The following is a 57,671-nucleotide window of genomic DNA, read 5'->3' as shown; positions in this document are numbered from 1 at the left end:
TAGTCCTTAAGTAATAAGCATGCCCTTGAGCGGAGCGAAGGGTAATAAGCATGCCCTTGAGCGGAGCGAAGGGTAATAAGTAATGAGTAATTTGTGTAGATAAACTCTTTAGATAAAGTGGGTGTTAATGGCGCGATCGTAGGCAAAATTATTGCCTCTTTACTTATCAATTCCCTGCAAGCAGGTTGCCTGTGTGGTGTCATTGGGGCTTTGATGACTAAATCCAACCAAATTGTCTATATTTCGGCTCAGAAATTCGCCTCAACGGAGCAGGAATTACGGGGGTTTGAGATGGGGGCAAAGTTCGGTTAAGCGGTTTTAACTAGTGCAGTCAAGCCCATTGATTTAGCAGTCGCTTATTTGGCAGAGTTGCAGGCGAAAAATCAACTCAAAGGTCAAATTTATACCTTGGGTTTTGAGCAACCAGATATTCTCTATTTAGTTGACATCCTCCCGCCACTAATTCGGAGTACCGAATATAGTGGGGGATTCCCAAGAATTCTTGGTTCGCAGTTCTTTGAGCAAACTTAGAGCAAGAGCGTCTCCGTTCTTGAGCCAGAGGTCAGTTTCTCCCTGCGCTTTTGAGCTTTTGGCTCCAGATTCCGTATGCCCTACGGTACTGTTGAAGTATCCAGCTAACAGCTTAAATCCCTTTGCCAAGATGTTTTTTGCCGCGTTGTGGTCACGGTCTAAAACTGTTCCACAAGCGCTGCATCTGTGAGTCCTAGTGCTGAGTGTTTTCTTTACCTTTGCTCCACAACACGAACAATCAATAGTCGTGTTGTGGGGTGGAACAGCAATAACAATAACACCGTGAACCTTGGCAAAATATTGAAGCCATTGCGTGAATTGATACCAAGAAGCATCGCTAATAGACTTAGCTAGGTGGTGGTTTTTTACCATGTTTCGTATCTTCAAGTCTTCATAGACAATTAGGTCGTTAGCTCTAACTAGCGCCAAAGCATCTTTACGAGCTTTGTCTTCACGCTGTCTACTTATCTTGAGGTTCTGTTTAGCTAAAGCCTTACGTGCTTTATGGTATCTACTAGACTGCTTCTTACCCTTAAGGTGTTTCTTAGAAACCCGACGCTGAAGCATCTTGATTCTTCGTTCGGACTTCCTCAAATACCGAGGGTTTTCTACAGTATTTCCCTCTGAATCGGTGTAGAACTCTTTGAGTCCTAAATCGATTCCCGTCATTTTCCCTTGGAACTCATGCTCTTCTCGCCTATTCCAGTCAATTAGAAATTGAGCATAGTATCCGTCAGCACGTCTTACTACTCGAACTCTAGAGATTTGTTTCTCTGAATACCAAGCCAAATCCCTAGAAGTCCATAAATCCATCATTCCGACTCCAAATCCATCGGTGAATGTTATCTGTCTTCTGTCAGCAGATAATTTCCAACCGCTGTTTTTGTACTCAATAGAACGACTGAATTTCTTGTATTTTGGATAGCCTTTTTTACCTGGCTTACCCAATCTACAGTTTTCATAAAAACGCTGAATGGCAGACCACGCTCTATCAGCGTGAGCTTGCCTAGCTTGAGAGTTGAGTTTCTTCGTCCAAGGTGTTTCTTTGTTTTTAGCTAGTACCGAGCAAAGCTGTTGGAGGTCGTTTCTAGTGACCCCCTTGTTATCTTCCCAGTGTCGCAGACAAGTGTTGCGGATGAATTGTCCTGTGCGGATTGCTTCATCCAACTTGCTTTGCTGTGACTGGGTTCCTTTTAGCTTTGCTTCTATGACTAACATAGTGAAATAATACCGTATTTTACCCAATACAAACACGGGTAAAACAAAAGGCAAGGGAAACTCAGCAGGCAATTGTCAAAAATTAAATTAAATTGACCTAGTTTTGTGGCAAAATGAGGGCATAAGAGCAACTTGTATCGAACATCTGGGTGCATCCATAATTTCGAGCCAAACCGACTTCAATAATTCTTGCTCGATAAGATAATAAAGACATTTACCTGCGACTGAAGACTATCTGTGGCTAAGCCAGAAGCATCGAAATCAGAAACGCCCTCCCTCGCCCGTACACCTCTGTTTGACCTAGCAGTAGAACAAAAAGCCAGACTAACTGCCTTTTCCGGTTGGGAAATGGCGGTAATCTACAGCAGCATTAGTAAAGAACATGAAGCGGTACGAACTTCAGCAGGGATGTTTGATATTTCCCACATGGGCAAATTTGCCCTCAAAGGCAAACAACTAAGAGAACATTTACAGCCTCTTGTACCTTCAGACCTTACCAGATTACAAGCGGGTGAGGCTCAATACACTGTTTTGTTGAATCCCCAAGCTGGTATTATTGACGATATCATTTTCTACTATCAGGGTGAAGATGAAACTGGTGCACAGCAAGGCATGATGATTGTCAACGCGGCTACCCGCAGCAAAGACAAAACCTGGTTATTGGCAAATCTAGAAAATGCCCCGGTTCAATTGCAAGATCTCTCCCCAGAAAAAGTCTTGATTGCTGTGCAAGGTCCTCTGGCTACTAGTTATCTGCAACCTCTGGTTCAAGGAGATTTAACGGCGGTTAAAGCCTTTGGACATTTGCAGACAACCGTGTTAGGTAAGCCGGCTTTTCTTGCCAGAACTGGCTACACAGGTGAGGACGGGTTTGAGGTGATGCTCGATCCAGAAACTGGAGTCCAACTGTGGCGCAATCTGCTTGCGGCTGGCGTCACCCCCTGCGGTTTGGGGGCTCGAGATACTTTGCGCCTAGAAGCTGCGATGGCACTTTATGGGCAAGATATCGACAGCAGCACCACACCTCTAGAAGCTGGCTTAAGTTGGTTAGTCCACCTCAATAGCCAAGGCGACTTTATCGGACGCGAGGTGCTAGAGGAACAAAAAGCTAATGGGGTGAAGCGTCGCTTAGTTGGCTTACAAATGACAGGCCGTCATATTGCACGTCATGGCTATCCCGTGTTGGCAGATGGTGAAGTGGTAGGAGAAGTTACGAGCGGGACATTAGCACCAACTTTAGCAAAAGCGATCGCTCTTGCCTATGTTCCCCTTAATCTGGCAAAAATTGGGCAGCCGTTGGAGGTAGAAATCCGAGGTAAGGCTTATCCCGCAGTTGTTGTCAAGAAGCCTTTTTATCGCTCCCCTAATCGCAGCAAGTAATAAATCAACGGGTGTGGGGTCAAATTTTTTGCAGAGACTGAGGCGTGAGTCGTCCAGCACTACTCATGATGCAACAATCTGCTCTGATACTCGCACCGATACGAGACCGTAATATCTGATCTTTGGAGGTTTGTCAGTCATGCTTAAAATTACTCAGGCTCCTACAAGACCAATTCCGGTGCTACGGAAATTTTCTATTGCTGGAATTGCTTCCTCCGATCACACTAACAAAAACCTGACCCTCAGTGTAGACAGTCAACTGAAAATGACTGGCCCGATTGTCGATCAAAAAGGCGCTTGGCGAATCGATTTTTTGTTTCAGCAGGCGGGTCATCATCACCTCAATATTGCAGTTGATGATGAGAGTGTTAACCTCAGAGTCCAAGTTATTGGCGGTAAAGTCCAACCTGGAACCTCTCCTGTTCCTCCACCCCCCCCAAAAGCCTCATCACCTTCCTCAGAATTATCAACATCAACTTTGGAGGAGTTGGTCAAGGAAGCCTATGAAAAAGGCGCTTCCGATCTCCACATTGGTGTAGGTAAGGTTCCTTCCTTCCGAAATCGTGGTCTGATGGAAGCCACAAAATATCCCATAACCGATGAGGCAACTTTTTACAGTTGGCTGCAAGAAGTCTTAAAACCAGAAGATATCCGGCGTTTTCAAGAAACTATGGACTTTGACGGTGCAGCTCAATATAAGTTTTCTAGAGTCCGGATTAATGTATTTAATACCGTCAGGGGGCCTGCCATGGTCATGCGGTTAATTCCGCTGAAAATTATGACCATCGACGAGTTGAACTTACCGCTAGTTTTAAAGGATATCTGCCATCACCAAAAGGGTCTGATTTTGATAACTGGCCCCACTGGATCAGGTAAATCAACCACTTTGGCAGCGATGATTGATTACCTCAATGGCATGCCGAAGCATATTATTACCATTGAAGACCCCATTGAATTTGTACACGACAATCGCCAGGCCCTGATCGATCAACGAGAAGTCGGCATGCACACCCTGGAGTTTGAGAAGGCGCTCAGAGCATCTTTGCGGGAAGACCCTGATATTATCTTGGTTGGGGAAATGCGCGATCGCGAAACAGTGAACACGGCAATTAAAGCAGCACAAACCGGACACTTAGTCTTTGCTACCTTGCACACTAACAGTGCTGTCAAGACGATGGAACGGATTTTGACTCTTTATAACCCAGATGAGCAAAATGCTCTACGCTTCCAGATAGCAGAGACTTTCGTGGCAGTAGTTGCTCAGAGTTTGGTAGTCACCACGGATGGTAAGCGTACTGCTGTTCAGGAAATCATGATCAACACCGACACAATTAAAGACTTGATCAAGCGCGGCGAACTTGCAGAAATTGAAGCCTTGATTCCTGAGTGCACCATTGACGGTATGTGTACGATGAACCAAGCTCTCTATAGGCTATACGAGGAAGGTCAGATTACTGAAGAGACAGCACTCAATACATCACCCAACTCTAACGAAATGATCAGAATGCTTAAGGGTGTACTGAGGTAAGCCACCCCTCAACCTCCTGGAACCAAAAAAGACCATAACCTTTGCTGGGTTTGTACTAATTAGATTTGTAAGATGCTGTCTTTTTCAAGATTGTGCAAGACTTGGGAAGTTGTACACTTAGCTTTCAGCAGATTGAGGAAGTGAGATGGATCTAGAATACCCTGAGGACTTGAAATATCTTGACAGCCACGAATATGCACGCCTAGATGGTGAAATTGCCACCATTGGCATCAGCGCTTTTGCCATTGACCAGCTAGGCGACTTGGTGTTTCTGGAACTACCGGAAATTGGCGACGCCTTAGAAAGAGGCGAAAGCTTTGGCAGCGTTGAATCTGTAAAGGCGGTGGAGGATTTGTACCCTCCTGTCTCTGGTACGGTTATTGAACGTAACGAGGCAATGATCGAATCCCCTGAACTAATTGCAGAAGACCCCTACGGTGAAGGTTGGTTATTAAAACTGCGTATTAATGACCCGGATGAACTCGAAGATGCCCTGTCTGCTAATGAGTACCGGGCCCAGGTGGAAGGAGACTGAGATTTACCCTTAAAACCTTCGGAGGGGGAGTTTTGGGGGACAAGGACGACAAGGACGACAAGGTCAAAAATATTTTCCATCTCCCCCATCTCTCCCCTCTCCCTGATCTTCTTCTTGATGTAACCAGCAAACCATGACGGGCTCTACTGCAACTCTGCTAATTTCCTGTCCCGATCGCAAGGGACTAGTCGCCAAAATTGCCAACTTTATCTACTCTAATGGGGGCAATATTATTCATGCAGATCAACATACAGACTTTGCTACTGGGCTATTTCTCACTAGACTGGAATGGCAGCTAGACTCATTTAACTTACCACCAGAGTTAATTGCACCAGCTTTTGAAGCGATCGCTAATCCTTTGCAAGCCCAATGGCAACTGCATTTTTCTGATAGCATCCCTCGCATTGCTATCTGGGTAAGTCGGCAAGACCATTGCCTATTAGACCTCATTTGGCGGCAACAGGCAAAAGAGTTCTCGGCAGAAATTCCCTTAATTATTAGCAACCATCCAGATCTTAAGGCTGTAGGGGAGCAATTTGGCGCCGACTTCCACCACATTCCGATTACTAAAGAAACTAAAGTTGACCAGGAAGCCAAACAACTAGAATTGCTACGCCATTACAAGATTGATTTGGTAATTCTTGCCAAATATATGCAGGTTCTCTCTCCCGAATTTATTGCCCAATTTCCGAAAATTATCAATATTCATCATTCCTTCTTGCCTGCTTTTGTTGGTGCTAAACCCTACCATCAAGCTCATCAGCGAGGCGTCAAGATTATTGGGGCTACTGCCCACTATGTTACCCCGGATCTAGATGCTGGGCCAATTATTGAGCAAGATGTAGCGCGAGTTAGCCACCGGGACAGTATTGTTGATCTAATTCGTCAGGGTAAGGATTTGGAACGAGTGGTTTTAGCTAGGGCGGTACGGTTACATTTGCGCCATCGGGTGTTAGTTTATGGCAATCGGACGGTTGTGTTTGCTTGAGACTCTGGTAGATACACCTGCTGGATGGTTCTGCACAGGGTGTTCAAGGGGAGATAAGGAAAACAGGGGGAAAATAATTGGCCAAAAACTCAAAAAAAAGGAACTGATAACTGCAAATTAGTCTTTTATCGTGGCTTCCCAAATCGGTTTTTAAGGAATCAATACTCTAAATAAATCAAGTTCTTCAGCTTTGTTTAATGCCTGATCAAAGGTTGCTCCTTGACGCATAGCTAAATATATCAAGACTACTGCCGAAGATCGCATGGCATTATTGCAGTGTACTAAAACAGGTTTAGGTAACTCTTTAATCTGCTGGAGAACTTGACTAATGCTTTCCTGATTGATTGCTTCAGTCTTTAGAGGTAAATTTCTATAGTGTAGTTTGAGCAAGTAAACCTGTTCTTGCTCCTCAATCAAAAAATCTTCCTCATCAGGCGAACACAAATTCAGTACAGACTTAAATCCTTGTTGGGCAATCTGTTGTAGTTCTGTTAGTGTAACTTGCCCCGAAATTGCCAATTCGTCACTAATTTTTCTAATTTTTATCATCAAGTTCACTTCTCTGTAGTAGTGATCCAAAAACAGCCAAAATTAATTTTTAAGATTTTGGGATTTCACTACCTAGAATACAAGCAGTTTTTTATCTGTTTTATTTTTTAAACATTTTCTTAGGCTAAATTTCATTATTACTTTTCTGAGAAAACACACCTACTGTAGGGTGTATCACTTTGCCGGAATACACCCTATAATAGTAAGCTGGAGAACCTCAAATATCTGCTTTGAGTTGTAAGATTAGGAAAAAAATCAAGCAGCAGCATCATCGAATTGCTATACAGGTTCTCATCAAGTTAAATTAGTCAATCTCTGTTGCCTAGATTTTCGGCATAGTCACAGTGAGAATACCATCTCTAACTTCAGCCTCAACCTGGTCTTCTTGAACTAATACAGGTAACGGAATAACACGCTTGAACTTACCGTAATGAAGCTCGGTGCATAAAAGATCTTGTGGTTCAATAGGTTTTTTATGCCGATGTTCTCCCGCAATTGAAATTGATTCTTGACAAACTTCTACCTCCACCTCTTGAGACTGCAGTCCAGGAATTTCTGCTCTCAAAATCATCTCTTTGTCCGTTTCTTCGAGTTCGATTGGCGGTGACAAAAAGCCTTCAAGGGCGCTGGTTGTTAAAGATAAGCTATCTTCACCGCTGATCATCTCACTAAGTAGGCGATATATTTGGGAGCGAAGGTACTCTAATTCGCTAAGTGGTTGCCAATTCATTAAGGTCATTAGTCTTTTCCTCTCATTTTGATTTTGTTTATATATATATTTTTGGGGGATATGCAATCAAAAAAACTGCCTGTTTCCCACCTTCGCTAGAATAGGTTGCTTGAATTAACTTAAAAAGCGGAAATTTCCTTCTCCCCTTTTCTGGTCTAGTAAAAGATTTGGAGGAGAGAGGGGAGCGGTCAGAGACTTTACTGGAAGTTAAGTCACACATTTGTTAAGTGGCTTAACTTAATTAAATCAACTTTATTTATAAATGTTGTAATAATTCTAGGCTTATTCTAAGAAAGAAAATTGAGGAACTTGTGAAGTAATAAAAAGCTCTAAAAAACTTGAGTTTTTTGCCAAGTCTTAGATAACGGCTGAAGATTTGCCGGATAGAGTGCATACTCCCTAAATTTTGCAGATATAGCAGTTATAGGTTGAGTTTAATACACTGTGGCCCTCTTATCTGGCTTACTCGCCTTTCCAGCCCAGAACCTCTGCTATTTGAGCAGATAACTGTAGCGGATCAAAAGGCTTAGCAATTGTCAAATTCATGCCGAGTTCAGTATATCGCAGACGGTCACTAACCTGCACCTTAGCTGTTAGCAAAATCACCGGGATATTTTGGGTTGCTGGATTCTCCCGCAACTGTTTAAAAGTAGTAGTACCATCCATATCAGGCATCATCATGTCCAAGAGAATAGCATCCGGCTGCTCAGTTTTCGCTTTAACGAGACCTTCAGAACCTGAACTAGCAGTTACAACCCGCCAACCTGCTACTGTCTCTAGACAAATCTGGGTCACTTCCCGGATATATTCCTCATTATCAATCACTAGAATTTGCTTGGCTGGCATTGCCCCTTTCCTCATTGTTGGTGCTGCAAATCTTGTTTAGTGGCACAGTGAAAGAGAAAGTAGTCCCTTTCCCCAGAGTACTTGTCGCCCAGATGCGACCTCCATGCTGTTCTACGATACTACGACAAATGGCCAGACCTAAGCCCGTACCCTCATTGTTGCGCGAGTCAGAAACATCAACCTGTTGAAAACGCTCAAAAATGATTTCCAGCATATCAGGAGGAATACCTCGCCCCTGATCTTTGACATCGAATTGAATCTGAGTGCCTTGATCTTCGCCTATTAGCCAGACATTTGCACCTTGAGGAGAAAACTTAATCGCATTATTCAGCAGATTGGTCAAAGCCTGGATAATGCGGTCAGAATCAGCCCACAACTCTGCTGATACAGTTCTAACACATAAGCTGACGCCCGCCTTTTCAGCGATGCCTTGCATTAACTCTACTGCCTTGATCATCAGTTCAGCAGCATTGCAACTGTGCTTTTCCATCGGGGCTTTACCCGACTCAATGCGCTCAATGTCCAGGATATCGTTAATCAGTCGCATTAAACGATTAGTGCTATCTATGGCAATTTCTAGTAAGCGCTGACTCTTGTCGGGTTGAGTATTTAGCAAGCCACTAGCCAGCATTCTCAAAGAACCATTAATCGAAGTCAGAGGGGTGCGTAGTTCGTGGCTAACTACAGCAATAAATTCATCTTTCATCTGCTCTACTAACAAACGTTCAGTAATGTCTTTAAAAGCAATTACTGCGCCTGAAATGTCACCTTGTTCTCGAATTGGTGTACTTACATAATCGACAGGTAGGTGGTGACCATCTTGGCAATAAAACACTCCATTAATTAGCTGATGGGCGGTTCCGCTTTTGAGAGTAGCGTAAATAGGAGATCGTCTAAAAAGCTCTTGAGTTGCTGGGACACCGGGAGGAGTTAAAATTAAGCTGATCGGCTGACCAAGCAGTTGTGCAGCCTGATATCTCAACAGCCTCGCTGCCGCTGGATTAATAAAGGTGACTTTTCCTGCTAAATTCAGACCACAAAGACCTTCTCCCACAGAATCCAAAATTAGCTGATGGTGACGGCTGAGTCGTTGTAGTGACTCCTGAGCTTGCTTGCGCTCGGTAATATCGCGCAAAATAATCGTCAATACAGTTTCCCCCGGTAATTCTAAATGGGAGAGGGAAGCCTCAGCCGGGAACTCTGTTTGGTCACGGCGGCGGCAAAATACCTCCAGACATTCTTTGACTTCTCGCGCTGTGGTGAAAGCTTGAGCTAAATCAAAGATTTGCCGAGAATTAGTTGCCACCAAACTAGTCGGTAAGAGCCTGCTAAGGGGTTGATTGACCACTTCTTGAGTACGGTAGCCAAACATCTCTTCCGCTTTTTGATTAAATAGGGTGATACATTGCTGGGCATCTACGGCAATAATCGCATCGTTGGCAATTTCCAAAATGCCAGCAAAGCGAGCCTTCGAGATTTGCAGTGCTCTCTCTACCTGTCGACGTATGTCCAGTTCTAATGCTAGTTGATAGTTGACGCTGACCCATTCAGCCGTCCGCTCTGCTACTCTAATCTCTAGCTCCTCTTTGGCTTTTTGTAGGGCTACTTCTGCTTGCCGTCTTTGAGCCAATTCCCCTTGCAACTGTTGATAAAGTTCCGACTGCTGAATGGCGATCGCTAATTGGTCAGCAACGGCACAGGCTAATGCTACTTCTGCATCTTCCCAGGGGAAGCTCTCTGGGCTTCTTACTAGAGAAAGAATACCCCAAACTGAAGAGCCAATGCATAAGGGAATTAACAGCCAAGCACCGGGAAAAACTTGGGCTAACTCTCGGTTAATTTTATCCTTACAACTATTAGCGTCGTCTAGCCGAACTACTTCTAAGGACTTGAGTCGGGCAGTAATCTCATTGTTTTCATCAGGAATTCCTCTACCTAGACGAGTCTCTAAATCTGGATTTTGACAATACTCTTCCACACTCAGCCATAGTTGCTGTTGCGGTAAATATTGCATAATTGATACCCGATCAACGGCTAATAGTTGTGTAACCTCAACTACTGTAGTGGCAAAAATAGTCTTCAAATCAAGAGAGTTGCGCATCGCTTGAATCACCCGATTGAGTAACTTCTCTCTTTGCGCCTGCTGTTGAGTTTGTTGATAAAGTTGGCTCTGTTGGATGGCAATGCCTACTTGCGTTGCCAGTTGAATCAGTAAATTAAGTTCCCATTGCTGCCATTGCCTCGGTGCGTTACACTCATGGGCAATCAGCAGCCCCCACAACTGCTCTCCTTGCAAAATGGGAACGACTAAATTCGCTCTTACCTGGAGCGGACTGAGTAAATCAATGTAACACTGACCTAGACCAGCCGTGTAAATATCTGCCACCGCCATCACCTTTCCTTGGCGGTAAGACTCGATGCAGTTGCTCTCAAAACAAGGATCCTTAATATGGACTCCCAGCAGGGAATCCCAATCAGGATCTACAGACTCTACCGTCACTGTGCCACTCCAGTCTTGCTCAAAGCGGTAGATAATTACTCGGTCAGTCTTGAGTAACTGCCGTACTTGGGACACAGTAGTATTGAGAATTTCCTCTAAGTTCAAAGACTGACGGATGCGGTGAGCAATAGCCCCGATGAGTCTTTCCCGTTCAGCTTGTTGGCGCAGGTTTTCCTCTAACTGCTTGCGCCAGGTGATATCTTCTGCCACCACCACTAGGCGATAGAATTGACCAGCGGCGTTTTTTACAGAAAAAGAACGCGACCAAATCCAGCAGACTGAGCCATCGGGTCGGATAATACGATACTCCTGATTGAATTGTGTTGAGGTTTGCACATCGTTAACCAAGGCGGTGTAGACGCGCTCTCGATCTTGTGGGTGTATCACCTCTAGCCAAGAGTACGGCTGCTCATAGAGACTCTCGCAGCTACAACCCCAAACCTCTTCATATGCTGGACTGACGTAGATTACCTCCCCAGCATTAGGAGAGAGCAGAAAAAAGACTCCATTGACATTCTCGGCAATTTGGCGGAAGCGCTCTTCACTCTCTTGCAGAGACTGCTGTGCTAGTTTACTAGCTGTGATATCCCGAATTAGCCAGCGTAAACCGATGGGTTTTTCGTGGGAGTCCAGTATCACTGTTACTTTAACTGCCGCAGGAAAACTATGGTCCTGATGGGGGGTAAGATGTAGTTCTTCCCAGCTATAGGCCTGCTGCTTGGCTAGTTTTTGCAACTGGATGCGAAACCGGCTACGCTCTGCTGGAGCCACAAAAACAGCTAAGGGTTTACCAACAAATAGTTGACTCTTTCCCCAGAACAGGGTTCTTGTTGCTTGGTTGACCTCTTCAATGATGCCCCTCATATTGGTAACTAAATAGCCATCGGGAGCAAAATTGAACAAATCTAAATAACGCTGTCGCTGCGTTTCTAGCGACTCGTGAATTACCACCAATTCTTCGTTTTGCAGGCGCAGTTCTTCTTCGAGTACCTGGGTTTCTTCCAGGGTATTTTGTAATTCTTGGTTAACCAGCGCTAAGTCAGTGGCGCGTCGCTCTAAATCCTGGCAAGTTTTGTAGAGTATGTTTTCTGTCAGCCTAGCTTGAGTGATGTCAATGCCAGCACAAATGATCAATTCGGCTGAACCTTGGTCGTTCAACAAAATTGTACTAGACCAAGAAATCACTCGCTTGCTGCCATTTTTAGTTAACCAGCCAGTGGTGTGATCAATCGGCTGTTGACCAGAGTGCAATCGGGCAAAAACCTCATTAACGGCGGTTAACTCTTCTGTTGGCACAAACAAATCCCGGGCCACCTTACCCTGAACTTCTGCAAAAGAGTAACCAGTAACTTGCTCACAGGTATGGTTAAAGCGAACTATTTGCCCCTCAGTATCAAGCACTACCACCAGCGCGCCAACGGTATTTAACAGCGCCGCTATCAAGTCACGCTCTTTTTTTAAGGCTTCCTCAATCCGCTTGCGGTTGGTAATATCGCGCCCCACTGCTTGGAACTCTGCCAAGCTACCTGCTTGATCAAAAATGGCGCGAGTGGTCCACTGTAGCCAGTAAAAAGACCCATCAGGAGTGGTAAAGTGGTGTTCCCAAGTGATGGGATGAGCGGGTGGCGAAGACCGCAAGTTTGCCAGTTTCTCCGACATTGAGGCTTGTTCTGCCTCGCTCAACAAAGACAGCAGATTCTGACCAATTAGGGTATTGTGGGTTTTGACCAGAAATTTGCAGCAGGCTCGATTAACAAAAGTCAGGGTGCCATCGGGGAGAAAACGACAAATTAACTCTGTCTGATCTTGCACAATTGTCCGGTAGCGTGCTTTACTCTCTCTGAGAGCTACTTCCATGCTTTGGTAGTCTGTCGCTTGGTTGGCCAACTCAGTGACGTGACGCCTGAGTTCCAATTGTGTTACCACTTGGCGAGCCAATTTTTGCAAAGCTTTGAGCTGTTTTTGAGTAAGTGAGCGGGGTTTTTGGTCGAGTACGCACAGGCAGCCTAAGGCGTATCCTTCGGGTGTTCTTAAGGAGACACCAGCGTAAAAGCGTAGATGAGGAGGAGAGGTGACTAAGGGATTTTGGGCAAACCGTTCGTCAGCTAAGGCATCGGGTACAATCAGAGGCTCTGATTGCTCAATTGTCTGGGCGCACAAGGCAATTTCCCTGGGTATTTCTTGGAGATCTAAACCCACCTTGGACTTCAACCAGAAACGCTCCGTATCAATTAGGCAAATTATCGCCATCGATGTATCGCAAATCTGGGCAGCTAACTCGGTAAGATCATCGAAAGCTAGTTCGGGTTCTGTATCGAGAATTTGATACTGCCGCAGAGCTGCTAAGCGTTGGGTTTCCTGAGCAGGCGGGGGGGCTTCCATGACAAAATTTCGGACTCTAATGAAGATTGGTCGCGCTTGGCTCTGCTGTTGTTGTATCCGCAGGGAAGATGCACCCGTTACCGCGCTCCTTCGCCTTGGCTAGTGCCGCGTCAGCAGAGCGATATAAAGACTGCAAGCTCGTACCATCTCCAGGATACTGAGCTATTCCAGCGTTGAACATTAGCCGCAGCTGAGGATCACTCTCTAGTTGGTGGCGGATTTCGCTAACAGGACTTTCCTCCAAGAGGCGCTCAGATGTCAGGAACTTTCGTTGACGCAGACTGGCCAACACTTCAGCTAGGCGTTGTATGGAATCTCGTTTGTTCATGCCGTACATCCCTAGAATAAATTCTGCCCCACCCCAGCGAGCAATAACATCTTCACTCCTAAAGGATTCCAGCAGCAATTGTCCAATCCGACGCAACAGTGCATCACCAAACTTATGGCCATAGTGATTATTAAGTTCCTGGAAATGCTGCACAGCAATAATTGCTAAGGACACTGGTTGTTGATGTTGCTTAGCTAGATGCAATAATTTCTCTAACTCCTGAGTTGAGCTGTGGCGGTTGGCAACTCCGCTTACTGGATCAGTTTGAGGTATACGAGAAAGGAGTTTGAGCCGTTCTAGGCGATTGATAATCCGAGAAACCAGTTTTGTCCCAACCACTGGCTTGCTCACAAAGTCATCGGCACCAACGGCAAACAACTGATTCACCACCGTAGCATCTGTGTGAATCGTCAGGAAAATCACGGGCAATGCATTCCAGCGAGAATCATTGCGTACCACCTGGCAAAGTTCGATACCGCTGATCTGAGGCATCTCTACATCTAAAATGAGCAAGTCTGGCGCGAAGTCTTCTAGGGTTTCCCAAAAATGTTGTGGATTGTTGAGAGTTTTCACCTTCATGCCCCAAGGCTCAAGAAGGCTACGCAGAATGGTCAGTATTTTCGGGTCATCATCCACTACCATTACCCTAGAGGTAGTTTCTTCTGCTTTTTGTAGCACTTCAGTGACTGCTTCCATTACTTGCTCAGCAGCTAAAGGCTTGCGCAAAAAAGTATGTCCCCCCAAACGGGCGACTTCCAGACGAGTGCTTAAACTATCTTGAGCTGTCAAGACTAATACTGGTGCTGGTGGAGTCTGGCGAGTTAATTCTGCTAGTAGCACTAAACCTGCTTTGGGGTTATCGGAAATAGCAGGATCGAGCAGTACTACCTGAAGGCTTTGCTCAGCGATCATTTCCCTTGCGGCAGCTAAATTTGTGGCAATTTCTGCCCTAATTCCCCCATGAGCCGCCTCGGTAGCCAACTGCTCGCTCAATTGGCGATCGCTTTGTATGATCAATAATCGAGGTTGTTCGTTTTCCTGCGTGGTTGTAGCTGCAACTGCGGTGTCTGGTACTCGCTCGATTTCCCTACGCAAGGCAGTTGCTAGTTTCTGTAGATGTAAGGTTTCTCTGGGTTTCCAGGATGGGCGAGCTTGAAACATATGTTCTATTTTGAGCGCCAATCGGGAACCTTCAGCGAAGCCAAAAGTGCTTAAAGAGCCTGCTAGGGTGTGAGCTTCTCGCTCTGCTGGTTCTGCTAGCTCCTCAGTAAGCTGCTGTTGAGCCAAAGCGGTAACAGCTTGCTCTATCACCGCCACCTGTTTACTAATCCTGTGTTGGTAGCGCTCCCAAATTACCGCAATTTCTGAGAGTATTCTCCCACTAATTTTGTCACTATTATTAGTCGGTACGCTCACTAGGGTTGTCGCTTCAATTGGCTTGAGGCGGTAACCTATGCCGTAAACTGTCTCTATTAAATTAGTGGGCGCTCCGGCAATTTTTAGTCTTTTACGTAGACTTTTAACATGAGTCCTGACTGCTTCCTCTCCTGGTGCTTCTTCAAATGTCCACAGGTGCTCTAAGATTGCACTGCAGCTAAACACGCGGCGATTGTTTCTCAAAAACAGCTCTAAGAGTGAATACTCCTTGGGAGTCAACACCAAAGGCTGTATGCCATAGGTAACTTGGTGGGTAGTGGGATCAAGTTCTAGTTTTCCCCATTTTAGGGTAGGCAAAGAGGTGGAGTTTCCTCTGCGCAGTAAAGCTCGAACACGAGCCATTAATTCTTGCTCATCAAAGGGTTTGACAATATAGTCATCAGCTCCTGCATCTAAGCCTGTCGCTTTGTCATCACTGCTATCCCGTCCCGTCAATAACAAAATTGGTACTTGATAGGCTTGCGATCGCAACTTGCGGCAGAGGCTAATCCCATCCAGTTTGGGCAGAACCACATCCAGCAGAATTAAGTCATAAATAAAAGTCTCTGCCAGTTCCAGAGCTGCTTGACCATCGTGAGCAGTTTCAACTAGATAATTTTGCTTAGATAAAACTACTTTTAGTACCTCAGCCGTTAGCTGGTCATCTTCTACAACTAAAATCCTCATTGCGGATTCTTTCCTTAAAGGAATAGCAAAGAAACTATAGAATCGATAACTCTGCCCAAGCAACATCAAATGCTTATGGAGTTCTCCATCTTCCAGGTTACACCGGCCACTCTAATTTTTTACTACCTCAGGTCGATGCGCTAAGAGATGGGAGGCAGAAGTTGGGTGTATTCTTCAGCTACCCAAGGCAACAAGCTATTAATTAGCAATTTTCTCTGTTTAGTCGATATCTTCAGCGAATTTTTCCTGTTTCCTCACAAGTTCCTCAAATTGTTTTTCTATAACTTTTATTAGCGAACAAGAGATACCAATCTGTTTAGCAACTTCCGAAAGCAAAACTTTTATTTGTAACTCGATTAGTAACAACCAACTTTTTTCACCAAATTAAGTTCAGAGTGTCTAAAACAGTTACACAGAAAGCATTGCTAAATCACTGAAGAGCAGTCAGGGCGCTCTTCTTTTCCCTTTGGAGGTTGCTTATTGTGAGGAGGTCAGCATAATTTCCCTAAATTGGGTCAGTATCCGCTATGGCTATAGCAGTCCTCAATAATTCCTGAAAAAATTGACCAGAGATCGACGCAGATGCGGACAAATAAAATAAACTAGGCAGTTTTCATAATTTATCTAGGATTGCTATAGTAATCGGCGCTGTAACCAAGGACTGAAAATTGCTTTAAGGAGGTTTCTATGTTTCAGAAGATTCTCGTAGCTTTTGATAACTCCAGCAACGGTCAAGCTGTTTTTGAGCAGGCGCTTTCCTTGGCAAAATTGACGGGTGCTAGCTTGATGCTGCTGCATGTCCTTTCTGAAGGGCAAGAAGGCGCTCCACAGTTGGCTAGTTTGTCTGGGATGAGTTATTATCCCGGTCTGCGCGAAGATGCCGTGATCAACTATCGCAAGCAGTGGGAGGCTTTTGAGAACAAGTGTTTAGAGCAATTACGCTCATTGACAGCCCAAGCAAGTACAGCAGGAGTCAGTACGGAATTTACCCAGAGTGTTGGTGAGCCTGGTCACAGAATTTGTGAGTTAGCTAGTAATTGGCAAGCTGACCTAATTTTTGTGGGCCGTCGGGGTCACTCTGGTTTACAGGAGTTGTTCTTAGGAAGTGTAAGTAACTACGTTCTCCACCATGCTCCCTGCTCAGTTTTTATTAAGCATTCTCAAACTATCGACAATAGCCAAGTTTCGTCAGAAAAGGAAGTAGAATTAACGATTTAATCTGTTCAGCAGGAAAAGGGAAAATTGAGCTTTTAACACTAGAATCTGGATCATAGCTTCAATTTTCCATTAACCCATTGACTCGCAAAGCGATAATTTAACTCCTGCCTTTTTTGGTAAAGTACCAGGCTTTGTTGGTTCTTAGCCTTCATTGCTAGGCTAAAACAACGAGCAAGTAGCTTATGTCTAAGCGAATTATTATTGACCCAGTTACCAGGATTGAAGGTCACGCCAAAATTACCATTTATTTAGATGAAGCGGGACAGGTAGAAGACGCTCGTTTTCATGTCACAGAATTTCGGGGATTTGAAAAGTTCTGTGAAGGTCGTCCTTTGTGGGAGATGCCGGGACTCACCGCCCGCATTTGCGGTATTTGTCCTGTCAGCCATTTGTTGGCTTCTGCCAAAGCTGGCGATTGCATTTTGTCGGTAAAAATTCCACCTGCTGCCAAGAAACTACGCCGCTTGATCAACCTGGCACAAATTATCCAGTCTCATGCGCTGAGTTTCTTCCACCTCAGCGCCCCAGATTTGTTGTTGGGTATGGATAGTGACCCAGCAACACGCAATGTATTTGGCTTAATTAGTGCTGAACCAGAACTGACCCGTCGTGGCATCAGGCTGCGCCAATTTGGTCAAGAGATTATTGAGTTACTGGGAGGTCACAAAATTCACCCGTCTTGGGCGGTTCCTGGTGGTGTTAGAGAACCCCTATTTGAGTCGGGACGCAGCCATATTCAAAGCCGCATTACTGAAGTTAAAAGTACAGCCATCGAAGCTTTAAATCGCTTCAAAAACTTACTTAAAGACTACCACAAAGAAGCCCAAACTTTTGGCAATTTCCCAACTTTATTTATGGGATTAGTTGGCGCTGATGGTTCGTGGGAACACTATGATGGCAAGATTCGTTTCGTGGATAGTGGTGGCAATATTATTGCTGATCAACTAGACCCGAATAACTATCAAGAATTTCTGGGGGAAGCTGTTGAGTCTTGGTCTTATTTGAAGTTTCCCTACTATCGTCCCCTCGGCTATCCCCACGCTAGTGAACACTGCCATTTGGATAGTGGCATTTATCGGGTTGGACCACTGGCACGCCTCAACATCTGTAGCCATATTGGTGTACCTTTAGCTGACCAGGAGTTACAAGAATTTCGAGACCGAGGCAAGGGAACAGTTAATTCATCGTTTTTCTATCACTATGCCAGACTAATTGAGATTTTGGCAGCGATCGAACAGATAGAAATAATTTTAGATGACCCAGATTTAGTTACTGGTAGATTACGGGCTGAGGCTGGCATTAACCAACTAGAAGGTATTGGTGTTAGTGAAGCACCACGGGGTACTTTATTTCACCACTATCACGTTGATCAGTATGGTCTAATTCAAAAAGTAAATTTGCTCATCGCCACAGGTCAAAATAACTTGGCAATGAATCGTACTGTAGCGCAGATTGCCCGCCATTTTATCCAAGGCCCTGATATTCCTGAAGGTATGCTCAATCGGGTAGAAGCTGGAATTCGTGCTTTCGATCCTTGCTTAAGTTGTTCAACCCATCCAGTAGGTCAAATGCCTTTGCATGTTCAATTAGTCGGGCCGGATGGTGGTGTAATTGATCAAGTCTGGCGAAATTAGTCGGGCGTCTTTTATGCGTAAGTAATAAGCATGCCCTTGAGCGGAGCGAAGGGTAATAATATTATCACCCTTCGCTGCGTTCATTTGCCCTTCAGCCATGCTCCGCAAACGTTTAGCGTCTCCGAAGCATCTCCGAGAGAACAGGGCATGCTTATTACTTCAAAAGTATTTGTAATCAACATTTGGGTAATTGATATAAAATATGAAACGCGCCTGGCTTGTCTTGCTCATCTTGTTGTTGGCACTATTCTTACTGGGTATGTTGCCAATGTCCTTAAGAGACCAAACCAACTTAATTGCTGGTCTATTAACATCAACCAAAAACATCCCTTACTTCAAAGATTGATTAGGAAAATTAACCCCAGATGCACACAGACAAAATATGTATCTTTCACAATTAATCTAGAATTGTTATAGTAGTGCATGCTTATTATTCACAACAACAACATTCTTGACCTGATGAAATTCAGGTATACTTGGCAAGACATTAATAAACTTTATAATTTTTTACTGGAGCAAGGAACTTTTGTTTTTCCTACTTTAGAAAATGGTTTATTCCCTGCCGCTCTAGGGACTCCAGCAAGTGAATATACTGGTTACAGTAGTGTTTGGGTAAGGGATAATATCTATCTTGCTTATGCTCACTATACTTTGGGGCAAGTTGATGTTGCTCTTAACAATGTCAACTCTTTAATGACTTATTTTAAGAAGTATAGCTGGCGTTTTACCAACATTATTGAGGCTAAAGTAGACCCCCAAAATGTGATGGCAAGACCGCACATTCGATTTGAGGGGTGTAGTCTTACAGAAATTGAGCAAAAGTGGTCACACGCACAAAATGACGCTCTAGGATACTTCCTGTGGTTTTATTGCAAGTTAGCTAGTGAAGGACTACTAAAAATTCAGCCAGAGGATTTAGAAACCCTGGCACTTTTCCCCTTTTATTTCCAAGCAATTAGTTATTGGCAAGATGAAGACAATGGTCATTGGGAGGAAGTTAGAAAAATAGAGGCTTCTAGTATCGGAGTGGTAGTTGCAGGGCTTAAAGCACTCAAAGAGTTACTTATTGAACCTTCTTTAGCCCCTGACTGTCAATATAAAAGCCAGTCTGTAAGTCTCCATTTTTTAGACGAATTAATTACCCAAGGTACAGCAGCACTCAATAGTATTCTACCCGCAGAATGTACTCAACCAGAACCTAAACAAAGGCGGTACGATGCGGCTTTACTGTTTTTAATCTACCCCTTGCAAGTCGTAGCAGATGAGATGGCTGACCAGATTCTCCAGGATGTACTCAACAATCTGCAAGGAAATTACGGTATCAAGCGATATTTAGGGGATTCTTTTTGGGCGGCTGACTACAAGAAAAAACTTGTACCGGAAGCAAGAACAATTGATTTTAGTAATAATATGTCTTTTCGAGATGCTCTACTTAAAGAAGGTGAAGAGGCTCAATGGTGCATTTTTGACCCAATTATTTCAGTAATTTTCGGTCTGAAGTTTCAAAAGCATCAACAAACAGAAATTCTCGAAGAACAAACAAAATATCTCAATCGTTCTTTAGGTCAACTGACGGCAAAAGACTGCGAATTTGGAGAAGACAAATGTCCCGAACTGTATTGCCTAGAAAATGGTAAATACGTGCCCAATGAGGCAACCCCTCTTCTCTGGACGCAGGCTAATTTAAGTATAGCTTTGAAAATCATGGAGCAGAATTTGCGGCAATTCAGTTGAGCTAAAAATAAATACTTGAGAGTTTTTTCCTGGAATCGCCAAAGTTAGGCTTAAAAAAGCTCAACATGGGTTGAGCCGTCTAATAATATAATTATCAAAATATCCGAGATTCTCAGCAAGCTTCCAGAGCCGGGTTGCACATAGTATTGGGGTCTTCTCCCACAAAAACTGGATTGATGTAATAATCGTAAAACGTTTGCCCAGTTGCCTCATTAAAAACGGTAATGCGTCCCGTATTTGGAGTTAGAACTACTCGTACCCGTCCGTCACTTCCCGCATAGTCTGGTCCTGGGAGTTTTGTTAACGTACCCCGAAATATGAACTCTCCTTCACTGATTTGAATGTTAATGTGGTCAGGGTCGGAGACAGTTGTATAAGTCGTAGGATTGCTGTTATTACTATTACTTGAAGAATTCGGTTTATTACTTGAAGAGTTCAGTCCCGATGTATCCCAGTAAACATAGACAGATTCATCGGCGAGTCGATAGATTTGACCGAGCTCACCTAAACCTGACTGGCGGTAGGCAGGTTTGCCATACTGGTCAGTGTAGTTACCAGGCTCAGAACCCTTGGGACTAAGTGAGTAGCTGACGCCATCTTGCCGCTCAATATGAACAGCTCCTTGGCGCTGAGAGAAGGTGCAGGGCACCACAGCTGAGGCAGAATCTTCTCCAATGGGATAGACGTCACAACGAGCATTTACCGTTTGCCCATAGGCCGCAAGATTAGTACTCAAAGAGGTAATGACTGCTGCCATCGCTGGGACAAGTGTTTTAATTTTCATAGTTTTAGGTTTAAAGACAGCTCTGACCAACGTCTTTGAACACTTTTGACATCTCAATATCGGATGTATCTTACAGCATTTTCTATCAAAAAAAGCCAGGGTAAACACAGGAACTCTCTCTCTATGATCAGCTCACAAGTTCCTCACACGGAGTTTGTAACCTGAACTCAAGCTGATTCATTTGGTTGGCAGAAGTTCTCCGGAGCTTATCCTAGACGTATCAATTAAGAGTCAAGAGAAAATATCCATCTCTTGACTCTCCTTATCAAAAATTTCTCCAGACAGCCCTAACTGTAGCTTTACCTCCTCTACTGCTGGTAAAGGCGCACACCAGCCAAGATGAAATCAATTGCTTCTTGGGAATGCTTCTGGAGCATTTCTTGACTCAGCATGTTCTGTTCTGGCCAGTGATGCTTTAAGTTCTCTTGACCAACGAAGTAAAAAACGCAGATACCAATTAAATTGATTGCAGTGTGTCGTGGTTCTAGCTGGCGAAATACCCCTTGTGCTATTCCCTGCTCCAAGATATTACTTAGGCTGGTATAAACCGTCATCGCACAGCTTTGTTTGTAATACTTACCTTGGTTTTGTGTTCCTTCGTGACAGAGAATTAAGGGCAAGTTGGGGTTGAGAGATAAGCAAGTAAGCAGTCCTTGTACAAATTGATCTAGGGCTTGCTCCGCCGACATTTTATCGAACTCTAGCTGTTGGCTTACCTGCAAAAAATTAGCAAAGGCTCTCTCTAGTACTGCCTGATACAATCTCTCTTTGCTCTTGAAGTAATAATAAATCATCGCCTTGGTCACGCCCGTTTGAGCTGCCATGGTTTCGGTGCGAGCACCGCTCAATCCGTGCTTAGCAAACTCTTCTTCAGCTGCATCCAAGATTTCTGTCTGAGTTGCTTCTGAGTTTCGGGTATGTTTAGCGGCTTTTGATGAGTCTCTTATGTTGGCTTTAGCGACCACAGTTATACAATTTTTTACTTAATTTTTAGTCGAAATAATCACCGTAGACCTTTTATTTCAAGGTTTGGCGGCTTTTAAACAGCTTTTGTGTCTTGCTTTTGTGTCTTGACGTAAAGACAATTGTATCTAATTATATTAACTAACTTGTTAGTTAACAAAGTTGTTTGGCAGCACCTGCGGCGGCAACTTTGATCAGAAACCATTGCAACTCTAAGTACTGACATTGAGAAACTCTCAGCGCCAATCTTGAGAAGAACTGGGAGGGAATCAATTGTTTGCCAAAAATGACTTTAATGATTGCGACACCAATTTATCAGGGTAAGCCAGTGCCGAGGAGACTTTGATCATAAAAAATTATGAACTACGAAGCAGCCGAACGCCAAAACTCACCAGACTTAGACTTAGTTCCAGAAAAAGAGCAGCCACCGCTTCCCGAAGATGAAATAGAGGCAGTTGCAGCAGATCAATTCAAAAAACAGCCTAAGTTCACTCGACTGGTTGTTCTAGGAGTTGGAGCAATTGCACTTACCTTAGGTTTAGTTACGGGTTGGAAGCACCTTAAGAGTAGTGCTCCACAAACAGCAGAAACACCAGCGATTAGGATTCTTCCCGTTAAAACTCTACAAGTTGAGCCAGTCGCTTCCTACCAAGTTTCAAGAACTTATACAGGAGAAATTGCTGCACATCGGACTAGTTCCTTGGGTTTTGAAGGCTCTGGCAAGTTAGTTTTAATCAATGTTACCGAGGGAGAGCAAGTCACCGCCGGAACAGCTTTAGCCAAACTCGATGTTAGTAACTTGGAGACTCAGCGTCTGGAGTTACTCGCCCAAAAAGCCCAAGCAGTAGCATTACTTGAAGAATTGCAGGCTGGCCCTCGTAGTGAAAAAATTGCCGCCGCCCGTGCTGCGGTGCGCAACCTGGAAGAACAACTGAAACTGGAGCGCACCAAACGCTTCCGACGAGAAAACTTATATGCGGAGGGCGCAATTTCTCAAGAGCAACTTGACGAAGTAAGCTTTAACAGCAATGCCCTAGCAGCACGCTTGGAAGAAGCCCAAAGCAATTTGTACGAATTGCAAGCAGGAACACGCTCAGAACAGATAGCAGCACAACAAGCAGCCGTCAGACAATTAGAAGCACGTCTGGCTGATCTGGAAGTCACTATAGGTAAGAGCACCATCAAAGCTCCTTTCTCAGGCACAATTGCAGCCCGCCTGGTAGATGAAGGAACAGTTGTCTCTGCGGGTCAAGCAGTAGTGCGTTTAGTCGAAAATGCTAAGCCAGAGGCGAGGATTGGGGTTCCGGCAATAGTAGCTTCTGAACTCACAGTAGGTAGTAAGCATCAGTTACGAGTCGGACAAGAAACTTACGAAGCACGAGTTTCCTCAATACTGCCGGAAGTTAACCCAACCACCCGCACCCAAACAATTTTACTCACCTTAGAACCGTCGGCAGCACCAGTAGTCACATCTGGACAGACGGCACACCTAGAAATTAACAAAACCATCCCTACCGATGGTTACTGGCTACCAACGGAAGCTTTAGTGCAGGGAGAACGGGGTTTGTGGTCTTGTTACGTTTTGGTAGAAGTGCCAAGGGAAGCATCTGCTGAACTACCTCAACATTTCCGTGTCACAGGGCGGACTCTAGAGATTTTGCATACCGAAAGCGATCGCGTTTTGGTGCGGGGAACGCTCCAGCCGAGGGACAGGGTAGTAGAAAGTGGGACACATCGTCTTGTTTCTGGTCAGTTAGTGCGCCCTGCTGAGTTTTGAGGCAAGGGGGACAAGTAAATGATGTGATAACGAACGGAGTGAAGGGCAATAAGTCAAAATCAAATAAATAAGCCCAAAATTCAGACTAATTCAAGAGAGCCAATTCTTATTACCCTTCGCTCCGCTCAAGGGCATGCTTATTACTTATTCGGAGTTACCACGGTGGTGAAACAGTTTTACCGCAATTTGAGACTGCTACTCCTGATGATTTGCCTGATTCTATTTTGGGGATTTTCGTCTTACCAAATCCTCCCTAGACAGGAAGATCCGGAATTAGTCTCGCGCATTGCTGTTGTCAGTACCCGTTTTCCGGGAGCCAGTGCTCAACGAGTAGAAGCGTTGGTGACTGAGATTATTGAAGAAGAAATCTCAGAAATCGAGGAAATTAAGACAATTGAGTCCGATTCCCTGGCGGGGATATCGACAATTCAAATTGAGCTGCAAGATACCGTTAAGAAGGCTGAGACAATTTGGTCGCAAGTCCGCGATGAACTGGCTGATGCTATTGCTCAACTCCCTCAGGGAGCCTTAGAGCCAGAGTTGACAAAAGTGGACATTAGGGCATATGCCATGATTGCCGCTCTTACTTGGGAAGGGGAGAGTAACTCTCTGGCAAACTCTGCACTAGCTAGTAATGCTCTGACTCCTTCGACTTCAGCTAACTATGCCATTTTGCACCGTTTTGCCGAGGAACTTGAAGACCAATTGCGTGCCGTCAATGGGACTGAGCAAGTAGATTTGTTTGGTGATCCGGAAGAAGAGATTCTGGTGGAAGCTAATTCTGCTGAGTTAGCGGCTGTTGGTTTGAGTGTACAACAGCTCTCACAGCAAATTCGCCTCAGTGATGCCAAGGTTAGTGCTGGTCAATTGCATAGCCACGGGAAAAACCTGTCGATTGAGGTAGAAAGCGAACTAAATTCCCTGGAACGGGTGCGTCAGATGCCGATTCAGTCGAGTAACCGGGGGCAGTTTACTCACTTAGGGGATATTGCCCAAGTTACTAAGGGAATTATTGAACCAACTTCTGATGCGGCTCTGGTTCAGGGTAAACCAGCTATTGCCGTGGGCGTATTAATGAAGTCTGGCGGGCGGATTGACCAATGGGCAGGGGTGGTGCGAGAGCAACTGGCAGTATTTAGGGAACAATTGCCCCCAGGGATTGGTTTAAAACTTATTTTTGACCAAAGTCACTATGTTGAAGCTAGGCTCAACAGCCTGATTGCTAACTTACTAATTGGAGGGCTACTAGTTATCGGTGTGACTGTGTTTGCCATGGGTTGGCAGTCTGCTTTGATCATCGGTTCTGCCCTACCCTTGACTACTCTCATGGTTTTGGGACTGATGAGAGTTTTCACTTTGCCCCTGCAACAGATGTCCGTCACGGGATTGATTATTGCCCTGGGTTTGCTGATTGATAATGCGATCGTTATGGTGGATGAAGTCCAGACTCGGCTAAATCAGGGCATCAAACCAGAAACTGCTGTCATCCAGAGCACAAAATACTTAAGAGTTCCCCTGCTGGCTTCCACCCTAACTACAATCTTGGCTTTTATGCCCATTGCCTTATTGCCTGGCCCAGCAGGGGAATTTGTGGGGTCGATTGCGATTACTGTCATCCTAGCTCTGCTGTCTTCCCTGCTGCTTTCTTTAACCGTAATTCCGGCTTTGGCAGGTAGATTATATCGAAAATCAACTGGGAGTTCAGAGTCCACAATTGAGCAAGCATCAGAGAGCAGCTATCATGCAATACTTCCCTTTCTCAAGAGTTGGTGGCAAAAGGGTTTTTCCTCTCCTCGTTTGACTATGATCTATCGCCGCAGCTTGGACGGGGTAATCAAGCGGCCGATAGGGGGAATATTAATTGCTCTTATGATACCTTTACTCGGCTTTCTGCAAGCGGGAACTTTGCAAGAGCAGTTTTTCCCATCGGTAGACCGCGACCAATTCCAAATTGAGTTGGAACTCCCGGCTCAGACTTCCATTGACAAAACTTACTCTGAGGTGGCAACTGTTCGGGAACTACTCTTAGAGCATCCAGAAGTGATTGAGGTTCACTGGTTTGTCGGTGAGAGCGCACCTAAATTCTTTTACAACATTACCGGAAATCGAGAAAATGCGGCCAATTATGGCCAGGCATTGGTACAGCTCAATTCACCGCAAAAAGCCCGTCAGTTGATTCGGAAGTTGCAAGGGGAGTTAGACGAGGCGTTTCCAGAAGCGCAAATCCTGGTGCGGCAGTTGGAACAGGGGCCACCCTTTGAAGCGCCGATTGAGATGCGCCTTTATGGCCCTGACTTGAAACGTCTGCGAGAATTGGGGAATCAAGTTCGGGCAACACTGGCTCAGGTTCCGGATGTTGTCCACACTCGTGCCGATTTGAGTGAGGCTTTACCAAAGTTAGGGTTAAGACTCAACGAAGAAGAGGCACGTTTAGCGGGACTGAACAATACAGCGATCGCTCAGCAGCTTGACGCCAACTTGGAAGGGGTGGTTGGTGGCTCGATCTTAGAAGCAACCGAGGAACTGCCAGTGCGGGTTCGTTTATCTAATGCCAAGCGGGGGAACCTAGAGCAGATTGCCTCGGTTAATCTGCTTCCAGGAACTGCTACTGTTGGTGGTGGTAGTCAGTTTCGACCCTTATCAGCCTTGGGCGACTTTGCCCTTGTCCCAGAATTGGCCAAAATTTCCCGGCGCAATCAGCAACGGGTTAATACGGTGCAGGGATTTATCACGGCGGGAGTACTACCTGCAAAGGTGCTAACGGATTTTCAGCAGCAACTTGAGAGCAGTGGCTTTGAGTTGCCTCCAGGCTATTCCTTTGAGTTTGGCGGTGAGAATGCGGAACGCAATGAAGCTGTGGGTAATCTGATGGCGACTGTGGGTTTACTGGTGGTGTTGATGATTGCCACCTTGGTGCTATCTTTGGCTTCGTTCCGTCTGGCGGCGATTATTTTGGTAGTTGCCGTATGTTCAGTGGGTCTGGCTCTAGCCGCATTATGGCTATTTGACTCTCCGTTAGGATTCATGGCAATTGTCGGTACGATGGGTTTAGTGGGAATTGCCATTAACGATTCAATTGTCGTACTTGTTGCTCTCCAAGAAAACCCCCTTGCTCGTCAAGGAAACCGTAAAGCGGTGCGCGAGGTAGTAGTTCACGCTACCCGCCATGTGCTGACAACGACGGTTACCACCATGGCTGGTTTTGTACCTTTATTGCTTAGCGGCGGTGAATTCTGGCGTCCTTTAGCGATCGCGATCGCTGGTGGGATTGGTGGCTCTACTTTGTTGGCTCTTTACTTAGCACCTTCTGCTTATTTATTACTCATGGGTAAGAAGAAAAAAGCCAATATGCAGCTTAAGTATCTCAGCAGTCACTGAACTTTTAGTTTTCCACTACCTGACGCAATTGCTCAGCTTCTGTCATTGTCTCCTCTGGATCCTCTTCTTGAGAGCGCTGAACGTAGTTGAGCTTTACTTCTTCGAGTAGTTCAGATAACAGCAACTGGAGTTCGCTCTGAGTTGCCTCATCTTGTAATTCGAGGCGTAAAGCTTGCTTAAAATCTTGGGTGAGACGCTCAAAGAGTACCCTACCTTGAGTATCGGAGTAAGAGGTAGCCAGAACTTCATAGGTTGCCTGAGCCAGATAATTAGCTAACTGCTCGGTTGCCTCTTTTGGTAATCCCTTAATTCCTGGCACTTGTTGCAATCCTTGGTAAAGATCTGATTGAGCAAGCGCTCCTTTTAAACTATGGTGCAGCAGAGCTTCCAAATCTGGCTGGACTTGGGGTAGAACTTTATAGATTGCTAGTTGCAGTATGCGATCGGTAATGGCATCAATTTTATTAGTATCGCTTACTTTTACATAGTCCCCTGACTCAAACAATAGACGAGCCGCGTCTTTGCTGTTTATTGCTTCCTGGGTTTGGTTAAGCAATCTGACCATCAAGAATAGAGACACCCTGTCTGCCAAGTAAGCTGCTGGTTCATGGGTAACTTGTGCTAAGATTAGCTCCAAATTAATCAGTCCCGACTGATGCAGCCGCACTGAGACAGGAATAACTCGTAACCAGCGCCAGGTAGGTAGTAAGAGCAAGCCATCGTACCAACGCCGCAGCATGGCATCCCACCAACTGACACCGCTTTTACTAGTGGACATAAAGAAAGTCCTGCTGAAGAACTCCAGGGCAAAAAAGATGATGAAATAGATATCAATTCGCCAAAACTCATCGACCAACTGACCGTTTTCATCCACATACCGGAAGTAGTTTGTCGCCAGCAGTGGTCGAATCTTGCTCTCGAAAAAAGATAGCGCGGCTTCTGGCCCGACTTGGGTCAAGTAATCCTCGCTCCAAAATAGGGCAAACGCTTGCTTGGCTGATTCAGTTTCTAGATGATACTGCATGCGCCGCTTGAGTTTGGCAAAAGTGCCGAACTTGTTAGCGGCCAAAAAAGGATTTTCTGCGATCAGGTCAGCACTTTGTTGACGCACAGAAGCTAGTAACTGCGAAGTTTCCGGGGTCTGTAGTCCTTGGTTAGGCAGTTGCTTGGCTAAGGTATCAACGGTGTTGAGGTAGCGTTTGGTATCGGGGTGAGGTTCAATACCTTTAATTGGGTCATAGAGTGACACAACCGCAGGAAACTGCCGCAGGTAAATGTCTCGTAGTGGGATGTAGCTGAGGTTGAATAGCACCAGCACGAGATTGATTAGGGCAATTACAGCAACTAGTTTTTCCCACCAGCTTCCCTTGGAATGTTTCTGGGAACCCTTATCTTGATTTGGCTTCAAGGTTTGGTTGTTCATTCTTAATTGATGTTAATTAGCTTTAGCTGATGTCAGAATTACTCGTTCCCTTTTAAACCTCTTTCCTCCTGCTCCCTGCCTCCTGAATTCAACGCAGATTGACTACCTGGGAAGGACTCTGATGCTGGCGACGTTTTTGCAAAGCCTGATCAACTAATTTGGCAACCAACCAGGAAACAGAGCGTTCTTCCTCCTGGGCTCATGCTTCGAGTTCCTTTTTCCGCTCGGCAAGAACATAAGCGACCACTCTCTCTAAATCTGTCTTTCCGCCCATTGTAAGTAGCTGCTTTTACTGGTTTTCCTCATACCCAGGATACAAGAATTGACCTGAGCTGTGCCTTGCTGTGCCATGCTATGCTGTGCCATGCTGTGCCAGCAGTAGTAACTGGGGACGAGGGGGATTTTCGCTGGTCAGTTATTTCTGCCACGCTTCACCCTCTTCGCAGTCGGGAAGCTTGATTATTAATTGGTAAACCGTGATGAACCATCAAAATTTACTTTGCTCAATCAAGGAACTTGTGAGCTCAAGTTTCTGGCTGATGGTTGGACTGTAATTACTAAAGACAAAAAACTCTCTGCTCAGTTTGAGCATACCGTTGCTGTAACTAAGGAAGGGGTTGAAATTCTGACTCTCCCCTAAATTGGAGATGCGATCGCACAGACACAAAAGTCTGAAGGGGTGACAAGGAAGCGATCGCCCCTTCTGAACTAAAGAATCAAAAGAAGCTGTTCATAGAAGGTCAGAACCTGAAGGACAGAGATGACATACGTTACAAATGAATGGACAAATTTCCTTTATCGAAAGCCGATGACGTAGAATATGACACTAATACAGACAGCCATCTCTATTGTCTGAAGAGGATATAAGGCGTAGTGCAGGTGAAAGGAGATCGCTGTTGAATTTACTTAACCCTACAGGTAGAGTGAATAGATGCCTTTGCCCCTACATCTAGGGGGTGTTCAATCGGCTTGTGAATAACCGACAATAGGTACATTCGTTCTAGTTAAAAGCATGGTAGAGCAAATCACTCAAGATGTAGAAACAAATGATACTCCAACAGGCAGTATCTTTGCTCGCCATGAAACCTTTCATCCTCGGTTTGGCTGGCTCAAGAAGGGATTTGATCGCGTCTCTAGCGATCCAGAAGTCTTCCTACGAGATGATGCCACTGTGCGATTGGGCATCGGGAAGAACATGGTGCGATCGCTCCGCTATTGGGAATCTGCCTTTAAGTTGCTCAAGGATGACCAGCCGACAGATTTTGGCAAGCGACTACTGGGCAACAACGGTTGGGACTCGTATCTGGAAGATCCAGCATCTCTGTGGCTACTGCATTGGAAGTTATTAGAGCCGCCCTGTTTTGCTACAGCTTGGGATTTTACATTTAACTATTTTCGCCCTGTTGAATTTACCTTTGAGGAGTTGTTTTACCAGCTTTGTGACCATCGCGATCGCCTCATTCCTCGAATCGCCGACTCATCTCTCAAGAAGGATGTAAGTTGCATCCTGAGAATGTACGTTGAGCAACCCTCAAAATCCTCAGTCAGTGAAGAGTCTCTGGATTGCCCCTTCACCCAGTTGGGACTGATTCATACGGCTGGGGATACTCGGCACTACATATTTCGGATTGGGTACAAACCGACGCTCCCTCCTGAAGTGATTGTTTATGCCTGCCTACACCATACCTATCGCTTCAGTTCTACAGCTCGCCGAATTCCACTTGCCAAGTTGCTCTATGACACAGGAAGTCCGGGACTAGTATTTAGGCTGACAGAAAGTGCAATTTGTGAGGCGATTGAGCGGGTAGCTCGAACATTTAAACAGCTTAGTATTCCCGATGCGGCGGGGAAGCTGGAATTCTCCTTTGAGGACGAGCCACTAGAACTGGCAGAAGCTATTCTAAACAAGTACTACCAGACAGCGTAAAGGAGAGGACGTGAAAGGCAAACAGCTATCTGCCTATTTTGAGCTGCATCGTCGCTACTATCGCTCGGTTAACCTAGAGCGGGATTTTGATAGACCTGATGCAGTTCAAGGCTACGTCCCTACGGAGCGCTCGACGGATGCCTTACGACGCATCTTATCTGCATTGAATCATCCCAATCGTCACCGTGCCTGGACAATGACCGGGGTTTACGGGACAGGGAAATCAGCATTTGCTCACTATTTAGCGTGTCTATGCGCGCCAGAAAACAGCCAAGTCCGACAGGTAGCACTGGAAATTGCTCGCCGCTCTTTTGAGGCAAACAGTTCCGAAGTAGCAGCTATGGAGGAAAGCCTACCTAAGCAGGGGCTATTCAGAGCAGTTGCTACGAGTCAAAGAGAGCCACTGTGTTGGACAATTGCCCGTGCCTTAGCCAATGGTGCAGGACAGTTTTGGCATGGCAAGCGTAAACCGGAAGCAGTGCGTGAGTTAACCGACTGGGCAGTTGAGATCGAAGATGGCAGCGCTCAGATTACTAACCAACAGGTTTTAACTGTTTTGCGGAACATTGTCAAAGCCGCAAAAGTCAACGTTCTGTTGATTATTGATGAATTGGGGAAGAACCTAGAGTATGCTGCCCGACACCAAGGAATGGAAGATCTTTACCTGTTGCAGCAAATTGCTGAGCTTCGGTTGAAGGAAGACAACCAAGTTTACTTCCTGGGGCTTCTGCACCAATCCTTTGCTGGATATAGTGAGCGATTAGCGGCTGTTGAGCAAAGTGAATGGTCCAAGATTGAAGGACGATTTGAGAGTATTCCCTTCACTGAGTCGCCTAGCCAGATGACGCGCCTGATTGGACAGGCAATTGATCGAACCCAGGCAGATCCGATTTTGCATACCATTCACGATCGCGCTCAAGGCTGGTTTAATGTTCTCCAATCGGTTCTAACGGAAAACGAGATTTCTCAGAATGTTCTGGCAGATGCTTATCCTTTACATCCGATCGCTGCCTTGGTGCTGCCGATGCTGTGTACTCGCTATGCCCAGAACGATCGCTCTCTGTTCACATTTTTAACCAGTGATGAGACGTATGCCTTCCCACAATTCCTGAAGTCGGAAACGATTCAGGGGGATGACATCCCGACACTAAAACTGTACCAGATCTATGACTACTTTGTGGAGTCGGTAACGGGTTTAGCGTCTCGAATCAATCTACAACGGTGGGTTGAAATCCAGGGATTGATTCAGGATGCTAGAGATCGCAACCCTGATGTACTCAAGGTTCTGAAAACGATTGGCATCTTGAACTTGGTCACGTCTACAGGTGTTCTGCGAGCCACGCCTCAGTTTGTAACGTTGGCACTGTGTAACCGAGCAGATGACGAGACGGAACACAAGCACTGGCAAGACATCATTAAAAAACTTCAGCAGAATGGGCTGATTACATACCGAAGCCAGCTTGATGAGTTACGGATTTGGGAAGGTTCGGATTTTAACGTTGAAGCAGCTATCTACTCGTTTATCGAGAAGGAGCGAACGCCTCTGGCTGAATTACTCTCAGCAATTCGCCCCCTGAAGCCACTGGTAGCTGAGCGTCACTACACGACGACAGGGACATTGCGTTACTTTGAGCAGCGCTATGTAAATAGCTTGACCAATTTGGCAGAGTTACGGTGTTCAATGGCAAGCTTAGACGGACTGATTGTCTACTGGATGGATGCTCAGTTACCCGATCGGATTCCCGCGCACACAGTAGATGGCAAACCATTGATTGTGGTTAGCACTTCCAAATTAGATGTGCTAGGAAGTCGGGCACAGGAATTTCAAGCCCTGAACACGATCCAAAAGAAAGCACCAGAGCTACAGACTGATGGTGTAGCACGTCGAGAAGTGCGGCAACGTCTGGTAGAGGCAGAACGGCTTTTGAGTGAGACACTGATCCAAGCCTTCGACTGGTTAGAGGGGCAAAATACCTGCTGGATTGAAGGTCAACAAGAAGAGATTAGACACGCTAGGGTATTTCAGTCAAAGCTGTCAGATGTGTGCGATTGCACCTATCAGCAAACCTTAATTCTCGACAATGAATTCATTAATCGACGGGAACTGACCTCACAAGGTGCTAAAGCTCGACGAGTACTGATTGAGGCGATGTTGGAGCATGGGAACCAGGAACGTCTAGCCTTAGAAGGCTACGGTCCAGAAGTTGCCATCTATTACTCTCTCCTAGAGGCAACCGGGATTCATCGGCAGGAGGATGGGGAGTGGGGTTTCTATCCGCCGTGTCAAGTTAAAAATTAAGCTTGTATTCCATTCCAGGGATTGAAAATCGAGAAGTAATTTTTCTAAATTTTATTTTTGAATCAGCATTCATATTTATAAAAGGTTGATTATTTTTATTTCTTAAAATCTTGCCATTAAGACCGAATCGAGATTTAAGTAAAGTAACAATAAATTTAACTTCATCATCAGAAAAAGCCATTGTATAGAATCTAATACTGTTATTAGAACATCCATCATCACAAAACCAAATTATTAGAGCAAATTCAGTTAAATATTGTGATACAAAATTTGGAGGAACAACCTTTTTTTTACAATACCACTCTAAGTGAAATTCTGTAAAAATTGGATGTACTTTAGTTTTTAGCCACCAGCCTTGATATTGCTTTCCTGTTTTTGTATGCGGTGAAGATAAGCGTTCATTAAAAGTACAGGAAAAATATCTGCTTAAAAATTGATACTTCCATTCTAAATATTTTTGATTGCTGCCACCTTCAGCATAACGAGCATTACGTTTATTCGAGCCTTTTTCAACATAACCGTCTCCCAATAAACATCCTGTTAAAAACTCATACAATTCTCGATCTGGCTCTTTTCCTAGATAGGTTAAATAATTTGATTGTGTTAATGCTCCTTGTCCTCTTGTCTGCTTCATTCGAGAATTGAGAGTAGGTAAATCTGGATAAAGATTTTTGTATTCTTTGACAGTCAGACCATGCGTTTTCAAATGGCTGTGATGAATCATTTCAAATTCTTGATTACACACTGCACAACTCACCATATCAACGCCTTGTAGCTGGAGTTGCTTAATTCGATTACTTTGGCGACGTTGCTCAACTTTGGCAGAATAACGCTTTTGATAAGCTGCTTGGCATTCAGCATTACCACAAGTATGACGGCAAGCTTGGTGAGCATAACCAGGTTCTACCCTTTGTCCACAAACTACGCAATGAAATGGTTGCCGCATGATTTATACCCTATTCCTATTTTATTATCATAAATGTTAACAAAATTGAGTAAATTTATTAACTTATAAGCTAACAAAAGGTCTACCTGCTCTGCCATAATTGAAATTATGGGAAAAGCAGGTCAAGCACTCAGACAAGTATTAGAGTCTTACAAGATCAGCCAAAGCGCACTTGCTACAGGGTTGGGTGTTGAACGTCCGATTGTCTTCCGTTGGTTTCACGAACGCACAGATCCTACTGCTCAAACCGTTAGTGAGATTGTCCAAGCCTTACATAAGATCAACCCGTCTGCTGCAAAAGACTTTGTTCAAGCCTACTTAGGCGATTTGACACAAACTCTGCACAAAGCTTCAGCTCAAGAGCTACCCCCATCAGATTTGGTCAATGTTTCGGTGTTATCTCAAATTTTTGATAACACCACCAACTCTTACAAATATCTTTTTTTTCTGTCCCTATTAGACATCATTAAAAGAAGGCAATTTGATATTTTATCACCTATTAGCTTTAAAGAAATAACTGTAGAGATGCTAGCTAACGCTTGGTATCCTCACAATTACTTTAAACTTGCTTTTGGGACACAAGATCAGATTGCTAATAAATTAAATTCTCTTAATCCAGAAATCACTGAGCCAATATTAAAGTTTAGAGATACAGATAAAAAACTGTTAAGAAAATCCATTCAATCTCAAAACCTTGATGACATTATTGCTTTTATAAGCAGATATGTCCCATTCCGTCTTATTCGTCCTTTTTTTGCTCAAAAGACTAAGGGGTTACTAGACGCTAAAGTAAATCAAGCCCTAATTGAGCTTGCTAACCATGAATTTGAAGTAACGAAACCTATCTATCACTTGGACTCAGAATATTTAAAAGATTGTAAATCTATTGTTTTACATCAAGACTGGGTAGAATATATTGCTGAAAACTATCCAATCGTTAGGGGATGGGTATCTTGGGAATGGCTTCAATATATGCAGGAAAGAAATCCTAATATCCCTAATGTGGCCAACAAAATATTTATGCCGCAGCAAAGAGGATCTTTATCAAAACAGACAAAATATTGGCAAATTATTTTAGAAAATCAGGAGATTAAATGTATTTACTCAAAACTTCAATTAAGCAAGCAAGGAATATCGTTAGATCATTATTTGCCCTGGTCATTTGTGGCGCATGATCAGTTATGGAATTTAATACCAACATTTCCAGAAGTGAATTCTGCTAAATCAAACAACATACCATCGAATGAGTATTTTGATGATTTTGTAAGACTCCAACATTTGGGTTTAAATGTTTCATATCAAAAATTGCCTGTGTCTAAATGGTATAAATATGTTGACAGTTACATCAATGAATTAAAATTAAACAATGTTCAAGATTTACTTGATTTACAGAAGTTAAGAAGTTCTTATGAAGCTACTCTTAAACCCTTAGTATCTTTAGCAACGATCCAGGGCTTTATGCCAGGTTGGTTTTATAAGTTAGCGTAACCTTTGGAGCATTTTAAAATAGAGCATTTTCATATCCAATTGGAAACTGAGACAAATCGCACCTAATCCTCACGACATCGTTCCCGCCCATCTCGCAGTACAGGCAATGCGCGATAACGGCTATAAAAACGCCGCCTACGCGATCGCTGAACTGATGGATAACTCGATCCAGGCTGGTGCCACTCAGGTTGAATTGCTCTGTGCTGAGAGGAAAGAGCAAGTTAATTCTAGACAGCGATCGCGTATCTATCAAGTCGCCGTCCTCGACAACGGCAGCGGCATGGATACAACCGTGTTGCGGATGGCATTGCAGTTTGGAAACGGTACTCATCTTAACGAGACAGATGAACGTCGAGGAATTGGACGCTTTGGTATGGGATTGCCCTCTTCATCAATTTCCCAATGCCAGCGCGTTGAAGTCTGGTCGTGGCAAGAGGGCGTAGAAAATGCCCTCTACAGTTACCTCGACCTCAATGAAATTCGTCAAAAGCGAATGACTGAAGTGCCTGATCCGCAGCCGAAACCAGTTCCTAGCCTCTGGCAGAGGGTTGGTCAATCCTTTGGGAACAGCGGCACCCTAGTCGTTTGGTCAGATATTGATCGCTGCATTTGGAAAACAAGTAGCTCCATTATCGACAATTCCGAACTGCTCATTGGCAGAATGTATCGGAAATTCTTAGATAGCGGTGAAGTGGAGATTCGGATGCTTGCCTTTGATGTTGATGCTCTAATTCCCATCGGTAACGAACGAAAAGCTCTTCCGAACGACCCCGGTTATCTGATGGCAAAAACTTCTTGCCCTAAACCCTTTGACAACACCCCCATGTTCCAACCTTGGGAAAGTGAGGATAAGTACGAAGCAATCTTCACAATTGACTTTCGGGGCAAGTCTCACGAAGTCAAAGTTCGCTACTCCTATGCCAAAGAAGAAGCTAGATTAACTGATAAACCTGGTGTCAATCCAGGCGACCAGCTATACGGTAAACACGCTGGCAAAAACATCGGTATTTCCCTTATGCGAGCAGGTCGCGAATTAGAACTAGATCAAGAATTAGTCATTAAATACGATCCAACGGAACGTTGGTGGGGAGTTGAGATTGAATTTCCCCCAAGTCTAGACGATCTGTTCGGTGTAACTAACAACAAACAAACAGCACGGAACTTCACTGAAATTGCCAAGTTAGATATCGAATCTCTCCTCCAGAATGGTAAAACTATCAATCAACTCAAAGAGGAATTAAAAGAAGATGAAGATCCGAAAGGGCCTCTACTCGAACTTCTGCAAAAGGTAGATGCTCAACTTAAAATTATCCGTCGCTTACTGAAGGCTCAGACGAAAGGCACTCGCAACACTGAAAAGCGTCATCAAGAGCATATTCCTGAAAAAGTAGCGACTGTTGTAACACAAGAGCGCAAACAGGAAGGGCATAAAGGAGGAAGCGATAAAGACGAATCGCTACCCAGAGAAAAGCGTCAGGAAGTTATTGAAAAAACTTTGGTCGAGCAGGGAGTAGCTGAAACCACAGCAAAAGAACTTGCAGCAACTACTATCGATGACGGACTCAAGTACACCTTTGCCCAAGCTGATCTAGAATCTGCTGCCTTCTTTTCCGTGAAACCAAGAGGCGGTGCCATTATTGTCACACTCAATACTAGCCATCCTGCTTATAAAAATTTGGTAGAGGTCTTGGAAGAAGAAGTAGAAGGCGTTGATGTAGAGACCTTGCGCGAACGCCTGACCAACTCTCTGGAAGGCTTAAAATTACTCCTGATGGCATGGGCTCGTTACGAGGACGAACAGCCAGATGGGAAAAGAAAGCAAGCTGCCCAAGATGTCCGCGTGGACTGGGGACGAATTGCTCGACAATTTCTAGAGCGTGAAGAATAACTGAAGCCAATTGTGATTTCACCAGGAACTCAGTTAGAAAAGCTTTGTGCAGAAGCGTGCGATGAGGTTGTACTTGTCGCACCTTTTGTCAAGGCTTTTGTATTAAAGGAACTTTTAGCCAAGATATCTACTGACATAACTGTACGATGTGTTACGCGATGGCAGCCTGAAGAAATCTTAAGGGGTGTGAGCGATCTTGAAGTATGGTCTTTAATCAAGAAACGTCCTGGCTCATCACTTTTGCTCCGAGGTGACTTACATGCCAAGTTTTACCGCGCTGATGAAAAATGTCTTGTAGGTTCGGCTAACTTAACAGCTAAGGCATTAGGCTGGTCAAATTCACCCAACCTCGAACTCCTAGTGCCATTAACAGCTAGCGAACCAACTCTTAAGACATTTGAGGCACAGTTGTTCAGCGGTTGCGTTCAAGTTAATGAGAGTTTATTCGAGCAAATGTCAGCAACAGTACAACTGCTAGCAGAAAAATATCCTGACTTATCGCCCTTTGTTTCTGACACTCCAGATGCTTCACAAGAAGAAACATCTCCTTCCGTCGAGCAAGTTCCAGTTGAAGCTTGGCTTCCAACCCTGCGGAATCCAGAGGATTTGTATCTAGCTTATTCTGGACAACAGGAAAAGCAAACCACAGCAGCACGCGAAGCAGCTACTTCCGACTTGCGATCGCTACCCACTATACCCAACCTTGCGAAAACAGCATTTGAAGCCTGTATTGGCGCTCTCCTACTCCAAAAACCTATTGTTCAACAAATAGACGCATTTGTTGAGACTCCACAGCGATTTGGTGCTGTACGAGATTTACTTGCCTCTCTACCTTGTGCCAGTCTGTCTAATTTTGATGCTGACCGAGCATGGCAGACTTTGATGCGCTGGCTACTTCATTTTCTGCCTCATCGCTATGCTTTATCAGTGCCAAATTACTCAGAAATTTTCTATCGAGTCAAAACTGAGAGATGATCGAACAGGATCAGATCAGCAAAGTATGGCTACTGAAGCACCAAAAAATCGTCCCATCTATCTCGACTATCACGCCACTACCCCGACCGATCCAAGAGTGGCAAACCAGATGCTACATCATATGACAACAGCATTCGGTAATGCCAGCAGCATTGACCATAATTATGGTGACGAAGCTGAAAAAGCCGTCAAACAAGCTGCTAAACAGGTGGGTGAGATAGTTGGAGCTTCACCGAGAGAAATCGTTTGGACATCGGGTGCAACCGAGAGCATTAACCTGGCAATTCAAGGTAGTCTTTCTCCCAACCCTGGAAAACCTCACCGGATTGCGCTGCTGCCACTCGAACACAAAGCCGTTCTCGACACCTGCCAAATCCTAGAGAAACGCGGCTGGGCAAAACTGACTTACCTCCAAGTCGATTCCAGAGGAAGACTCAACCTCAACCATCTAGAACAAGTTTGTGCTGAGGGACTCTCCCTCGTTTGTGTTATGGCAGCCAACAACGAGATTGGCAATATTTATCCAGTTGAGGCGATCGCTCAGATTGCTCAACGCTATGGTATTCCATTCCTGTGTGACGCCTCCCAAGCGGTAGGAAAAATCCCGATAAACTTTGAAGAGTGGGGAATCACTTACCTAGCCATCTCTGCCCACAAACTCTATGGTCCCAAAGGTTGTGGCGCATTAGTCGTCAAGAAAGGACATCACCTAGAACCAATCATATTTGGTGGTGGTCATCAGAAAAGAATGAGGTCTGGAACCCTTGACGTTCCTGGTATTGTTGGCTTAGGGGAAGCCTGCCGCCTGCGTCAACTGGAAATCAAAGAAGATGAGAAAGCGATCGCATCTAAGCGTGACAGGCTTCAAAACCTACTGCTAGATAAAATTCCTGGCTTAGTCATCAATGGAGATACTACCTCCCGCCTTGCGGGCAATCTCCACATATCAATCCCCGATATTCCTAACAGTGCAGTTATTGCCAGAGTACGCTCTAAACTCGCTATCTCCACTGGTTCTGCCTGCTCATCAGGTGTAGAAAGTCCTTCCCATGTTCTGCAAGCCCTCAATTTACCCTCTGAGGTAATAGAAGGAGCATTACGTATTGGTCTTGGCAAATTTACCACGGATGAAGAAATAGAGCGAGCAGCGGAAATTCTCTCAACTGCTGTTAGCAAGACTCGCCAAGCTATAGTTACTTGAACCTCAATTTCCCCTTCTAATAGAAATAGGACTTACGCATCTTCTGCTTGAACACACATTTTAGTAGGGGCAGTTCAGGGCTTTCCTGACATATGGATGTATGTCGTAGCTAGTTACGTAAATCCTAAGAATCTCAACGGACATAGACAAGCGTAATAATCTCTTTGGAAAACGGCTCACTGATGGGTACAACGTGATTTAAGCTGTGTGTGCCAGTTAGTTTCCCACTTTATTCTCCAGTTTCCAAGTTTATTCCCGTTAAGCAGTAATCAAAATAGTGAACTCACTTCAAACGACCTGACCTCAGGATACTTATCACTAACCATAAACCGAGAAAACTTGCCGTAGCAAATAAAACGTTACTAATAAGAAGTAACTGACTAGTTTGTGCGTTGGCAGAAATAATCGCCGCACCAATAATCAATGAACCAACGACAATGCTAAACGAAAGACGGTTGGCAGAATCATCTAAACTACGCCTTAGAGGATCTAAGTCTTTAATTGTTAAATTCCACTTTAAAGTTTCGGAAGTAACTCGATCTAAAAGTAACTCTAGTTGACGCGGTGATTGTAGAGAAAGACTCTTGAGATCAAGTACGGTTCTCAGTAAAGTTGGTAAGGGGTTATCTCCGAATAACTGACGTCGGAATAAATCAGTAATCAGAGGCTTGATTTGGTCTAAAAGATTAATTTCTGGGTCAAAACTACGGGAAACTCCCTCCAAATTGGCTAAGGTTTTTGCGTATAAACCCATATTACTGGGCAAGCGAACTTTGTTGTTGCGGGAGATTTGTAGCACTTCATAAAATACCTCGCTAAAGTTGATTTGCGATAAGCTGAGGTTGTAATATTTGCGCAACATGCGATCGTAGTCATTTTCTAGTCGCGATAAACTTACAGGCTGACCAGACTCAGATAGATCTAGGGTCAACTGTGCACATCTTTGGGCGTCTATGTCTACAATCGCCAGTAACATTTCCGTTAAAATCTGCTGTGTGCGCGGATCTAAGCGACCCACCATCCCACAGTCTAAGATAGCAACGCGACCATCTTTGAGGTAAAACAAATTACCTGGATGAGGATCAGCATGGAAAAAACCGTCGATATAAATCTGCTGAAAAAAGGCGCGAAATAGTAGAGTGGTAATTTCTCGGCGCTGAGTTTCAGTATCTTTCCCGTCACGTTTTTCAGGTAACTCCGCTTCTAGTAATGGCACACCGTCTAGCCATTCCATTACCATCAGTTTTTTGTTGGTCAACTCCCAGTAAATTGTTGGTACTACTAAATGTTCTGGGTTAAACCAGCGACTCGCAGATAAGTTACGTCGCAATTGTTCTGCGTAATTGGCTTCGCTAGTAAAGTCTAACTCGGCCTGCAAGGCAGTGATAAATTCCTCAGCCAAGGCAACAACATCGTATTCTTTGCCAAATTCAGTGCGAGATACTAACTCTGCTAAACTCCTAATTAAAGAAATATCCTGAGCGATAATTTTATCAATCCCTGGACGCTGCACTTTAACCGCCACTTCCTGACCATTCTTTAAGGTGGCTTTGTGAATTTGAGCAATGGAAGCAGCCGCAACAGCTTGAGGATTAATGCTGTCGAAAGTTTCTTCTAAAGGCTGTTTTAGTTGTTGCCTAATCTGAACTTCTACCTCACTCCAGGCGACGGGTGGCACCCTAGTTTGTAAGTCAGTAAGGGTTTCAACGTATGCCTTTGGTAATATGTCTGGGCGGGTAGAAAGTAGCTGTCCTAGTTTGACGTAGACTGGTCCTAAATCTACAAGAATATTACGGAGAACTGCAGGGGTAGGAAGTTGTGGTTCGTCGGTTTTGCCACCTGTCAGGAGTCCTCGCATGTAGTCCCAGCCATTGCTGAAGACGACTTCAATAATTTCACGTTGTCGGGAACTAGTTTGAGTTAAAGATAACATCTAATTTATTTAAACAATTCGAGGCATTCTTCAGCCAGAATTCCTTTGGTTACCTTGATCCTTTGGAATCCTTTCGCAATTACATCTTCGCAGGTCAAATCTATTTGTTCTGAACCTAATTCCATCAATTCTTTGGTTGAAGCACCAAAGACGATTTCTGTCACTCCTGACCAAACACAAGCAGCTGCACACATCGGACAAGGCTCACAGGTTGTATACAAAGTATAACCTTTCAAAACATCCAAGGAATAACTTTTTGCTTGAGTGGTAAAACTGCGAAGGACATTAATTTCGGCATGAGCAGATACATCGTTATCTGTCTGAGTACTATTGTGTGCTTGAGCTACTATTTTATGATCTTTTACTAATACAGCACCATAGGGCATGTCTCCTTGTTTGGCTTCTGAGAGTGCTACCTTCATAAACTCTTCGTGGTTCATCTTGAAAAATCTCCTTTAATGATCAATAAACTGCTTTTTGCTATTTCTTACTTATGGGGCTTAATGCTTGGGAGAAAAACACAAAAAGTGCATTTTCTCAGTTGTGACCCCCACGTCCTCATCTTAAGAAAGGCGTAGGGGCATAACCCAGCAATGCTCAAAATCTAACAAAGATTAAACTCCTAAGCCTGCTGCCAGATTTCCTGGATTTTGCCAGGTAAAAACTCAGCAATTTCTGCTATCCGTTCGGCTGATAATTCATCTTTAGTAGCAGAAAATACTGCTTTGATCACGGTTTCACCATCTGTTCCCCTGGGCATTCCCCCTTCTTGTTCCACTCGAAACACAAACAGATTGTCATCGATAGTGAAGGGCACTGAACCATGAAAAGGAGGGCGAACTCGACTTAGCCAAGCAACTAGAGGATTTGTATCTCGCCATAGTTCTGCCACCTCATTTTGCAGAGTTTTGTCATTGGTGGGTATTGATTCTTCGTGTAATTCTGAGGCTACTTGATCTGCGACTTTTGTAGTCATCAAATCACGCATGGTACGAAAGACTACCTCGGTCAAATTCTTGGCATCAAAGATATCTTCTACCTGTCCTTTGAGCATCACCTTTTCTAAGAAAGGCATATTCTTAGTGGCTAGAGGAACTGCTGGCCCTTTTTGCAGGGAATCAGGAGGACTTGCTTCCATTTTATCCAGCATTTTCTGCCCTTTTTTGGTGAGTTGAGCCTGTTCAAATTCAATTAAATGTGGCAATGGACTATCAGCAGAACCAAAGGTATTAGCTACACGAAAATCCACTTCTTTTGAGTTGATCAGGTTAGGCACATCTTCTTGTTTGGCATAGGCATTACCACTAAAATCGGCGTCAATGTAGTCTTTTTGGTTTAAGTAATCTAGGTGGCCTAGTAGATCGGATTGTGAAAGGTTAAAACCAGTAAAATCAACTTCTGTAAAATTAACTGGCTGCTTTCCTTCTCCACCAGTTTCACGAATCTTTTTCAGGATGATGTAGGCAACGTCTTCTCTTAAGGCAATCGGCATAATCTTCTTTTTGTAAACTTTATTGAAGCTATACTCTAAAACATAGAAGTAGATTGCCGTCTTAGGCATCTGTCACAGGAGACAGTTTGACTTAATCCTAGAGAAAGAAAACTAGTAATCAGAGTTGAATAGCAGTTATGGAAATGCAGCAAAAAGACAAGTTTCTTGAGGATTGCTATCTCAGAGAAGTTAATAATTATTTGCTAAGTCATACTAAAGGAAGGTGGCAAACAAGAATAATTTTGCTACCGCCGGAGGATGTACTTATCAAGATGGCCAAATATATCAGCAATACTTATAAGCAAGATAAATAAGAAATATAATAGCTATTTTCTGTTTGCCAATAACTAGTAATCTCAAGCCAAACTCAAGTAGCAAGCCAAACAGAGAGTAATTTAAGCGCAATTAAAGCATGTTTTATTCAACCAGCAACTTCATCGCCCCTTCACCTTAAATAAACAGCAAGAGCTAAAGTATTTCCTGGGAGTGAGGTAAAATATTGGAGCTATTGAGAAGCTGGTAGCTAAAGGATAATTTTTACTAGAACCAGTACCGTGAAAAATAAAAAATTGTTTAATTTACAAGAAGATCAAAAGTCTGACCATCTTCTGGTTGTAGATGATTCGCCCGATAACATTTTTTTGCTACAGACAATTTTGCAAGAAGCAGGATACCAAGTTAGTACTGCTCTAGACGGTGAATCAGCCTTAGCTCAAATCCAGCAGTTTCCCCCAGATTTATTGCTGCTAGATGTAATGATGCCAGGGATTAATGGTTGTGAAGTAGCTAAGCGTGTTCGTGAGAACTTTAAGTTACCTTTCATCCCTATCCTACTGATCACGGCTTGCAAAAGTTCTCAACTTAGCCAGGGTTTAGGCTCTAGCGCCGATGCTGTGATCCATAAGCCTATTGATATAGACGAGTTAATCAAACAGGTGGATTCCCTTCTATGTCTTAAGCACAGTAGCGCTTCTCAGAATTAAATAAACTAATTTAGCAAAAAAACTGAAAATTTATTCTATGTCTATAGAGAGAAGACCAATTTTTAAGATACTTAGATTTTTAGAAATTGGACAAGGAGATGCTCTTAAGAGTTATCTCCTTGTTTTAACTTCTGCTGCACTTAGAAGCAATGCACCAGCAGAAACCCTTAAGCTACTAAGCCAGAACGCAGAGCACGAACAGCAGCTTGTGTGCGATCATCAGCACAAAGCTTGTTCAAAATATTTCTGACGTGTGTCTTAACGGTGCCTACGGTGATGTAGAGTTTTTCTGCGATCGCCGCATTAGAGCAACCATCAACGATCAACTGCAAGATCTCTAATTCCCTATTAGTTAGAGGGTAGGCTTCAATCATGTTGCCGTACTCGCTGTTGACAGCATTAATAGATACTTTCTCACCAACTTCTTCAGCATCAACCTTGGTTTCGCTTAAATGAGCTTGACTGAGAACAACTTTGGCGATCGCAGGATCAATCCAAGAGTTACCTGCATGAGTATCGTGAATGGCTTGAAGCAAAAACTCAAAGCTAATATCTTTCATGCAGTAGGAATCAGCCCCAGCAGCGAAAGCTGCCATCACAGCCTCTTCATTGTCCTCTAAAGTCAAGACGAGAATCTTGGTGTGGGAATCTCCTTGATGGCGTTGATATTCCCTGAATCGCCTAGTCAACTCAATCCCATCCATGTTAGGCAAACCAATATCCACGATCCCCACATCTGGCTTAGCAGTTTTTAGTAAGTCCAAACCTTGATGAGCATTGGCTGACTCGCCGACAATTTCAATTTCGTTACGTTGTTGTAGTGCTGTTCTCAGACCGATTCTGGTTAGATCATGGTCTTCAATTAAAACTACACTAATTTTATTCATGGTTAATCTCCGAGACGTGAAAAATTAAAGCTTTTGCTGTCTATAAATAGCAGCAATTATGTTAACCCAATATGCAACTTAGTAGCCTAGTAATTTAGAATCTGGTTTTTGCTGAATTACTAAGAACTTTTGTTTTTGCTGGCGGATGTCGAAGGGGAATTGCGCAATTTTGGTTGACTAGCTAAAACGACGATGGTTCCTGTTCTTTCAGTTTCCAAGGTAGTATCGCATAGCAGGTCAACAACTTCTACTCCGGTAATTTCTTCGATAAGCTCCTTTAAATAGGGTTTTATCGCTTGATCTAAATCTGAGCGCACCTTCTCTGTTAGCTCCTCCTGTCCCATCTCTGTTAATACCTTTTCTGGCTGAGTAATAGCGTCTTCAACAATGATTGTAATTTTCTCTTTAGCAAGAGTAACGGTGACTTTACTAGGTTGATGTCCCAGTTTTTCACGATACAAAGCTTGAATTTTTTGAGAGAGGGTTCTTTCCATCTGCCCACGGGTAGGAGGTGTGTACTCGGACATAGACAGTAGTTGGGAGTTCGGGTAGCCTAATAAAATTTTGAATAATTAAGACTACAATAAACTACCGAAGCCAAGATTTAGTCAATAATAGGGAGAATCTGGAATAGAAAGGCTTCCGAGAGCGAGGGCTAGGAGACGGCGGTTAAATTGGAGTACCCTAGTTGCCCTAGCTAACTCCACTGACTGGGTTCTCTTCCTAAGGAGGTTCTCCTTGAGCCAGAAAAACTTGAACCTGGTTAAGACAGCTTTGTAGTTCCTCGATTAACTCTGATGTTCCTTCAAGGGTTTCTCTTTGAGCCAGCTTTTCTAAACGCTCTGCCAACTCCGGCATCTGACGGACACCAGCGTTGGCACTAGAACCCTTAAGACGGTGAGCTTGCTGCTCAAGAGTGGCTAAGTCTGCATTGCCCAGCGCCTGACGAATTGCTTCTATTTTACTCTTTGCCTGCTCAACAAACATTGTTAGGAGTTTGTGTTGAGCGGCTGTCTTACCCTTAAAGATACGCTTCAAGCGCTCTAAATCGACGGGACAGTCTGAGGCGGTGCTAATTTCTGATTGAGGCAAGTTATTACTCTCCTGACTGGCGAATTGATTATTAGTACTCAGCCCAACCGCAGAGCTAGCAACAAGAGTCTGTTTCTGACTACGCTTAGCCCATCGCCGGAGCACTGCTCCCAAAGCTTCTAACTCAACGGGCTTGCTAATATAATCATCCATCCCTGCCTCCAGGCATTTATCGCGGTCAGTTGACAGAGCACTGGCCGTTAGAGCTAAGATTATTAGCCCTCGGTTTAAGCGTTGATTACAACGAATTAATTTAGTTACTTCGTAGCCATCAATCACTGGCATCTGGCAATCCATCAAAACGATATGGTAGTCTTGCCTAGCCAGTTGATCGATAACCGCTTGTCCATTATCTACACAATCAGCTTGATAGCCTAACAGGTTAAGTTGACCAAGAATTACCTGTTGATTGACCAGATCATCTTCTGCTAACAAAATCCTTAAAGATGGCTCAGGTTTTTCTAAATTATCTTGGCTAGAAGTAGCTGTTAGAGAATAGTTTTCGACAGGTAAACTCTGTTCAACCGACTCTCCTAAAGCCCAAACCAAGCTATTAAATAAGCGTGAAGGCATCACTGGTTTAACTAGATAACCAAAGTCTCCCAGCCTCATTAGCTGCTCTGCTCTTTGACGCTGCTTCATCGTACTCATCAAAATTACTTTGGTTCTAACTAAAGACGAGTTGTGATACATTACTCGCAATAACTCAACACTGTCAGTATTTAACAGGCACTCCTCAACAATAACCACGTTGTAGGGTTTTCCTTGACTAACTGATGACTGCCAAGCGAAGAGTGCTGCTGAAGCTTTATCTACTTGATCAACTTCAATACCCCAAGCCTGAGCTATAGTTAGTATCGATTGACGAACCAAAGCACTACTATCAACTACCAAAAGTTTCAGATTACTAAAAGCCGGCGGCACGATAGTTGTAGCTGTTTCTGATTGATCAAACTCAGCGGTAAACCAAAAGTTTGAGCCTTCATCGAAAGTACTTTCAACACCAATTTCGCCCCCCATCAGTTTGACAAACTGCTGGCAAATCGAGAGTCCTAATCCTGTACCACCGTATTTACGAGTGCTGCTACTTACTTGAGAAAATGGCTTGAATAGCTTGGTTTGTAATTCTGGTGAAATGCCAATTCCGGTGTCTTTAACCGTGAAGCGGATGCTAATTTTTTGCTGATGTGAAGACTGCAAAGTAGCTTGAATTACCACACTACCTTCATCAGTAAATTTGATGGCATTACTAACCAAATTGAGTAGAATTTGCCGCAGCCGGATAGCATCTCCCTCAAGTTGTCTGGGTAGATTACTATCTACTAAAATTGCCAACTCTAGCTCTTTCTCTTCTGCTTTGATCACCAGAAAATCTACCACACTTTCTAGGCAGCTATCTAAGTCAAAGCTAGAGTGTTCTAGATGTGTTTCCCCAGCCTCCAATTTAGAGAGGTCAAGAATATCATTAATAACGCTTAATAGGTGTTTAGCACTACGGGAAATAGTACGAGCATAGTCCTGTTGCTGGGGAGTTAAATTGGTCCTTTGTAGTAGTTCCACCATCCCCAGGACACCGTTCATGGGAGTGCGAATCTCATGGCTCATTTGAGCAAGAAACTGAGATTTAGACTGAGAAGCTTCAAGGGCAGCTTCTCTAGTTTCTAATAAGGCTGCTGTTTGATATTTTTGTTCGTTAATATCCCGTTGCACCCAGACTAAGTGGGTAACTTGGTTTTGTTCATTAGTAAGAGGAATAATACTTAAGTTTACCCAACACTCAGCACCATTTTTGCGATAATTAATCAGTTCTGCTTGGATGTTTTTTTTCTGTTCTAGGGCAGTATGCAATTTATCTAATGTCGCGCTGTCGGTTTTTGGACCTTGCAGGAGGCGAGGAGTTTTACCAATAACTTCGTCCGGGGAGTAGCCTGTATTACTAGTGAAGGCTTGGTTGACGTAGAGGATTATTGGTGCTGCTAAATCCAGAGGTTCAGCTTCCGTAATGATAATTGCATCATCAGCGCTGGCTACTACAGATTTCCAGAGTTCTAACTGTTCTTCTCTGTGCTGGCTTTCTGTGATATCCTGACCACTGAGAATTATGCCAACAGAATCACCCTCAGCGTCCAAACAGGGCATAAGCTTCCACCGTATTAGGTACTCTTGACCATCACGGCTAAACACTGGATGTTCAAACTCAAGGGCAGCTTGCTCTGTTAGGGCTAGTTGGCAATAGGCAGCAAAAATGTCACGGACTTTTTCTGGTAAGAATGCCAAATACTCTTGCTCTATTACTTCCTTTTGCCGCCAACCGTAGACTTTTTCCGCCACTGGGTTCCATTCCAGGATATGGTAACTCAGCGATAGGCAAATCAGTACACCATCGGTCATTTGCATCAGGGACTGCCACTTGGCTTGACTATCTACTTGCCAAGTATCCGTTGTTTGTTGGTGTCGCCTTTTTCCCACCCCAACAGTAGCAACTAGTAGGGTCAGTGTTAGGAAAAAAGTGACCGATAGACCATCAAGAAGTAACGAGAATTTCTCTAGCATCTAGGATCACGCTGTCAATATTAAAGACTGCCTTTGACAGGTGACGTTAGCTCTAGCCCAAAATCTATATTTGGTAAGTACTACCGGGGAGTAGAGCAGTTGCCAGCTTAAGTCAATGAGATAAAATTTATGCAGCATCTAGTAAAGAGCTGACTCAAAAAACAAAACCCTCAGTTAGGCTACTTGACTAACAAAGTGCAGATTATTTAAACTCAAATGCTCCACCAAGTCCCAGTTCAGAAGGCTTTTATTAATTGTGGCTATACCTATTAAAAAGGCTTACCGAGTAGGAGTTAGGGAGAAATTTAAGTTAGTCAATCGGGCTAATAAGTAGCACTTTTAGGCAGAAACTGAACTGTAAATAATTACAGGAAATATTCTCAAAAAAGTGTATAACCTTGCTAGATTGAACTGCTGTGATTGTAGCATCATTACTCACTGATCAGAGGAGGAACCTGAAGCTGACGCTAGACAACTCCCTGGCTCCTCTGCCCTCAAGATTGATGGGCACTAATCAACAACACCGATAGCGCCCGCACCTGCCGAGGCAGCAGCAGAAACCAAGGCGGTAAAAAACAACCACCAGGAAGCAACTGCCGCAGCTTTGCGTGTTTCTTCAACTTGTCGTTGGGCTTGTAGCTTAACTTCCTCTAGGCGTAGTTGGGTATCTCGCTGGAGGCGTTCTGCTCGTTGTAGCACCCGATTGCGGGTTGATTCAATTTGGTCAATAACCCGGTTGGCATCAGCCTCAGAGATGTCTTGGCGAGAACTCATAATTGCCACCAAGGTATCACGGTCAAACTGGGAGAGGCGATCGCGCAGAGCATCAAAACCGGCTTCTGGGTCATCAAATAAAGTCCGTATATCGTGCTTGATGCCCTCATAGTTGAGTTCTGGTCGCTCAAGACTGTTGAGGTAGTCGCGGATTTTGGCAAATATCTGGTCAATCACCGACTGAATACGCTGCTGAAGGCTACGCAATTGCAGAATAACTTGGTCGCGGACTGCGATAATTTGATTGATAATGCGGTTGACTTCCTCCTCTGAGATATCCTCCCGTTGGGATAAAAGCGCCACCAGGGTAGAACGGTCAAGGTGAGAGAGTCGCTCTTTAAAACCTTCCATCCCAGCGCGGGGATCATGGAGTAGCACCTGCACATCGCGCTTGATTGCTTCAGGATTGAGTTCTTCCTTATCGGTGGAGCGCAGATAATCAGCGATCGCACTTTGGAAGTCCTGCACTTGTAATTGAGCCCTGCTGGCAAGCCGTCGAGGTGCTCTGGCCAGGCTGCGCAGTGTCGAGAGCACTTCATCAATTACCTGATTGACTTGCGCCTCACTCAGGTCATCCCGTTGGCTGAGCAACTGCACCAAGGTATCTCGATCCATCGCCGCTAAGCGTCTTCTGATCGCCTTGGCTCCCGTTTGTGGGTCTTCCAGCAGTTTACTTAAATCTCGCCGGATGCCTTCGGGATTGAGCTCTGCCTTACCTGTATCCCGCAGGTACTGAGCGATCGCAGAACTGACTTGCTCATACTGGTCTTTAGCTTTACCGCCAAGTCTGCGGGGAGTGTAGCGAACGCGAGTCCAGTTGCGTTCTACTTGATCAATGACGCGGTTAATTTGCTGCTCACTCAAGTCTTGACGCTGGCTGAGCAACTGTACCAAAGTATCGCGGTCAAAGCGAGAAACTCGCTCTCTAATTGCCAATAATCCGGCTTGGGGGTCGTCCACCAGCAATTTGAGTTCCCGCTCAATGGCATCGGGGTTGAGTTCGGTTTTGCCTGTGTCTCGCAGATGAGACTTGACTTTGAGCCACTGGGCCTCGGCTTTAGCCTTAGCGACTTCTTGCATTTCTCTGCCTTCCAGCAAAACGCGATCGCGGGTTCTTTCTAGCTCAAAAATCACTACCTCAGCTTCGGCCGCGCTCATATCCCGACGTTGCTCAAGGAGTCGTTCCCAAGTCGGGCGGTCGAACTGAGCCAGACGAGTGCTAAGTTGTTCAGAGTTAGCATCGGGGTCTTCCAGAATTTCTCGGAAATTAAGCTCAATTCTTTCAGGAGTTAGGGCTTCTTTGGGAGTATTGAGCAGGTAATCTTCCACTTCGGCAAATAAAGCGATCGACTCTTCTCGCTCCTGCGCTGCTTGGGCCACTGCCAATACTTCTAGACGAATTGTCTCTAGTAAGTTAGAAATTCGGTGAATTTTCTCTTGAGTAAACACCCCCCGCTGTTGCAATAAGTCAGCAAAATAGGAACGGTCTAGCTGCTCTAATTCCTCAGCCACAGTGCTAGGGTCAGCCTCTGGATCATAAAGCAAGTCCCGGAACTCTCGCTCCAAGACTTCTGAGTTCATCTGCCAGGAATATTTATGGAGTAGATAGTTTTCCATATCTACTTGTACTGGACTGTAGTATGGCTTTGGCTCCTCTCTCCTGACTTGAGCAGCAATTTTTGAACTCTGTTGACCCAGTTGGTCTTTCAACTTTTGCAACTGGCTGACAATTTTTTCTACATCTAGGTCAGAAAGATCTGTCCTACCCATGACCAAGCCCACTAAACTATTAAAGCCTGTGGTCATTGCCTGAGAAACTGGCTTACTTGAGCTTTGGGCATGACGACGCTTGCGCAGTTCTTCAACTAGAGAATCCAGCTTCTGAGATAACTCGTCTCCCAGCAATTGCCCTGGCGTGGCTGACTTAAGGTAGTCAACAAACTCCGACATCATGTCTTTTTGGGGCAACTGTCCCACCGTTTTGTTCCAAGCCGTTTCTAGTTCGTTGGCAATGCGATTAACATCCCGTTGAGATAAATCGCTACGACTACTAACTAAATCGACAAAGGTTTGGCGGTCAATCTTGCGGAGGCTATCGCTACCAGCAATTTCTGACAGGGAAGGGTCTTGCAGTAAGTTTTCAAATTCTGAGCGAATCTGTTGCAGATTTAGTTCTGGGGGTCGCAGTGCCTCTAAATATTCTTGTACGTTTTCGTGGATAGTCTCCGGGTCAATAGCTGAGCCAAGTTCACGACGCACAGCAGCGGCGGCGGCTTCTGCGGTGTTCACTACTTGCTTACTGGCAACACCAGCACCAAGGGCGGCGGCGGCTGTCCCCCAAATTGCTTGAAATCCGGAAGTTGCAGTATTAACCACTGACCCGATGAGAGAACCCACAGTGGTCGAACTGACCCACACCAATAAACAAAAATAAGTGGCCCAAATTACCAGGCCAACGATTGCACCGAGTGCTGGTGTGGCCAACAAGCTCAGTTTCACGGCAAACAGGCAAGCAAAAAATAGGGCAATGGTGACACTAATCAAAGTCCCCAATCCCACTGCTAGACCAATTTTGCGAATCGTGCCTCCTAAGCTGTGGTTTTCATGGTCATGGTTGCTAGATGTCGAAGAGGAGCTTCCTGACAGAGAAATACCAGCAGCCACGCCCAGATTAGTCAGCAGCAACTGGAAAGCAAAAGCCAGCACTACTCCCGAAATTAAGGCTGTAAAAAATTGTGGCCCGCTAAAAACGAGAGCTGCATTTTCTGGTGCAGGGGTTTCTCGCTCGATAATTACTTGTGCCAGCCACCACATTGGGTGACTTACTCCTAGTGCTGTTACTGCACTTTGAAACATAACCCCTTCCTCCTCTAATTTTTTTTGATCTGACCTGAGTGGAAAAAATGCCTTCAATAGTGGTGCATTTTTTAGCAAACTCAAAACTCAAAATAAGTTTTTATGATTAGGATGACCCCGATATTTTTTGATACGAGTAGGAATTCTAAAGCTTGCACCCCACTTTTATCATCTCCCCAAGGTTGTAAAGTTTAAATTACTCACAAAGTAGGATGTTTTTAATTAATATTTTTGGATAAGTTGACTATGGTAACAACAAAAATTTTGATACTGAGGTAAATTATTTATGCATTTACTAATGGAAGCTGCTGCTGCTAATGCACCCCATTTTCCGATATCGGCGACACTGCTGTATGTTGTCGGTTTTATTGCTGCCGTGTCAATCGGCTCTATTGCTTGGTATAACTCCAAGCGACCCGTGGGCTGGGAAAATAAAGAACGCCCTGACGTTGTACCCAAAGTCGAAAAATAATCAAGTCTGACTGAGAAGCTTTTGTGAAAGTCAGATAATTTTTTAATACATCAAGAAGACAAAGCCTAGCAGTGATGCTGGTCTTTGTCGTATTTTTTGTTGATTATTGAACTGTCAATTAATAAGTAATAAGAAGCGAGGGAATACAAAAAAGATTCCCTCATAAAAGCCAATCTTGTGGCTACTTATCTATTATTTAGGTGTTTATGAACCCATAATATTTTTTACAGCTTCCTTAACTTGTTGTTCTACAGAGGTAGCGTTTTGAGATTCTCCTTGCTTCATCTTCTCAACATCCGCTGACCCTTGAACTTCATTAATGCCTTTGTTGGCTTCTGATGTAGTTTCTTTCAAGCCACGGGGACCAGACTTAAGTACTTCTTCTGACTTCTGTTCAATTCTTTTTAGCTGGTCTTCTCCTTTTGTGGGGCTGCTGCTAGCCGCTGCTGCGGGTGAAGCACTAGAGAAAAACAGCCAAGTGCCGATAAAAAGAGCCATTAAAAAACGTAAAGGGCGTAAAAAAGAGAACATTTAATTTAACCTTCTTTCTGGGAGTACAAGGAATATTATTGACACCAATCGCTCAAGGCTTATATCTATCTAAAGACTGAAATTTTTAATTAAAAAAGTGGGGCAAACTTTACTTGAGATAGATGCCCAAATAATTGACAGTTGAGCGATAGCGTCAAGTAGCGGATGGGGAGCGAGGTGCAGGTTTGCTGAACCCATACGCTGGCTAACAACCGCCAGTTGACACTAAATGACCATACGATTTCGGGTCATTGGCTGAGCCGAGACAGTATGGGCAAGGATTAAATTTTGCTACCTCAATTGAACTTGAGAGTTTATTACTTTTAATACTTTTCTTTTGTAAAAGTTGCACTATATTAAGTAACAATCCTACAAATTAGCCCAACTTGGCAACTCTTTAGATCAACTTACTATTAATGTCGTCCCTGTTCCCAAGCTGACTATTTTACCCGTCCAGCTCTGGGTAACTAAATAGTTATTAAATTTAAGTTTTACTTAGTTCCACTCAAAAGGTAGCAGCGACCTTGGGGTTAAGGCTTCTAACTAAAGATAGAAATCTTCCTGACCGAGGAACATGGCAAGGCATCTGTGACGGTAACTTAAACTGTTCAGGCAAGCTGTAGTAGACTTGCTTCTGAATTTTAGTGCCGTTATCGGTTTGAGCCGTTTCCAAGACATTGTAAAGGATCGCCCAACTCCCGCAGAACCGATTTCTTTGCCCTCGAACCTGGTTAGCTAGAGGCGATTACCTACCATTAGTTTCTCAGTAACCCAGAGTACCATCCGGCATGATAGTATCACTCAAGATAGCTCCACTAAAATCAGCATTAGTGATATCAGAACCTCTCAAGCTAGCTTTGGAAAGATCGGCATTACGAAAGTTAGCCCCTCTGAGATTAGCATTCACTAAGTCTGCCCACTGTAAACTAGCACCACTGAAGTCAGCACCACTTAAGTTAGCGCCACTGAAATAGGCTCCATTCAGGTTAGCACCACTGAGGTCTGCATTTCTCAGGTCGCTATATCTTACTCTGGCATTTTCCAGAACGATACCACCCAAGCTGGCTCCATTTAGATTACAGCCTTGGCAGCGCTTTGTTTCTAGTAATTGGTTAACATCAGAAGGGTTTTCAGCTCTTAGGGGAGTTGCTAACCACAGTGGTGCTAGAAGTACAGAAAGTGCGAGAATTTTGAGTTTCATCTTTTCAAGAGCGAAATTTGTTTGATAAGTAATCAATATAATATTTTACGGAAGTCTAACTTAGAATCGGACTAGGAAATTTACTCAGATATAAGTGTTATTTACTACTTGACATCCTCCTCGACCTAAAGGTACGAGGATTCCAAAGATCACTCTTTGGGTTTCCTCTTTCCACGACTCGGCTTACATTGAGGAGTTTCCCCACCAATGCAGAGGTCGATGTCTCCAGAGGCGTTTAACCCTTCGACAAAGCTCAGGGCTGGCGTTCCCGTGTGCCCCACGGTACGTAGTGCTAGTTCCAAAATGTTCCGGGATGCATTCCAGTCTCGGTCTAAAACAAACCCACAATGGTGACAGCGATGTGTTCTTTGACTCAAAGACTTTTTGACGACTTCCCCACAGTTAGAGCAATTTTGACTGGTGTAGTGGGGCGCAACGGCAACCGTCACCACTCCAAACACCTTGCCGAAGTATTCCAACCAGTTGCGGAAAGTCGACCATGCAGCATCCGATATCGACTTGGACAGCTTTCTATTCTTAACCATGTTCCGCACCATCAAGTCTTCATAAGCAACCAAGTCGTTAGACTGGACTACGCATCTTGCCAACTTCACGGCAAAATCTTGACGCTGCCTACTTACCTTGAGGTGTTTTCTGCTCAAACGGTTTCGAGCTTTGGCTCTGTTTTTAGAACCCTTCTGGGTTCTAGAGAGATGGCGATTCAGACGCTTAAGAGCTTTTTCAGACTTCCTCAGATGTCGGGGATTCTCAACCGTCTGTCCATCGGAATCGGTATAAAAGTGAGTCAAGCCAACGTCCAACCCGATAGTTTTTCCTGTTGGTTCTCGTTTCTCAACCCGCTCAACATCAAGACAAAACTGAACGTAGTACCCATCAGCACGACGAACAACTCGAACCCGCTTGATTTGACTCAACTGATAGAAATGCAAGTCACGGGTTCCCCACAGCTTGAAGCTTCCAGCTTTGAAACCATCGGTGAAGGTGATGGTTCTTCTATCTTCCGACAGCTTCCATCCCGTTGTTTTGTACTCAACAGAACCGTGAGTTTGGTGCTTTTTGAAGCGTGGAAAACCCTTTTTTCCTGGCTTGCCTTTTTGGCAATTGTTGTAGAAGCGGGTGATAGCAGACCAAGCTCTTTGAGCGGAGGCTTGTCTAGCTTGAGAGTTGAGCTGAAAAGCGAAGGGAAACTCTTTGGCGAGAACAGCGCAATAAGCACTCAACTCGTATTTCCCAATTCCCTTGTTGTCCATCCAGTATCTGAGGCAACTGTTACCAACAAACCTAGCAGTACGAATGGCTTGATTAAGCCGCTCATACTGCCCGTTTGTTCCCTGAAGTTTTGCTTCAAATACCCACATGATTACGCTGACTTACTTAGGGTAAGTATAGCGCAGTTAAACAAAGCCGCGCTAAAAGCACGGGGCTTTAGACCCATTATTTTGGTAAATAATGAGTGAGATTCACCGAGTTAATCGACGTAAGTTAATCCAGTATAGTTTGCTGATTCTGGGCTGTAGTCTGCTCACTGCTTGTAAAGATGATACCAATCAAGCTAGATTAGGTAAGGCTTCACAGACCGCAACAACGGCTAAGTCGAATAATTCTCTTGACAAAGTGAGCTATGCCACTAACTGGTATGCTCAGGCCGAACACGGTGGCTTTTATCAAGCTAGGGCTACGGGCATTTATCAGCAGCATGGGCTTGATGTCACAATTCAGGCGGGTGGCCCCCAAGTTAACGGCACTCAGTTGCTGATGGGTAAAGCAGTTGACTTTTTCATGGGGTACGGTTCTGATGCTATTAAAGCAGTAGAAGCCGGAATTCCTAAGGTTACCGTAGCGGCCATCTTTCAAAAAGATCCTCAAGTTTTGATTGCTCATCCAGGTGTTGGTAATGACTCCTTAGAAGATTTTCAAGACAAACCGATTTTAATTTCTGCTGCTGCTAACAATACCTATTGGCCTTTCCTTAAGTCAAAATATGGGTATAGCGATGAACAAAAGCGCCCTTATAACTTCAACCTCGGCCCTTTCCTCCTAGACAAAAACTCTGTGCAGCAGGGATACATCAGTTCTGAGCCTCTTAAAGTTATACAACAGGGGGGGTTTGAGCCTGTAGTCATTCTGTTAGCAGACCACGGTTACACACCTTATTCAACCACAATTGAAACCAGGCAAGAGTTGATTGAGAGTAACCCAGATTTGGTGCAACGCTTTGTCGATGCCTCAATCAAGGGTTGGTATAGTTATTTAGAAAACCCTGCTCCTGGTAATCAGCTAATCAAGGAAGCCAACCCAGAGATTACCGATGAACAGCTTGCTTACAGCTTGGCGAAAATCAAGGAATATGGTCTAGTCCTCTCCGGCGATGCTCAAACCAAAGGCATTGGTGCCATGACTCAGGAAAAATGGCTCTCTTTTTTTGAGACGATGGTTGAGGCGGGAGTCTTCCAACCAAAGACTGATTACACCCAGGCTTTCACCCTAAAATTTGTCAACAAAGGCTCAAAGGCTTACCAGTCTTGAGCTTAATCCTGTTAACCATCACTTGCGCACCTACACACTAAGGGCATTGACGTTACAATTGTTAACAGTTGTTAACATTGCCTGTAAACTACGGGTCTAATTATGAAATCTTATAACGGTACGCTCAAAATCTTTCTAGTTGCACTTCTTGCCATTGGCAGCTTATTCTCTCTATCTGCTTGCAGCCAACCTGAGGCAGAAGATAACCTGAGCCAAGAACCGACAGTTGAATCTCCCGTCTCTGCGGAATCAGGGGATACAGTCGCTTCCTCGGAAACCGCTGAGAGCGAAAATATCGTGGCATTGGCATCTACTAACGATTCTTTGCAAACTCTGACTCAAGCCATCGAAGCGGCAGGATTAACCGAAACTTTGTCAGGGGAAGGCCCATTCACCGTCTTTGCTCCCACGGATGCAGCCTTTGCCGCGCTGCCAGAAGGTGCAGTTGAGGAGTTACTCAAGCCAGAAAATAGAGATCAGCTAGTCCAGTTGCTGAAATATCATGTAGTGCCTGGTGAGGTGACTTCCGCAGCGATTGTTACTGGAGAAGTCAGCTCTGTTGAAGGAACTCCCCTTAATGTGGTGGTTGATGAAGGTACTAGTGAGGTTAAGGTCAACGAAGCCAAAGTTACTAAACCAGATATCAAAGCCAGCAATGGGGTGATTCACGTCATTGACACAGTAATGCTGCCGCTCAAATCTTAATTTAGCCTTGGCGAGATGGGGAGAAATTCCGGAAAAGCGGGACTAAAATCGGCAACCTTGAGGAAAATTTTCCCCATCTTGATTTAAAACGCCAATTTTTTGCTATTATGATCAATGCAACTGTCGCGGACGTGGCGGAATTGGTAGACGCGCTAGATTTAGGTTCTAGTACTGCAAGGTGTGAAGGTTCAAGTCCTTTCGTCCGCATATTTGATTCATTGACTCTAGTGTTGTCCATTAAATAATTATTGTCCAGTTTTAAAGGATTAATGTCCCAAACCATTCGTTTCGGGCGTTTCAGGTTTTGCCTTACGGCTTTTCTTTTTAGTTTTACCTTTTGCCTTTTTCTTTGTATCCAGCTTCTCCCGTTCGGCGCGGATGCGTTCTAAGAG

40 protein-coding genes, 1 tRNA gene and 4 pseudogenes (2 of these 45 cut by a window edge) are annotated in these 57,671 nt (G+C 44.4%); 23 read left to right on the top strand and 22 right to left on the bottom strand.

Annotated features, from left to right (window positions below):
- Nucleotides 1-10 (top strand): annotated as a pseudogene (locus tag ACT7WV_RS25805) (DinB family protein) (its annotated part extends 89 nt beyond the left edge of the window); the annotation flags it as partial.
- A 107-nt stretch (nucleotides 11-117) separates the two neighbouring features.
- Nucleotides 118-531: pseudogene (locus ACT7WV_RS25800) on the top strand (BMP family ABC transporter substrate-binding protein); the annotation flags it as partial.
- On the opposite strand, the gene ACT7WV_RS03710 reads toward ACT7WV_RS25800, so the two are convergent.
- Nucleotides 460-1,749, bottom strand: coding sequence for an RNA-guided endonuclease InsQ/TnpB family protein (locus tag ACT7WV_RS03710; protein ID WP_445101603.1), 1,290 nt, complete (start codon nucleotides 1,747-1,749; stop codon nucleotides 460-462). The pseudogene ACT7WV_RS25800 and the gene ACT7WV_RS03710 overlap by 72 nt on opposite strands.
- Before the next feature lie 237 nt (nucleotides 1,750-1,986).
- Here ACT7WV_RS03710 and gcvT point away from each other — a divergent pair, with 237 nt between their 5' ends.
- The 4 genes from gcvT (at nucleotide 1,987) to purU (ending at nucleotide 6,180) form a co-directional block, all read left to right on the top strand.
- Nucleotides 1,987-3,129, top strand: coding sequence for a glycine cleavage system aminomethyltransferase GcvT (gcvT, locus tag ACT7WV_RS03705; RefSeq protein WP_445101602.1), 1,143 nt, complete (start codon nucleotides 1,987-1,989; stop codon nucleotides 3,127-3,129).
- Nucleotides 3,130-3,268: 139 nt separating this feature from the next.
- Nucleotides 3,269-4,657 (top strand): type IV pilus twitching motility protein PilT, encoded by a 1,389-nt coding sequence (locus ACT7WV_RS03700; protein WP_445101601.1) that lies wholly within the window; start codon nucleotides 3,269-3,271, stop codon nucleotides 4,655-4,657.
- Between the two features lie 145 nt (nucleotides 4,658-4,802).
- On the top strand, nucleotides 4,803-5,192 hold the full coding sequence (gene gcvH / locus ACT7WV_RS03695) for a glycine cleavage system protein GcvH (RefSeq protein WP_445101600.1): 390 nt from the start codon (nucleotides 4,803-4,805) through the stop codon (nucleotides 5,190-5,192).
- Nucleotides 5,193-5,325: 133 nt separating this feature from the next.
- Nucleotides 5,326-6,180 carry a formyltetrahydrofolate deformylase gene (gene purU, locus ACT7WV_RS03690; RefSeq protein WP_445101599.1) on the top strand — a complete coding sequence of 285 codons (855 nt, stop codon included), beginning with the start codon at nucleotides 5,326-5,328 and terminating at the stop codon, nucleotides 6,178-6,180.
- A 150-nt stretch (nucleotides 6,181-6,330) separates the two neighbouring features.
- Here purU and ACT7WV_RS03685 read toward each other — a convergent pair whose 3' ends face one another.
- The 5 genes from ACT7WV_RS03685 to ACT7WV_RS03665 all read right to left on the bottom strand — a co-directional run bounded on the left by ACT7WV_RS03685 (nucleotide 6,331) and on the right by ACT7WV_RS03665 (nucleotide 15,618).
- The gene (locus tag ACT7WV_RS03685; RefSeq protein WP_445101598.1) at nucleotides 6,331-6,729 is read right to left on the bottom strand and encodes a protein tyrosine phosphatase family protein; all 399 of its coding nucleotides are present in this window, start codon (nucleotides 6,727-6,729) and stop codon (nucleotides 6,331-6,333) included.
- A 322-nt stretch (nucleotides 6,730-7,051) separates the two neighbouring features.
- On the bottom strand, nucleotides 7,052-7,468 hold the full coding sequence (locus tag ACT7WV_RS03680) for an Hsp20/alpha crystallin family protein (RefSeq protein WP_445101597.1): 417 nt from the start codon (nucleotides 7,466-7,468) through the stop codon (nucleotides 7,052-7,054).
- A 453-nt stretch (nucleotides 7,469-7,921) separates the two neighbouring features.
- Complete coding sequence (locus tag ACT7WV_RS03675) at nucleotides 7,922-8,305, bottom strand: response regulator (protein WP_445101596.1); 384 nt, start codon at nucleotides 8,303-8,305, stop codon at nucleotides 7,922-7,924.
- Nucleotides 8,277-13,187, bottom strand: a complete 4,911-nt coding sequence (locus ACT7WV_RS03670) for a PAS domain S-box protein (RefSeq protein WP_445101595.1) — start codon at nucleotides 13,185-13,187, stop codon at nucleotides 8,277-8,279. The genes ACT7WV_RS03675 and ACT7WV_RS03670 overlap by 29 nt, the downstream gene beginning before the upstream one ends.
- A gap of 16 nt (nucleotides 13,188-13,203) precedes the next feature.
- Entirely contained in the window at nucleotides 13,204-15,618 is a 2,415-nt protein-coding gene (locus ACT7WV_RS03665; protein WP_445101594.1) for a response regulator, read from the bottom strand.
- A 687-nt stretch (nucleotides 15,619-16,305) separates the two neighbouring features.
- Here ACT7WV_RS03665 and ACT7WV_RS03660 point away from each other — a divergent pair.
- The 3 genes from ACT7WV_RS03660 (at nucleotide 16,306) to ACT7WV_RS03650 (ending at nucleotide 20,204) form a co-directional block, all read left to right on the top strand.
- Complete coding sequence (locus ACT7WV_RS03660; RefSeq protein WP_445101593.1) at nucleotides 16,306-16,836, top strand: universal stress protein; 531 nt, start codon at nucleotides 16,306-16,308, stop codon at nucleotides 16,834-16,836.
- Between the two features lie 182 nt (nucleotides 16,837-17,018).
- A complete protein-coding gene (locus ACT7WV_RS03655; RefSeq protein ID WP_445101592.1) occupies nucleotides 17,019-18,470 on the top strand; it encodes a Ni/Fe hydrogenase subunit alpha in 1,452 nt (483 codons plus the stop codon).
- Nucleotides 18,471-18,893: 423 nt separating this feature from the next.
- Nucleotides 18,894-20,204 (top strand): glycoside hydrolase family 15 protein, encoded by a 1,311-nt coding sequence (locus tag ACT7WV_RS03650; protein ID WP_463424142.1) that lies wholly within the window; start codon nucleotides 18,894-18,896, stop codon nucleotides 20,202-20,204.
- 112 nt (nucleotides 20,205-20,316) lie between these two features.
- Here the strand turns inward: ACT7WV_RS03650 and ACT7WV_RS03645 are convergent, their stop codons facing one another.
- Nucleotides 20,317-20,988, bottom strand: coding sequence for a hypothetical protein (locus tag ACT7WV_RS03645; protein ID WP_445101590.1), 672 nt, complete (start codon nucleotides 20,986-20,988; stop codon nucleotides 20,317-20,319).
- Nucleotides 20,989-21,296: 308 nt separating this feature from the next.
- On the bottom strand, nucleotides 21,297-21,953 hold the full coding sequence (locus ACT7WV_RS03640) for a TetR/AcrR family transcriptional regulator (protein ID WP_445101589.1): 657 nt from the start codon (nucleotides 21,951-21,953) through the stop codon (nucleotides 21,297-21,299).
- A 356-nt stretch (nucleotides 21,954-22,309) separates the two neighbouring features.
- On the opposite strand from ACT7WV_RS03640, the gene ACT7WV_RS03635 reads away from it, so the two are divergent.
- Together ACT7WV_RS03635 and ACT7WV_RS03630 are read left to right on the top strand one after the other, a co-directional pair.
- The gene (locus ACT7WV_RS03635; protein ID WP_445101588.1) at nucleotides 22,310-23,728 is read left to right on the top strand and encodes an efflux RND transporter periplasmic adaptor subunit; all 1,419 of its coding nucleotides are present in this window, start codon (nucleotides 22,310-22,312) and stop codon (nucleotides 23,726-23,728) included.
- Nucleotides 23,729-23,890: 162 nt separating this feature from the next.
- Nucleotides 23,891-27,106, top strand: a complete 3,216-nt coding sequence (locus ACT7WV_RS03630) for an efflux RND transporter permease subunit (RefSeq protein WP_445101587.1) — start codon at nucleotides 23,891-23,893, stop codon at nucleotides 27,104-27,106.
- A gap of 4 nt (nucleotides 27,107-27,110) precedes the next feature.
- On the opposite strand, the gene ACT7WV_RS03625 is transcribed toward ACT7WV_RS03630, so the two are convergent.
- Together ACT7WV_RS03625 and ACT7WV_RS03620 are read right to left on the bottom strand one after the other, a co-directional pair.
- Nucleotides 27,111-28,529, bottom strand: a complete 1,419-nt coding sequence (locus ACT7WV_RS03625) for a hypothetical protein (RefSeq protein WP_445101586.1) — start codon at nucleotides 28,527-28,529, stop codon at nucleotides 27,111-27,113.
- An 88-nt stretch (nucleotides 28,530-28,617) separates the two neighbouring features.
- Nucleotides 28,618-28,722 (bottom strand): annotated as a pseudogene (locus ACT7WV_RS03620) (ribbon-helix-helix domain-containing protein); the annotation flags it as partial.
- A gap of 306 nt (nucleotides 28,723-29,028) precedes the next feature.
- On the opposite strand from ACT7WV_RS03620, the pseudogene ACT7WV_RS03615 reads away from it, so the two are divergent.
- The 3 genes and pseudogenes from ACT7WV_RS03615 to ACT7WV_RS03605 all read left to right on the top strand — a co-directional run.
- Nucleotides 29,029-29,169: pseudogene (locus tag ACT7WV_RS03615) on the top strand (type I methionyl aminopeptidase); the annotation flags it as partial.
- A 372-nt stretch (nucleotides 29,170-29,541) separates the two neighbouring features.
- A complete protein-coding gene (locus ACT7WV_RS03610; protein ID WP_445101584.1) occupies nucleotides 29,542-30,456 on the top strand; it encodes a DUF4007 family protein in 915 nt (304 codons plus the stop codon).
- 10 nt (nucleotides 30,457-30,466) lie between these two features.
- Nucleotides 30,467-32,755 (top strand): hypothetical protein, encoded by a 2,289-nt coding sequence (locus ACT7WV_RS03605; RefSeq protein ID WP_445101583.1) that lies wholly within the window; start codon nucleotides 30,467-30,469, stop codon nucleotides 32,753-32,755.
- Here ACT7WV_RS03605 and ACT7WV_RS03600 read toward each other — a convergent pair.
- A complete protein-coding gene (locus tag ACT7WV_RS03600) occupies nucleotides 32,745-33,701 on the bottom strand; it encodes an LAGLIDADG endonuclease (protein ID WP_445101582.1) in 957 nt (318 codons plus the stop codon). The genes ACT7WV_RS03605 and ACT7WV_RS03600 overlap by 11 nt on opposite strands.
- Before the next feature lie 108 nt (nucleotides 33,702-33,809).
- Here ACT7WV_RS03600 and ACT7WV_RS03595 point away from each other — a divergent pair, with 108 nt between their 5' ends.
- The 4 genes from ACT7WV_RS03595 to ACT7WV_RS03580 all read left to right on the top strand — a co-directional run bounded on the left by ACT7WV_RS03595 (nucleotide 33,810) and on the right by ACT7WV_RS03580 (nucleotide 39,253).
- A complete protein-coding gene (locus tag ACT7WV_RS03595; protein ID WP_445101581.1) occupies nucleotides 33,810-35,189 on the top strand; it encodes an HNH endonuclease domain-containing protein in 1,380 nt (459 codons plus the stop codon).
- 106 nt (nucleotides 35,190-35,295) lie between these two features.
- Nucleotides 35,296-37,077 (top strand): ATP-binding protein, encoded by a 1,782-nt coding sequence (locus ACT7WV_RS03590; protein ID WP_445101580.1) that lies wholly within the window; start codon nucleotides 35,296-35,298, stop codon nucleotides 37,075-37,077.
- A gap of 12 nt (nucleotides 37,078-37,089) precedes the next feature.
- Nucleotides 37,090-38,052, top strand: a complete 963-nt coding sequence (locus ACT7WV_RS03585; protein ID WP_445101579.1) for a phospholipase D family protein — start codon at nucleotides 37,090-37,092, stop codon at nucleotides 38,050-38,052.
- Nucleotides 38,053-38,077: 25 nt separating this feature from the next.
- Nucleotides 38,078-39,253, top strand: coding sequence for a cysteine desulfurase family protein (locus ACT7WV_RS03580; protein WP_445101578.1), 1,176 nt, complete (start codon nucleotides 38,078-38,080; stop codon nucleotides 39,251-39,253).
- Between the two features lie 283 nt (nucleotides 39,254-39,536).
- Here ACT7WV_RS03580 and ACT7WV_RS03575 read toward each other — a convergent pair whose 3' ends face one another.
- The 3 genes from ACT7WV_RS03575 to ACT7WV_RS03565 form a co-directional block, all read right to left on the bottom strand.
- On the bottom strand, nucleotides 39,537-41,186 hold the full coding sequence (locus ACT7WV_RS03575; protein WP_445101577.1) for an ABC1 kinase family protein: 1,650 nt from the start codon (nucleotides 41,184-41,186) through the stop codon (nucleotides 39,537-39,539).
- 5 nt (nucleotides 41,187-41,191) lie between these two features.
- A complete protein-coding gene (locus tag ACT7WV_RS03570; RefSeq protein ID WP_445101576.1) occupies nucleotides 41,192-41,626 on the bottom strand; it encodes a nucleoside deaminase in 435 nt (144 codons plus the stop codon).
- 182 nt (nucleotides 41,627-41,808) lie between these two features.
- Entirely contained in the window at nucleotides 41,809-42,678 is an 870-nt protein-coding gene (locus tag ACT7WV_RS03565) for a DUF2267 domain-containing protein (protein ID WP_463424211.1), read from the bottom strand.
- A 554-nt stretch (nucleotides 42,679-43,232) separates the two neighbouring features.
- Between ACT7WV_RS03565 and ACT7WV_RS03560 the strand changes: the two genes are divergently transcribed.
- Complete coding sequence (locus ACT7WV_RS03560; RefSeq protein ID WP_445101574.1) at nucleotides 43,233-43,661, top strand: response regulator; 429 nt, start codon at nucleotides 43,233-43,235, stop codon at nucleotides 43,659-43,661.
- Nucleotides 43,662-43,828: 167 nt separating this feature from the next.
- Here the strand turns inward: ACT7WV_RS03560 and ACT7WV_RS03555 are convergent, their stop codons facing one another.
- From ACT7WV_RS03555 to ACT7WV_RS03540, 4 genes are all read right to left on the bottom strand, one after another.
- Complete coding sequence (locus tag ACT7WV_RS03555; RefSeq protein WP_445101573.1) at nucleotides 43,829-44,548, bottom strand: response regulator; 720 nt, start codon at nucleotides 44,546-44,548, stop codon at nucleotides 43,829-43,831.
- Nucleotides 44,549-44,667: 119 nt separating this feature from the next.
- Complete coding sequence (locus ACT7WV_RS03550; RefSeq protein ID WP_445101572.1) at nucleotides 44,668-45,075, bottom strand: Na-translocating system protein MpsC family protein; 408 nt, start codon at nucleotides 45,073-45,075, stop codon at nucleotides 44,668-44,670.
- A 196-nt stretch (nucleotides 45,076-45,271) separates the two neighbouring features.
- Nucleotides 45,272-48,193, bottom strand: coding sequence for a PAS domain S-box protein (locus ACT7WV_RS03545; RefSeq protein WP_445101571.1), 2,922 nt, complete (start codon nucleotides 48,191-48,193; stop codon nucleotides 45,272-45,274).
- 510 nt (nucleotides 48,194-48,703) lie between these two features.
- Nucleotides 48,704-51,823: an MFS transporter gene (locus tag ACT7WV_RS03540; protein WP_445101570.1), complete on the bottom strand. Its 3,120-nt coding sequence runs from the start codon at nucleotides 51,821-51,823 to the stop codon at nucleotides 48,704-48,706.
- A gap of 286 nt (nucleotides 51,824-52,109) precedes the next feature.
- Between ACT7WV_RS03540 and psb35 the strand changes: the two genes are divergently transcribed.
- Nucleotides 52,110-52,295: a photosystem II assembly protein Psb35 gene (psb35, locus tag ACT7WV_RS03535; protein WP_445101569.1), complete on the top strand. Its 186-nt coding sequence runs from the start codon at nucleotides 52,110-52,112 to the stop codon at nucleotides 52,293-52,295.
- A gap of 204 nt (nucleotides 52,296-52,499) precedes the next feature.
- Here the strand turns inward: psb35 and ACT7WV_RS03530 are convergent, their stop codons facing one another.
- The 3 genes from ACT7WV_RS03530 to ACT7WV_RS03520 all read right to left on the bottom strand — a co-directional run bounded on the left by ACT7WV_RS03530 (nucleotide 52,500) and on the right by ACT7WV_RS03520 (nucleotide 55,406).
- A complete protein-coding gene (locus tag ACT7WV_RS03530; RefSeq protein WP_445101568.1) occupies nucleotides 52,500-52,826 on the bottom strand; it encodes a low temperature-induced protein in 327 nt (108 codons plus the stop codon).
- A 763-nt stretch (nucleotides 52,827-53,589) separates the two neighbouring features.
- On the bottom strand, nucleotides 53,590-54,027 hold the full coding sequence (locus ACT7WV_RS03525; RefSeq protein WP_445101567.1) for a pentapeptide repeat-containing protein: 438 nt from the start codon (nucleotides 54,025-54,027) through the stop codon (nucleotides 53,590-53,592).
- A gap of 149 nt (nucleotides 54,028-54,176) precedes the next feature.
- Nucleotides 54,177-55,406 (bottom strand): RNA-guided endonuclease InsQ/TnpB family protein, encoded by a 1,230-nt coding sequence (locus ACT7WV_RS03520; protein ID WP_445101566.1) that lies wholly within the window; start codon nucleotides 55,404-55,406, stop codon nucleotides 54,177-54,179.
- Between the two features lie 91 nt (nucleotides 55,407-55,497).
- On the opposite strand from ACT7WV_RS03520, the gene ACT7WV_RS03515 reads away from it, so the two are divergent.
- From ACT7WV_RS03515 to ACT7WV_RS03505, 3 genes are all read left to right on the top strand, one after another.
- Nucleotides 55,498-56,574 (top strand): ABC transporter substrate-binding protein, encoded by a 1,077-nt coding sequence (locus ACT7WV_RS03515; RefSeq protein WP_445101565.1) that lies wholly within the window; start codon nucleotides 55,498-55,500, stop codon nucleotides 56,572-56,574.
- 102 nt (nucleotides 56,575-56,676) lie between these two features.
- On the top strand, nucleotides 56,677-57,279 hold the full coding sequence (locus ACT7WV_RS03510) for a fasciclin domain-containing protein (RefSeq protein WP_445101564.1): 603 nt from the start codon (nucleotides 56,677-56,679) through the stop codon (nucleotides 57,277-57,279).
- Nucleotides 57,280-57,404: 125 nt separating this feature from the next.
- Nucleotides 57,405-57,486 (top strand) — tRNA-Leu (locus tag ACT7WV_RS03505).
- Nucleotides 57,487-57,545: 59 nt separating this feature from the next.
- Here the strand turns inward: ACT7WV_RS03505 and ACT7WV_RS03500 are convergent.
- Nucleotides 57,546-57,671: the end of a restriction endonuclease subunit S gene (locus ACT7WV_RS03500; protein ID WP_445101563.1), read on the bottom strand. Its footprint extends 1,323 nt past the window's final position; only the last 126 of its 1,449 coding nucleotides appear in the window; the start codon falls outside the window, past its right edge — the gene reads right to left on this strand; it ends in the stop codon at nucleotides 57,546-57,548.

The organism is Symploca atlantica LB2515 (assembly GCF_052546295.1).
This window is presented reverse-complemented; position numbering and strand designations above follow the sequence as displayed.

Bases quoted from the DNA above. Each gene is read 5' to 3' on its own strand.
- ACT7WV_RS03710 (WP_445101603.1), bottom strand. From the start codon at position 1,749: ATGTTAGTCATAGAAGCAAAGCTAAAAGGAACCCAGTCACAGCAAAGC.
- ACT7WV_RS03700 (WP_445101601.1), top strand. From the start codon at position 3,269: ATGCTTAAAATTACTCAGGCTCCTACAAGACCAATTCCGGTGCTACGG.
- gcvH (WP_445101600.1), top strand. From the start codon at position 4,803: ATGGATCTAGAATACCCTGAGGACTTGAAATATCTTGACAGCCACGAA.
- purU (WP_445101599.1), top strand. From the start codon at position 5,326: ATGACGGGCTCTACTGCAACTCTGCTAATTTCCTGTCCCGATCGCAAG.
- ACT7WV_RS03685 (WP_445101598.1), bottom strand. From the start codon at position 6,729: ATGATAAAAATTAGAAAAATTAGTGACGAATTGGCAATTTCGGGGCAA.
- ACT7WV_RS03680 (WP_445101597.1), bottom strand. From the start codon at position 7,468: ATGACCTTAATGAATTGGCAACCACTTAGCGAATTAGAGTACCTTCGC.
- ACT7WV_RS03675 (WP_445101596.1), bottom strand. From the start codon at position 8,305: ATGCCAGCCAAGCAAATTCTAGTGATTGATAATGAGGAATATATCCGG.
- ACT7WV_RS03670 (WP_445101595.1), bottom strand. From the start codon at position 13,187: ATGGAAGCCCCCCCGCCTGCTCAGGAAACCCAACGCTTAGCAGCTCTG.
- ACT7WV_RS03665 (WP_445101594.1), bottom strand. From the start codon at position 15,618: ATGAGGATTTTAGTTGTAGAAGATGACCAGCTAACGGCTGAGGTACTA.
- ACT7WV_RS03660 (WP_445101593.1), top strand. From the start codon at position 16,306: ATGTTTCAGAAGATTCTCGTAGCTTTTGATAACTCCAGCAACGGTCAA.
- ACT7WV_RS03655 (WP_445101592.1), top strand. From the start codon at position 17,019: ATGTCTAAGCGAATTATTATTGACCCAGTTACCAGGATTGAAGGTCAC.
- ACT7WV_RS03650 (WP_463424142.1), top strand. From the start codon at position 18,894: ATGCTTATTATTCACAACAACAACATTCTTGACCTGATGAAATTCAGG.
- ACT7WV_RS03645 (WP_445101590.1), bottom strand. From the start codon at position 20,988: ATGAAAATTAAAACACTTGTCCCAGCGATGGCAGCAGTCATTACCTCT.
- ACT7WV_RS03635 (WP_445101588.1), top strand. From the start codon at position 22,310: ATGAACTACGAAGCAGCCGAACGCCAAAACTCACCAGACTTAGACTTA.
- ACT7WV_RS03625 (WP_445101586.1), bottom strand. From the start codon at position 28,529: ATGAACAACCAAACCTTGAAGCCAAATCAAGATAAGGGTTCCCAGAAA.
- ACT7WV_RS03610 (WP_445101584.1), top strand. From the start codon at position 29,542: ATGGTAGAGCAAATCACTCAAGATGTAGAAACAAATGATACTCCAACA.
- ACT7WV_RS03600 (WP_445101582.1), bottom strand. From the start codon at position 33,701: ATGCGGCAACCATTTCATTGCGTAGTTTGTGGACAAAGGGTAGAACCT.
- ACT7WV_RS03595 (WP_445101581.1), top strand. From the start codon at position 33,810: ATGGGAAAAGCAGGTCAAGCACTCAGACAAGTATTAGAGTCTTACAAG.
- ACT7WV_RS03590 (WP_445101580.1), top strand. From the start codon at position 35,296: ATGCGCGATAACGGCTATAAAAACGCCGCCTACGCGATCGCTGAACTG.
- ACT7WV_RS03580 (WP_445101578.1), top strand. From the start codon at position 38,078: ATGGCTACTGAAGCACCAAAAAATCGTCCCATCTATCTCGACTATCAC.
- ACT7WV_RS03575 (WP_445101577.1), bottom strand. From the start codon at position 41,186: ATGTTATCTTTAACTCAAACTAGTTCCCGACAACGTGAAATTATTGAA.
- ACT7WV_RS03570 (WP_445101576.1), bottom strand. From the start codon at position 41,626: ATGAACCACGAAGAGTTTATGAAGGTAGCACTCTCAGAAGCCAAACAA.
- ACT7WV_RS03565 (WP_463424211.1), bottom strand. From the start codon at position 42,678: ATGCCGATTGCCTTAAGAGAAGACGTTGCCTACATCATCCTGAAAAAG.
- ACT7WV_RS03555 (WP_445101573.1), bottom strand. From the start codon at position 44,548: ATGAATAAAATTAGTGTAGTTTTAATTGAAGACCATGATCTAACCAGA.
- ACT7WV_RS03550 (WP_445101572.1), bottom strand. From the start codon at position 45,075: ATGTCCGAGTACACACCTCCTACCCGTGGGCAGATGGAAAGAACCCTC.
- ACT7WV_RS03545 (WP_445101571.1), bottom strand. From the start codon at position 48,193: ATGCTAGAGAAATTCTCGTTACTTCTTGATGGTCTATCGGTCACTTTT.
- ACT7WV_RS03540 (WP_445101570.1), bottom strand. From the start codon at position 51,823: ATGTTTCAAAGTGCAGTAACAGCACTAGGAGTAAGTCACCCAATGTGG.
- psb35 (WP_445101569.1), top strand. From the start codon at position 52,110: ATGCATTTACTAATGGAAGCTGCTGCTGCTAATGCACCCCATTTTCCG.
- ACT7WV_RS03530 (WP_445101568.1), bottom strand. From the start codon at position 52,826: ATGTTCTCTTTTTTACGCCCTTTACGTTTTTTAATGGCTCTTTTTATC.
- ACT7WV_RS03525 (WP_445101567.1), bottom strand. From the start codon at position 54,027: ATGAAACTCAAAATTCTCGCACTTTCTGTACTTCTAGCACCACTGTGG.
- ACT7WV_RS03520 (WP_445101566.1), bottom strand. From the start codon at position 55,406: ATGTGGGTATTTGAAGCAAAACTTCAGGGAACAAACGGGCAGTATGAG.
- ACT7WV_RS03515 (WP_445101565.1), top strand. From the start codon at position 55,498: ATGAGTGAGATTCACCGAGTTAATCGACGTAAGTTAATCCAGTATAGT.
- ACT7WV_RS03510 (WP_445101564.1), top strand. From the start codon at position 56,677: ATGAAATCTTATAACGGTACGCTCAAAATCTTTCTAGTTGCACTTCTT.